38 protein-coding genes and 1 pseudogene (1 of these 39 running past the window's edge) are annotated in these 50,235 nt (G+C 61.7%); 12 read left to right on the forward strand and 27 right to left on the reverse strand.

Annotated elements, in window-relative coordinates; all coding sequences use genetic code 11:
* Positions 1 to 481: the 5' portion of a hypothetical protein gene (locus ACZ9BC_RS20935; RefSeq protein ID WP_476247619.1), read on the reverse strand. It extends 233 nt beyond the left edge of the window; only the first 481 of its 714 coding nucleotides appear in the window; its start codon is at positions 479 to 481; the stop codon falls past the left edge of the window.
* A gap of 283 nt (positions 482 to 764) precedes the next feature.
* Positions 765 to 1,139, reverse strand: coding sequence for a hypothetical protein (locus ACZ9BC_RS20940; protein WP_476247620.1), 375 nt, complete (start codon positions 1,137 to 1,139; stop codon positions 765 to 767).
* Between the two features lie 171 nt (positions 1,140 to 1,310).
* Between ACZ9BC_RS20940 and ACZ9BC_RS20945 the strand changes: the two genes are divergently transcribed.
* Entirely contained in the window at positions 1,311 to 2,087 is a 777-nt protein-coding gene (locus tag ACZ9BC_RS20945; RefSeq protein WP_476247621.1) for a DUF6308 family protein, read from the forward strand.
* A 143-nt stretch (positions 2,088 to 2,230) separates the two neighbouring features.
* Here ACZ9BC_RS20945 and ACZ9BC_RS20950 read toward each other — a convergent pair whose 3' ends face one another.
* Positions 2,231 to 2,398 carry a hypothetical protein gene (locus ACZ9BC_RS20950; RefSeq protein WP_476247622.1) on the reverse strand — a complete coding sequence of 56 codons (168 nt, stop codon included), beginning with the start codon at positions 2,396 to 2,398 and terminating at the stop codon, positions 2,231 to 2,233.
* Positions 2,399 to 2,561: 163 nt separating this feature from the next.
* Positions 2,562 to 3,662: a hypothetical protein gene (locus ACZ9BC_RS20955; protein WP_476247623.1), complete on the reverse strand. Its 1,101-nt coding sequence runs from the start codon at positions 3,660 to 3,662 to the stop codon at positions 2,562 to 2,564.
* 85 nt (positions 3,663 to 3,747) lie between these two features.
* On the opposite strand from ACZ9BC_RS20955, the gene ACZ9BC_RS20960 reads away from it, so the two are divergent.
* Positions 3,748 to 5,049, forward strand: coding sequence for a hypothetical protein (locus ACZ9BC_RS20960; RefSeq protein ID WP_476247624.1), 1,302 nt, complete (start codon positions 3,748 to 3,750; stop codon positions 5,047 to 5,049).
* A gap of 3 nt (positions 5,050 to 5,052) precedes the next feature.
* Here ACZ9BC_RS20960 and ACZ9BC_RS20965 read toward each other — a convergent pair whose 3' ends face one another.
* The 3 genes from ACZ9BC_RS20965 to ACZ9BC_RS20975 form a co-directional block, all read right to left on the reverse strand.
* Positions 5,053 to 5,778: a GIY-YIG nuclease family protein gene (locus tag ACZ9BC_RS20965; protein ID WP_476247625.1), complete on the reverse strand. Its 726-nt coding sequence runs from the start codon at positions 5,776 to 5,778 to the stop codon at positions 5,053 to 5,055.
* A gap of 96 nt (positions 5,779 to 5,874) precedes the next feature.
* On the reverse strand, positions 5,875 to 7,533 hold the full coding sequence (locus tag ACZ9BC_RS20970; protein ID WP_476247626.1) for a thiamine pyrophosphate-binding protein: 1,659 nt from the start codon (positions 7,531 to 7,533) through the stop codon (positions 5,875 to 5,877).
* 120 nt (positions 7,534 to 7,653) lie between these two features.
* Positions 7,654 to 8,157, reverse strand: a complete 504-nt coding sequence (locus ACZ9BC_RS20975) for an Lrp/AsnC family transcriptional regulator (RefSeq protein ID WP_476247627.1) — start codon at positions 8,155 to 8,157, stop codon at positions 7,654 to 7,656.
* Between the two features lie 93 nt (positions 8,158 to 8,250).
* Between ACZ9BC_RS20975 and hisC the strand changes: the two genes are divergently transcribed.
* The 4 genes from hisC to ACZ9BC_RS20995 all read left to right on the forward strand — a co-directional run bounded on the left by hisC (position 8,251) and on the right by ACZ9BC_RS20995 (position 13,069).
* A complete protein-coding gene (gene hisC / locus ACZ9BC_RS20980) occupies positions 8,251 to 9,348 on the forward strand; it encodes a histidinol-phosphate transaminase (RefSeq protein ID WP_476247628.1) in 1,098 nt (365 codons plus the stop codon).
* Between the two features lie 55 nt (positions 9,349 to 9,403).
* Positions 9,404 to 10,816, forward strand: coding sequence for an amino acid permease (locus ACZ9BC_RS20985; RefSeq protein ID WP_476247629.1), 1,413 nt, complete (start codon positions 9,404 to 9,406; stop codon positions 10,814 to 10,816).
* 267 nt (positions 10,817 to 11,083) lie between these two features.
* The gene (locus ACZ9BC_RS20990; RefSeq protein WP_476247630.1) at positions 11,084 to 11,800 is read left to right on the forward strand and encodes a Crp/Fnr family transcriptional regulator; all 717 of its coding nucleotides are present in this window, start codon (positions 11,084 to 11,086) and stop codon (positions 11,798 to 11,800) included.
* A 60-nt stretch (positions 11,801 to 11,860) separates the two neighbouring features.
* Positions 11,861 to 13,069, forward strand: coding sequence for an NAD(P)-binding domain-containing protein (locus ACZ9BC_RS20995; RefSeq protein ID WP_476247631.1), 1,209 nt, complete (start codon positions 11,861 to 11,863; stop codon positions 13,067 to 13,069).
* Between the two features lie 356 nt (positions 13,070 to 13,425).
* Here ACZ9BC_RS20995 and ACZ9BC_RS21000 read toward each other — a convergent pair whose 3' ends face one another.
* Together ACZ9BC_RS21000 and ACZ9BC_RS21005 are read right to left on the reverse strand one after the other, a co-directional pair.
* Entirely contained in the window at positions 13,426 to 13,878 is a 453-nt protein-coding gene (locus ACZ9BC_RS21000; protein WP_476247632.1) for a DUF4352 domain-containing protein, read from the reverse strand.
* A gap of 546 nt (positions 13,879 to 14,424) precedes the next feature.
* On the reverse strand, positions 14,425 to 15,174 hold the full coding sequence (locus ACZ9BC_RS21005) for a FadR/GntR family transcriptional regulator (RefSeq protein WP_476247633.1): 750 nt from the start codon (positions 15,172 to 15,174) through the stop codon (positions 14,425 to 14,427).
* A 233-nt stretch (positions 15,175 to 15,407) separates the two neighbouring features.
* On the opposite strand from ACZ9BC_RS21005, the pseudogene ACZ9BC_RS21010 reads away from it, so the two are divergent.
* The 3 genes and pseudogenes from ACZ9BC_RS21010 to ACZ9BC_RS21020 form a co-directional block, all read left to right on the forward strand.
* Positions 15,408 to 15,861 (forward strand): annotated as a pseudogene (locus tag ACZ9BC_RS21010) (amino acid transporter); the annotation flags it as partial.
* Between the two features lie 400 nt (positions 15,862 to 16,261).
* Complete coding sequence (locus ACZ9BC_RS21015) at positions 16,262 to 16,615, forward strand: type II toxin-antitoxin system HicB family antitoxin (protein WP_476247634.1); 354 nt, start codon at positions 16,262 to 16,264, stop codon at positions 16,613 to 16,615.
* Positions 16,616 to 17,432: 817 nt separating this feature from the next.
* Positions 17,433 to 17,627: a hypothetical protein gene (locus tag ACZ9BC_RS21020; RefSeq protein ID WP_476247635.1), complete on the forward strand. Its 195-nt coding sequence runs from the start codon at positions 17,433 to 17,435 to the stop codon at positions 17,625 to 17,627.
* Between the two features lie 14 nt (positions 17,628 to 17,641).
* Here ACZ9BC_RS21020 and ACZ9BC_RS21025 read toward each other — a convergent pair whose 3' ends face one another.
* The 13 genes from ACZ9BC_RS21025 to ACZ9BC_RS21085 form a co-directional block, all read right to left on the reverse strand.
* Positions 17,642 to 20,935 carry a UvrD-helicase domain-containing protein gene (locus ACZ9BC_RS21025; RefSeq protein ID WP_476247636.1) on the reverse strand — a complete coding sequence of 1,098 codons (3,294 nt, stop codon included), beginning with the start codon at positions 20,933 to 20,935 and terminating at the stop codon, positions 17,642 to 17,644.
* Positions 20,932 to 23,745, reverse strand: coding sequence for a PD-(D/E)XK nuclease family protein (locus tag ACZ9BC_RS21030; RefSeq protein WP_476247637.1), 2,814 nt, complete (start codon positions 23,743 to 23,745; stop codon positions 20,932 to 20,934). Before ACZ9BC_RS21030 ends, ACZ9BC_RS21025 begins: the two co-directional genes overlap by 4 nt.
* An 81-nt stretch (positions 23,746 to 23,826) precedes the next feature.
* The gene (locus ACZ9BC_RS21035) at positions 23,827 to 23,967 is read right to left on the reverse strand and encodes a hypothetical protein (RefSeq protein WP_476247638.1); all 141 of its coding nucleotides are present in this window, start codon (positions 23,965 to 23,967) and stop codon (positions 23,827 to 23,829) included.
* Between the two features lie 432 nt (positions 23,968 to 24,399).
* On the reverse strand, positions 24,400 to 24,990 hold the full coding sequence (locus ACZ9BC_RS21040) for a hypothetical protein (RefSeq protein ID WP_476247639.1): 591 nt from the start codon (positions 24,988 to 24,990) through the stop codon (positions 24,400 to 24,402).
* On the reverse strand, positions 24,987 to 27,452 hold the full coding sequence (locus ACZ9BC_RS21045) for a sigma-70 family RNA polymerase sigma factor (protein WP_476247640.1): 2,466 nt from the start codon (positions 27,450 to 27,452) through the stop codon (positions 24,987 to 24,989). The genes ACZ9BC_RS21040 and ACZ9BC_RS21045 overlap by 4 nt, the downstream gene beginning before the upstream one ends.
* 78 nt (positions 27,453 to 27,530) lie before the next feature.
* Positions 27,531 to 27,911, reverse strand: coding sequence for an ATP-binding domain-containing protein (locus ACZ9BC_RS21050; protein WP_476247641.1), 381 nt, complete (start codon positions 27,909 to 27,911; stop codon positions 27,531 to 27,533).
* Complete coding sequence (locus ACZ9BC_RS21055) at positions 27,899 to 29,218, reverse strand: nuclease-related domain-containing protein (RefSeq protein WP_476247642.1); 1,320 nt, start codon at positions 29,216 to 29,218, stop codon at positions 27,899 to 27,901. Before ACZ9BC_RS21055 ends, ACZ9BC_RS21050 begins: the two co-directional genes overlap by 13 nt.
* 108 nt (positions 29,219 to 29,326) lie before the next feature.
* Positions 29,327 to 29,890, reverse strand: coding sequence for a hypothetical protein (locus tag ACZ9BC_RS21060; protein ID WP_476247643.1), 564 nt, complete (start codon positions 29,888 to 29,890; stop codon positions 29,327 to 29,329).
* A gap of 311 nt (positions 29,891 to 30,201) precedes the next feature.
* Positions 30,202 to 31,101, reverse strand: coding sequence for an RNase H family protein (locus tag ACZ9BC_RS21065; RefSeq protein ID WP_476247644.1), 900 nt, complete (start codon positions 31,099 to 31,101; stop codon positions 30,202 to 30,204).
* 93 nt (positions 31,102 to 31,194) lie between these two features.
* Positions 31,195 to 32,673, reverse strand: coding sequence for a TY-Chap domain-containing protein (locus ACZ9BC_RS21070; protein WP_476247645.1), 1,479 nt, complete (start codon positions 32,671 to 32,673; stop codon positions 31,195 to 31,197).
* 60 nt (positions 32,674 to 32,733) lie between these two features.
* A complete protein-coding gene (locus ACZ9BC_RS21075) occupies positions 32,734 to 34,233 on the reverse strand; it encodes a TY-Chap domain-containing protein (protein ID WP_476247646.1) in 1,500 nt (499 codons plus the stop codon).
* Between the two features lie 69 nt (positions 34,234 to 34,302).
* Complete coding sequence (locus tag ACZ9BC_RS21080; RefSeq protein ID WP_476247647.1) at positions 34,303 to 36,852, reverse strand: ADP-ribosylglycohydrolase family protein; 2,550 nt, start codon at positions 36,850 to 36,852, stop codon at positions 34,303 to 34,305.
* The gene (locus ACZ9BC_RS21085; protein WP_476247648.1) at positions 36,849 to 37,814 is read right to left on the reverse strand and encodes an ARPP-1 family domain-containing protein; all 966 of its coding nucleotides are present in this window, start codon (positions 37,812 to 37,814) and stop codon (positions 36,849 to 36,851) included. Before ACZ9BC_RS21085 ends, ACZ9BC_RS21080 begins: the two co-directional genes overlap by 4 nt.
* 93 nt (positions 37,815 to 37,907) lie before the next feature.
* Here ACZ9BC_RS21085 and ACZ9BC_RS21090 point away from each other — a divergent pair, with 93 nt between their 5' ends.
* Both ACZ9BC_RS21090 and ACZ9BC_RS21095 read left to right on the forward strand, forming a co-directional pair.
* Positions 37,908 to 38,573, forward strand: a complete 666-nt coding sequence (locus ACZ9BC_RS21090) for an NUDIX domain-containing protein (protein ID WP_476247649.1) — start codon at positions 37,908 to 37,910, stop codon at positions 38,571 to 38,573.
* A 250-nt stretch (positions 38,574 to 38,823) separates the two neighbouring features.
* Positions 38,824 to 40,524 (forward strand): TY-Chap2 family putative peptide chaperone, encoded by a 1,701-nt coding sequence (locus tag ACZ9BC_RS21095; RefSeq protein WP_476247650.1) that lies wholly within the window; start codon positions 38,824 to 38,826, stop codon positions 40,522 to 40,524.
* Between the two features lie 23 nt (positions 40,525 to 40,547).
* On the opposite strand, the gene ACZ9BC_RS21100 is transcribed toward ACZ9BC_RS21095, so the two are convergent.
* Genes ACZ9BC_RS21100 through ACZ9BC_RS21110 form a run of 3 tightly spaced genes read right to left on the reverse strand, consistent with a single transcriptional unit; the run spans position 40,548 to position 44,420 of the window.
* Positions 40,548 to 41,111, reverse strand: a complete 564-nt coding sequence (locus ACZ9BC_RS21100; RefSeq protein WP_476247651.1) for a GIY-YIG nuclease family protein — start codon at positions 41,109 to 41,111, stop codon at positions 40,548 to 40,550.
* A gap of 34 nt (positions 41,112 to 41,145) precedes the next feature.
* Positions 41,146 to 42,240 (reverse strand): 5-methylcytosine restriction system specificity protein McrC, encoded by a 1,095-nt coding sequence (locus ACZ9BC_RS21105; protein WP_476247652.1) that lies wholly within the window; start codon positions 42,238 to 42,240, stop codon positions 41,146 to 41,148.
* 2 nt (positions 42,241 to 42,242) lie between these two features.
* A complete protein-coding gene (locus ACZ9BC_RS21110) occupies positions 42,243 to 44,420 on the reverse strand; it encodes an McrB family protein (protein WP_476247653.1) in 2,178 nt (725 codons plus the stop codon).
* 176 nt (positions 44,421 to 44,596) lie between these two features.
* Between ACZ9BC_RS21110 and ACZ9BC_RS21115 the strand changes: the two genes are divergently transcribed.
* Complete coding sequence (locus ACZ9BC_RS21115) at positions 44,597 to 47,716, forward strand: DEAD/DEAH box helicase (RefSeq protein ID WP_476247657.1); 3,120 nt, start codon at positions 44,597 to 44,599, stop codon at positions 47,714 to 47,716.
* A 39-nt stretch (positions 47,717 to 47,755) separates the two neighbouring features.
* On the opposite strand, the gene ACZ9BC_RS21120 is transcribed toward ACZ9BC_RS21115, so the two are convergent.
* Positions 47,756 to 49,663: an AAA family ATPase gene (locus ACZ9BC_RS21120; protein WP_476247654.1), complete on the reverse strand. Its 1,908-nt coding sequence runs from the start codon at positions 49,661 to 49,663 to the stop codon at positions 47,756 to 47,758.
* A 4-nt stretch (positions 49,664 to 49,667) separates the two neighbouring features.
* The gene (locus tag ACZ9BC_RS21125) at positions 49,668 to 50,123 is read right to left on the reverse strand and encodes a hypothetical protein (protein WP_476247655.1); all 456 of its coding nucleotides are present in this window, start codon (positions 50,121 to 50,123) and stop codon (positions 49,668 to 49,670) included.
* Positions 50,124 to 50,235 lie beyond the last annotated feature (112 nt).

The following is a 50,235-nucleotide window of genomic DNA, read 5'->3' on the forward strand; positions in this document are numbered from 1 at the left end:
GCTTGAACCAGCGGGTACAGCCGCCGACGCCACTCATACCGCCACCCTTGAAGTGGCCGATGTGGCTGATGGAATCGAACGTCTGCTGGGCCTCACGATCTGCGCTGGCCATGGGTTCATCGGTACCCTCGGTCACGCATTGCGGAGCGGAAACAAACTGGTTTTCCATCTTCTGCCCCAGCGCCGCGGGGGTGACAGCGAACATCCCGAGCAGCATGAGGACCGGGATGGCCACGGCCATCAGCCGCATCCAACGTCGTGTCGAGACCATGAAACCGATCATGGCAACCACCGCGACCAGACCGAGCCCCAATCCGGAGGGTCCGGCCGTGAGCCCCCACGTGAGACCCTCCAGCGGGGTACCGCTCACATCACCGTAAATTCTCATGAATTCGTAGTGGACCATCACGGCCAAGACCGCCAGGCCTGCCCCAACGACGAGCAGCACTGCGGCAGAAACGGCTCGGCCGGTCACGGGCATGGCTCATTGTATTCCCGGCCGAGTCCTCGAGACAGGGGGGCGAAGTCCATGGCCTGCTCCGCCGGCGGTAGTGCGAGTGCGGGGGATGGGCGTGAAATCCGACAAGCTGGCGCTGGGATTTGTATCCTGCACGGACTGTTCAAGCGCTGGTCGGGGTTCCTCCGCGCACCCTTGTCTCTTGAGAGCCACAACCAAGAGAACGCGTCCCCCAAGTCAGATGTGTGACTGCGGAGCCCCTCCTCACTTGAACCGTTCCGTTGAGCTCTTTAGCCCGGGTTAGTCACTAGATGGGCGGCTGCTGTTCGTTGCGCTGCTCACTGTAAACCAGATGCGCCGGTGTCTGCGGTGGCGAGTAAGGCGCAACAGCGGAAACCTTCGCGTTCCCCGACGGCGCTCCGGGTGCCCCGGGTGCTGGCAGAGGCAACGCGTCGATTTTTACCAGACCCCTGTAAAGGCCGACCACGGTCATTATCGACCCAACCAGGGCTACCAAGAAACAAATGAAGGCCAATATGCCCGTCGCTACAGAAGAATCGCTGCTGTAGTAGGACGTGGCCGTGGACGCGGACACGATCGCGAAGATGGTACCCAGCACATAGCCAATAAGTGAGAGAACAAAGCCGGTCGCGAAAATGCCGGCAGAACGCTTGAATTCCAAAGAAACCCCATGAATAGAACGAATAACCTTCAAAGGTTACACGGCGCAATCGGACTAACTGCTGCCTTGCCTAGCACTGCTTTCGTGATGAAGCTCGCCGGTCTCGATCTCGACCTGTTCACGTTGTCTTCCTTCTCCGCCTTGCCTTCCAAGTAGGCCAAGAAGCGCCCATTGCTGACTGTCAAGACCCTCAAGCGCCTCGGCGCCGACTACAATGCCTTGTGCTCAATGAGAGCGGAACCTCTTCAGATATCGGGGAATAGAGAACTTATGCCGGATGAACAAGTAGAGTCTAGGCTTTTCTCTGTTGTTGCAGCTATTCCGGAGGAAATTGCCCTCAATCACCTCCAGGAGTATTACGGGTTTGGCGCGTGGGAGGGGCGAGCCTATACGGGATCCCACTTTGATGGCCTTCCTAATGGGGCGACTGGCAGACTAACAGCGGAGGACATCGTCGCCGTCGCTTGTCTATCGATACACCTGCCGGCGGCAGCGTCAGTTGAGATCCTCAGAACACAGGCCGACGAGATCGCGGCTCTCCTGTCAGACATTCCGAACTCGAACCTCGAGGACATTCCCGTCGAAGAGCACGAAATGTGGTTTGGCGAGGGTTCAGCGGCTCTTAACTTATGGCGGCTGCTTCGGAAGCACGATGGGATCGGTCCGACTACCGCAAGTAAGCTCATGGCTCGCAAACGGCCCGGACTTGTCCCAATATATGATTCCGTCGTCGCGCGCGTGACCGGGTTCCACACCTCTGCCGGTACATGGTGGGGTTGGCACTACGCGTTTTCTCATGACGAGACGCTGAAAAATTACTTGGAGCAATTACGGGAGTCAGTTGGGCTTAAGCGGATCTCCTTGCTGCGCATCCTGGATGTTGTTCTTTGGATGGACGGTAAGGGGTTTGAACAGCCCGAGCGCGTTGACGACGAGGTAGGCGCCTAACAATGCCTGGTGGAGCGGCTCCTGCGGTTCCCGGCGTGCCGCGGGTGAGGATGGGGTTCAACTTGAGGTTACCCCTGTCAGTTGGATAATCGACAAGGACATTTTGCTCTTCCACGACTCGCCGCTGAAGTCCACCTCGGGGATCAGAATGGGTTTTCCGTCAGGCACTTGGATCCGTACTGGTGGATTTCGGCTCCGTAGGCGAACGCGGTTATAGTCACCACGACGCCGCGGCTGCTAGCCGCACTCACGAGCGATTCGAGGTCGGACAGACCCATCAGGAAGCGGTTGTGGCCGGAGGCCAGCACCACGGAGCGGCTGTCTCCATGGCACGGCGCCGCGACGTAGCTGGCAGGGGAGAACGGAAGAAGTGGTCAAGCGCTAACCGCATGAGGCCAGGAAACCTGCTTGCATCAGCTGCCGTTGCTCGACCGCTCATTCAGTATCCACGGCAATTTGCTGATCATTCTGACGCTAAATTGGAGAATCCAAACGAAAAGCTTTGGTAACCTCCGTTAGCGTCAGCTCATGGCGGAGTTTGCACGCGCTATTTTGGTTGGCAAATAGGCCCTTGAGCCAAAAGGCGTCCGAAAGGCTAACCGTGTGTTCCCAAGACACTGGCACCACGTACTCGTTGGTATCAGGGCCATCCGCAGGCACCGTCTCCTGTAGCCCGTAATCACCTTCGAGGTTGAGTTGCCTGAAATAGACTTCGCTCCCATACTCCGTGAGTACTGCACTCAGCGCTGGGACCGCAGGTCCAGTCACCGTTCCGACCCCAACATAGCCATGGCCTGGAACGTACACGAAAATGCGTGCACCTATGGGCAGTTTCCGTAATGAACGGGAGTACCATTCCCCACCGCCCGCGGACACGAACCCATATATCTTTGCGTCGTTCCAACTCCGCGTTGAATTTTCTAAGCCGAATGCTACATACCCCTCAGAGCCATTCCAGGCAGCCTTGCTGGACCTTTGCTTTGTGCTACCAGATGGGCCGACCTGGCGTGTGGATGGAATAAGCCACGTCCGTGCGAGGTAGTCATTGCCTTGGTCTGAGAAGTAGCGAAAGAGCATGACGTTGATGGGTACTGCATAGGTTGAGCTAAGATACTCGACAATGCGCTCAGTGCTGTCGTCCAGGTCGCTGGCAACAACAGTAATCGAGTGGGCCTCATTGAGGTCGTCTGGTGTGGGGGTTCCACCGAAGCGTTCGGCAAAGGCGACATCGAAATCAGTGCCGGGATTGTGCCTGTTGAAAATGTCTCTTATGTCTTCGTTCGATAAACCTTGTACCCACGAGGCATAGTCCAGGGCTTGTGCGACGATTTCGCGCGGAGTCTTGTCCCGTTTAAGTTCAACGATGTGAACAGTGCCTTCAATGTCGATACCCAAGATGTCGATGAGTTTTCCATGGTCCGTCAGAACTTGATGGCCAATCAGGAGTAACTCTGTTTCGAGAATCGCCGGATCGTCGAGAATTAGCTGTTCTAAGCGAGACTCAAGCGGCATCTTGGCTGGCGTCAACTGAACGGCCTTGTCTGTTACGCGCCAGAGGCCGATTTCTAGAGGCAATGGGGTCCTTTCTTGAAGACTTGCAGCGTGCCGCGGTCCATCGGCAGTTCGTCATGCGAGATTAGCACTGTGTGACAATGTGCCTATGAAAGCAGAAGATACCGGGGAAATTGCGCTGCATGTGAACGGAGATTCGGCGATTGCCGTGGGAGATCCGGCGGCGTTGGCTCTGTTGTTTGAGCGCCTGGACGTTGACGCCACCGCATCTGTCCCAGTGGGGCAGGCTATCGCCGATACAGCAGCAGCAGTCAGTGGCCTGAGCGCCGTTGGAATGACGCTCACGGGCAACTGGTTCCAAATGACGCCGGAATCGCTAGGCAAATTCCACGAGCTCAGTGCCTTCAACTCTCCTGTCAATGGCGTTTTCAGCGCAGCCCTGCGCGGGGAAGAGGGCAGATTCGAGGCTGTGGCAAAGCTGGTCCATGCAGGCGGCATTAATCCAACGTCAGTGGCCAACGTTCACGCTCTTGCTGCTGCCATGGCCCTGCGCATGGCCGTGAAAAACCTCGAGGACCTGGTAAAAACGCTCGACGTCAAGCTTGACCGGGTGCTGCAGGACAGCCGTACCCGCGAGATGGGCAACGTGCAGGGCATTACCCATGTCCTCTCGAAGAGTTACGGGGTATTCGAAGAGACCGGCATTATTACGGCGACGTCCTGGGATCAAGTGACGACTCACTCGACGCAGTTGGCCCAATCGCACGCCGTGGCACTTGATCATATCGAGTCGCTGACCCGCGGCCTTTTGGTCGACAACTTCAAAAAGCAGGTCGAAAATGCCGAGTTTGCGAGTGGTGGGGAGCTCCAGCATTGGCTTGTACTCACCGCTGTCTGCCTCGCGAATATGGCTCGCATGGACGCGCTAGAAGTTGCGCATGCGAGAACCCATGACGCGGCATCCCTGGCGAGCCACGCCGCAGCCACCAAGGGGGCCAGCGAAGAACGTCTCGCGAAGACCAAAGATAGTATGCAGGCTCTGGCGGATGCTGCCGTAATTGCGGGCAACGTTAATGCTCTCAACCGAGTTACCAGTCCTTTTGCGGCAGCCAGAATTGAAAAATCTACGGCGAAGATCCGGAAGCTACTTAGCGCGTTCTCGAAAGCCTTCGGCATGCCGTCAATCTCCGAGCATGTCGAGCGTCGCGCGTGGCATGAATCGGTTCTCGACCTGGCCCAAGAAGTCGGCGATGGTGTGGTTGGCGCAGCGACGGTAGTCACGACCGGCATAGCATCGGCACCCAAAGCGATCGGTGCGGCTGTGGAAGATTCCGTCCTGGTGCTTGCAGAACAAATCCGGACTCGTCGGGAGTCTGAACCTAACGATGCCGTCCAGAAATCTGCTGCGCCGGTGGATGCCTCGCCGAGCAAAGAAACAGACGGTAGATAGCGTCTATGGACGCACGGCGGCTGCTTTCCACAGTTTGCCAACCTCGGATGTGTACCGCTGTTCCGGGGTCATTGAATCTTTGTTCATTGGTGCCCGGGATTCATTTCGCAGCACCTTTTCGACGCTATCCAAAGTTTCGTCATCATTAATAATCCTGAAACTCATAAGTAGATTGTTGGTCATCCACTCCGTCAGGAGAGCGTTATGCTCCTCTGCGATGCGAGGATGGGCAGATTTCCCTTGCCAGACACCGGGAAAACCCATTAGCGAAGCCAAGGTTCTACGCAATGTAGACCCGGCAGTCGGCAGCTTGTGGTGCTTGGCCCTGGTGCGAAGGTTGTTTGCCTTGCCCACGTAGATGAGATCTCCGCTTCTTAATGGTGAAAGGTTGCCTGGCCAGTTGAATGGTTGAGGCAATTCACCGCACAAAAACCACCTGTAGACACCGGGCTGATTTTTCGTACTTGCCCAAGCAGATTCGCATTCAGACGGACTAGACCAAGTTCCAGGCGAGCATGTGGTGGGTGTTGGAAACTGAAGTGGGGGAATGACTTCAGCAGGCTCGTTTTTTAGTCCGCGTCGGTTGCGGATGATCCACATGTCATTGTTGATAGTCGAGTAGTGGACTCCCAACTGGGCTGCAATGTTGGCACTGGACATCCCGGTGGCTGCTAAACGTTCCACTTTCAGTAGGCGCATGTCTCGGCGGCTTTGCATCGGGATTTTCAACTTTTGTTTCGGGAGGTCAAGCCTTCTCAGACTCAGCCTCGACTACAAGGTCCTCGACAATACTACGCAGGCAGCAGTCGCGTCCCCTTGGCTGAGTTACCCCGCCACAGTTGCCTTGGCCGCCCGGGACGCCTCCATCCACTCGCTCAGCCACGGGGCCCGGACGCTCGACGTGATCCGGCAGTCGGCCACGAAGGTTCCCTTGGCGCCGGCGTCGATCCAGTCCGTGAGCGCGGACAGATCCGCCAGTGAGCGGATGATGGCCGACTCGGCGCCGAGCGCGCGGGCGACGAGGCTGAAGTCCACCTCGGGGATCAGCATCGGCTTTTCGGTCAGGCCCTGGGAGCCGTACTGGTGGATTTCGGCCCCGTAGGCGGCGTCGTTGTAGATCACCACAACCGCGCTGCGGGCTGTGCCGATGAGCGATTCGAGGTCGGACAGGCCCATCAGGAAACCGCCGTCGCCCGACGCCAGCACCAGGGTCCGGCCGTCCTCCACTGCACGGGCCGCCCCGACGGCACTCGCGAGTCCCAGCCCGATGGACTGGAAGGCGGTCCCCACCATCACCAGGTCCTGCGGCCGGGGGATGTTCCAGTACATGGGTGCCCAGCCGATGAAGTGCCCGCCGTCCTGCACCACCGTGCGGCGCTCCGGCAGCACGGCATCAAGCGCCGTGGCAAGGGAGCGCGGATCCAGCCGGCCGTCCGGTGTCTCGTCGGTGCCGGGGTGGTGCCCCGGCCCGGAAGCCAGGCGCCGCCGGGCTTCCGCACGCCACCCTTCCGCCGCCGCCTCGCCATCCAGCAGCGACAGGAGACGTCCCGCCGCGGTCTTCGCATCAGCACTGACGAACACGTCCACGCGCGGGTTGGTCGCTTCCAGGCCGGCGTCGATCTGGATGACGGTGCTGTCCGGGCCGAGCAGGTGCCCGAACCGCATGGTGAAAGGACTCAGGCTCGCCCCGGCCACCAGGACAACATCGGCCTCGCCCATGAGTTCGGTCGCGGTGTCCGTGCCGAAGCCGCCCGCGACGCCGAGGTACCCCTCGCCCTGCAGGAGGTTGAGCGCCAGGGCGGTTCCGGCGGTCAGCGCGCCCAGGCGGTCGGCGAGCTCCCGGAGCTCGGGGCCGGCGCCGGCGAGGTGCGCACCGCGCCCGGCCAGGATCAGCGGCCGCTTGGCCCCGGCGAGCAGGCGGGCTACCTGCCCAAGGCCGCGGTCGACGTCGTCCGCCACCTTTGCTGCCGACTGCTCAGGCAAGTCCTCTTCCGGCGCCTCGAGTGCTGCGAGGTCGTAGGGAATGGCAAGGACGACGGCGGTGCGCCTGGTGAGTGCGTACTCCACCGCCTGCCGGGTGATGGCGCCGGCGGCGTCTCGGGTGACGGTGAAGGTGGCCGCGCCGAGGCCCGTGGCGATGGCCGCTTGGTCCACATCCCAGGGCCGGGCACCGCTGCTCGGTGTGTCGCCGGTGACCAGCACGACGGGGATCTGCGCCTGCACCGCCTCGGCGAGGGCCGTGAGTGCGTTGGTGTAGCCGGGGCCGTAGGTGGTGGTGCCCGCTGCAAGGCGGCCGGAGGTCCGGTAGTAGGCGTCGGCCGCGGCGATGGCGGCGCCCTCATGGCGGACGGGGGAGAATCGGATGCCCTGCTTCTCCGCGGCGTCCAGGAAGTAGACGTTCCCGTTGCCCATGACGCCGAAGACATCGCTGACATAACTGCTAAGAACCTGGGCCACACGGCCTGACACGGTAAGTGAAGTCATGCAGGAAGCCTGTGCGGCAGGCCCCGGATAAGCAATAGCACCGTTCCTGGTTGGGATATTTGGCAGTAAGGGAAGGATTGGACTGAAAATTTGCCCAGTTGTGGTGCGCATCACCCCCACCTAGTCTGCGGTACGGGATTCCTGCTCGGACAGCCGGCTGATGAGGCCGTCGTAGCGGGGCGGCATGAGCTCCAGGATGGAGATGGCCGTGCTGGTCCGTTCGATTCCGTCGATTTCCAGGATCTCGTTGGTGATGCGGTAGAGGTCGGCGGTGGACCTGGCCACTACCTTGGCCATGAGGTCCGCGTCGCCGGTGGTGGCGTGCACCTCGATGACCTCCGGGATGGCGGCGAGCCCGTTCTCCACCGATCCGGTGCGCGTCTGGCTGATGGACAGGGAGAGGAAGGCCATAAGTTCGTAGCCCAGCGCGGCGGGGTCCAGCCTCCGGCTGAAGGAGCGGAGGGCGCCGCTGTGCTCCAGCCGAGCCAGCCGGGCATGGACGGTGTTCCGGGCGACGCCGAGCGTCCGCGAGAGTGCCAGAGCGCTGGCTTCCGGGTCCTTGTCGAGGGCCAGAATGATCCGGCCGTCCAGGGAATCGAGGGTGCGAGAGGTCGCGATGGTCATATTTTCACCACATGCAGTAGAAGTTGAGCAGTTGTCCCAATGGCTAGAGCGTATCTTGCAATGTGGGCGGGATCACAACCATGATCGATTTTCATGACCCCTGATCAGCTCCTGACCAGACCGGGCACCGCGCTTCCCACCCTTAGAAGCGCTGTCACCGGACTTCCGTCCTACGTCCCGGGCCGGCGCAGCGCCGGCGTGGACGTCGCAGCCCTAGCCAGTAACGAGAGCCATTACGAGCCGCTGCCTGCAGCAATCACTGCGGTGGCCGAAGCTGCTGGCAAGATGAACCGCTACCCGGACAGTGCCGCCGTCGAACTCCGCGAACGGATCGCCCGCCACCTCGGCGTCACGGCCGGGGAGGTCGCGGTGGGGCCGGGCAGTGTTGGCGTCCTCCAGCAGATCATCACCGGACTGTGCGACGCCGGGGATGAGGTGATCTTCGCGTGGCGCTCCTTCGAGGCCTATCCCATCCTGGTTGAGCTGGCAGGCGCCCGGCCGGTCCGCATCCCGCTGGACCACCTTGAGGGCCACGACCTGGATGCGATGGCCGCGGCCGTCACCGAACGCACAAAGGTCATCCTGCTGTGCACCCCCAACAACCCGACTGGCGTGCCGATCAGCTACGAACGCATCGAGGCCTTCCTGCAATCCGTCCGCTCGGACATCCTCGTGGTGATCGACGAGGCCTACGTGGAATACGCCGAAGCCGGCAGCGGCCCCGATTCCCTGGCGCTCTACCGCGCCTACCCCAACGTCTGCATCCTGCGCACCTTCTCGAAGGCCTACGGACTCGCCGGACTGCGGGTGGGATACGCCGTGGCGGCGCCGGTCATCGCCGAGGGACTGCGCCGCACCGCCCTTCCATTCTCCGTGAGCGCGCTGGCCCAGACGGCGGCTATCGCTTCACTGGACGCGGGGGAGGAGATGGAAGCGCGCGTCGCCGTCGTGAAGCAGGAGCGCGCCCGGATGGCCGCGCTGCTGGAAGCCCGGGGCTGGAAACTGCAGCCGAGCCAGGGCAACTTCCTGTGGATCCGCGCTGATGACGAGCTCCGGGCAAGGCTTGTGGAGGCGTTCGACGGCGCGGACATCCTGGTCCGGGCGTACCAGGGCGACGGCGTGCGGATCACAATTGCCGACCCTGCCTCTAACGACCGCGTGCTCCGGATCCTGGAAGCCCACGCGGCCTAAAACTCTTTTGACACCCAACCCCAATCCGTTCCACCTACTAACCAGAGGAATCCCCATGGAACAACAGACAAAGACGTCTGCGCGCCCACTCGGCGCCGCCCTCAAACCCCGGCAGCTCACCATGATGGGGCTCGGAAGCGCCATCGGTGCGGGCCTCTTCATCGGCTCCGGCGCGGGCATCCAGGCCGCTGGCCCTGCAGTGCTGATCTCCTACCTCGTTGCAGGCACCCTCATCATCCTGGTGATGTGGGCCCTCGGCGAGATGGCCGCCGCCAATCCTGACAGCGGCGCCTTCTCCGTCTACACCGCCAAGGCCTACGGCCCGGTGGCCGGTGCCACGGTCGGCTGGCTCTGGTGGCTGCAGCTCGTGGTGGTCATTGCAGCGGAAGCGCTCGGCGCGGCGGGCCTGCTGGCCACCATCTTCCCGGCCCTTCCGGTGTGGTTAATGGCCTTCGTATTCATCGTGGTCCTCACCGCCGTGAACCTGACCAGCGTGAAGAACTTCGGCGAATTCGAGTTCTGGTTCGCACTGCTTAAGGTGGCAGCAATCGTTGCGTTCCTGGCGGTGGGCGCTGCCCTGCTCTTCGGCTGGCTGCCGGGCGTCCAGTCGCCGGGCCTCGCCAACTTCATGGGCGACGGCTTCGCTCCCGGCGGTTTCGGCGGAATTGCCACGGCACTGTTTGTGGTGGCGTTCGCGTTCGGCGGCACCGAGATTGTGTCCGTGGCCGCAGCTGAGACCGCCGAGCCTGCCCGCAGTGTGAAGAAAGCCGTCAGGACGGTGCTGTGGCGCATCCTGGTGTTCTACATCGGTGCCATCTTCATCATCGCGGCTGTTGTTCCCGTGGGTTCCGAGGGGCTGAAGAGCCCGTTTGCCGCCGTGCTGGAGGCCGCTGGCATGCACGGTGCGGCCACCGCCATCACCCTGGTAGCCGTCGCAGCACTGCTGTCCGCCCTCAACGCCAACCTCTACGGCGCCTCCCGGATGGCGTACTCGCTGGCTGAGCGGGGCGAAGCACCGCGGCTGTTTGCCTCCGTCTCCAAAGCCCAGGTGCCTGTGCTCGCAGTCCTGGCCAGTGTCGCCTTCGGCGTTGTCACGGTTGTGCTGGAGCTGGCTTTCCCCGAGATGGTCCTTGGCGTCCTGCTCAATATTGTGGGTTCGACGTGCCTGTTGGTGTGGACGTCCGCGCTCCTGGCCCAGCTCGCGCTGCGCCTCCGCGCCGACCGCGAGGGAACGGAGCTTCCCCTGCGGATGCCCGGCTTCCCGTGGCTCACGGGCTTTGGCTTGCTTATCCTCGCGGCCATCTTCACTGTGGGCTTCATCGGCGAGGACTCCCGCCCACAGCTCCTGAGCACTTTCGCGCTCGTGGCGCTCCTGGCGGTGGCGAACTGGCTGAACCACCGTGGCCGGAAGGTTGCGGACCGCACGGAATCTTCCGACGGTGACAAGCAGCCGGTGCTCATCGACTGACTGAGGCGCTTTGAACCACTTGGAGGGCGCGTCCGGCTTCGGTTGGGCGCGCCCTTCACTGGTTTCCATCGGAAGCGTCCGGTCAGCGATGGGAAAAAGGACGACGCGCCGCCCATTTGCGGCCATACTTGGATCACCACACTCTGGGCAGCCCGGGCCGAGGGGAGCGGAGTGGCGAATTTGGCGAGGAAGGCGCTGTTGCACGCCTGTCTCGTTGGATCACAGGCTGCCGCTTGGCACATCACACGAAACGGTGCACGGTCTGATATGGATGCTGACGTCTTAGAGGCAATTAGGCTTTCCCACCTTCGTCAGGTTGCGCCCGAAAGCCTGGGTAAATTGCTCGCAGGGGCCCAGCGCAAAGATGTGCCGGCCCGAACGGTCACGCATCGCGAAGGCGACACGAACCGGCACTTGGAACTGATCGTCTCTGGTGTAGTCAGAGTCTTTGTTAGAGCTCCGGACGGACGCACCATGGCCATCCGCTACTGTCGGCCGGGATCTCTGCTCGGCGCAGGATCGCTGTTTGCCCCGGATTTCTCCCTACCGGCTTCCCTTCAGACGCTGACGGCCACAAAGTTGTTGAGCTTGTCGCCGGAAAACGTACACAGAAGTGTGAATGAGGATCCGAAGGTCGCGCTTGCGCTGCTCGAGGAACTCAGCGAGCGGGTCCTGACTTTCATTTACGAGATTCCCGACAGCGCCTTCGCTAGCGTCCGACAACGTATGGCCCGGCATTTGCTCGATTTGGCCTCCGAGCTGGCGCCTAAACAGGTCCCGGCTGGTCCGGAGCATGATACCGACCTCGTGGTCAAGGCATCGCAGGGTGAACTCGCGGAGGCAGTGGGGACGGCGCGGGAAGTTGTGGTGAGGATTCTGCGCGAGCTACGGCACGAAGGCATAGTTCACACCGGCCGGACCGGCATCGTTATTTTGGACCCGGCGCGGCTGGTCCAGGAGACGCGGTGGAACATAGGTTCCTGACAGGCTACGTAGGCCGGCTCACACTGGAGTTTCCAACAGATCGAGTAAGGCAGGCGCGTCATGGTCATTGATTGTGTGGTGGTTGGAGCTGGCCCAGCAGGGCTCGCCGCTAGCTCCTCGCTCTCGAAATACGGGGTCGAGCATGTTGTTCTGGAGCGGGCTCGGCCGGGTGAAACTTGGCGGACCCAGCGCTGGGATTCCCTTTACGTCAACAATCCCGCGTTCATGAATGCGATGTTAGGTGACCAGGAACCGGATACCTACCTGAGTCGACAGGAAGTGGTTCAGCGTCTCGAAGAGCTGGCTTCGAAAGCGCCGGTCTGCGCTGGCATGGACGTCGTCGGGCTGGCCCGGCACAACGGTCTGTGGCTTCTCCGCACAAGTGACGGCGAACTTCAAGCCCGCACCATCGTGGTTGCCAGCGGGGGTGAAAACGTACCACGTGTGCCTGCCTTTGCAGGCGGGCTGCCGGATCGAATCATCCAACGCCATGCCGCAACATATACGAAACCCAGCGATCTGCCCGAAGGTGCGGTACTGGTTGTGGGCAGCGCACAGTCCGGGACCCAGATCAGTGAAGACTTACTGGCGGCAGGCAGACGTGTCTGGCTGGCAACCTGTCCGGTCGGCCGCGCATCGGCAAAGTATCGCGGAAGAGACACTCTTCGGTGGTTAGACGAGGCGGGCTTCTTTGAGGACCGCACCGAGGACCTTTCTGACCCACAATTGGTCCGGGTTGTACCGGCTTTGCGGAGTCCCCTCGGGCACGACATCAGTCTGCAGTTGCTGGCCAAGGCGGGAGCAACACTCACCGGTCGACTTGTAGCAGTCCACGGTGAGACCCTCGCATTCGACGACAGCACTGCAGCCAACATCGCCTATGGGGATCGTTCCGCGGCGAACATTCGAAGCATGATCGACGCACATATTCAAGCTAACGGGCTTGACGCGCCAGCGGCCGAACCGGACCCAGCGGAACCGCCGACTGAGATCGAGCCGCCCGGACAACTTCGCCTTCATAGCGCGGGGATAGGCAGTGTCATTTGGTGCACTGGCTACACGGGCGCATTCCGGTGGCTTGGCGAGAGTCTTACAGATGCCGCGGGGGTGCCATTGCGCCAAGGACCGGCTTCGCTTGCTCCGGGTATCTGGTTTATCGGTTTACGGTGGCTCATACACCGCACTTCGGGAAACTTCATAGGTTTTCCCAGGGATGCCGAAGTCATCGCCAATTCTTTACGAAGCTTTCTCGCGGCCAGGGTTTCCTGAGCGCGGACGGAGGCCGTGGTCGTGGCCACCGCGATACGGGTAGTTTTCCGGATTAGGACCAGGCCCATTTTCACTCAGGACTCCGGTTCATCACTTGCTGGTGGACCCTGATGGGATTACGTGGAGGCTGATCTATAGGACGTCGGAATAGCTTGAGGAAGAACTCAGGAGTCATAGGGCAAGCCAGCCGTAAAAAGTCGCTAGGGTCAACTTGAGCGCGGTGAAACTGTGCCTGATCCTGATCAGGCCTGCCCCTCTTTCCCACAATCGTTTCTGTAATTGCGGGAAAGAGAAGTGGCGGTTAGCTGGGCCGGCCGACTCGTGAAGTACCTGCGGCTAGCTTCGACGTACAACCTTTAGAACGCCCATTCCCAGCCGCCAGCGTTGGACAGCATGTAGCTTTTGAACACCAGCGTCCCCGTCGTCTCGGGCACGTCCAGGGCAATTTTCCCAGTGACCTTCTCTGCGGGACCAACGCCGGCCCCGTTGGTACCGATTGTCTGCTCATCCGGCAGGCAGGAGTATGCACCCACAGTGCCCAGGTTGCCGTTGAATGTAGTGCCATTGGCACCGACGAACTTGAACATGCTCGCATTCATATCGAACGTGGAAATTCCGCCGTTAGCAGTGTTGCCCAGCTCCTCGGTCGTCTCAATGGTGACATCAAGGATGACAGTGTGGCCGTTCTCCAACGCTGACGGGTAAGGGCCGCTGCAGGGTGCGTCCGGGGTAATGGCGTTGATGACGAAGTTGACCATAGGCTTGCCGTCGGGAGTGGTGATGGCACCAGCCTCGCCGAGCTGCTTCACGATGTTGCCCCGCGGGGATTTTTTAGGCCCTTCAGTGGCCGGGGCAGCGGGGGTTGCACCTATGCTTTCCACGCTCGGGGACGTGGGAGCTGTAGTTGCGGGGGAGCTACCGCCACAAGCAGCGAGGCTGAGCCCCACTGCGGCGAGTAAAGCGAGGGAGGAAAGAGATCTCCGGGTGTTCATGCGGTACGGCCTTTCAGATGCGATTATGGGAGGATTCTTACAGGCGACAGGCAAAAGAGGAAATATTTCTTCGACGTCTTGGATTTCGATAGCAGGCGAACCACCCTGACCATGAGTTGCATTGCGGCTGAATAAAAGGCGCTTTGCCCCGGGGGCGAGCCGGGTATTAGAAATAAAGCCCATTATTGTTTTCCTCGACTTGGCGATCGCCTCCAGGGGAACGACTGCGGCCGGAGGTACCTCCAATAACCGCGCGTAAGCGTCGCGCGGCGACCAGCCTTGCTACAGATGCAGAATGTTTCCCGTTGGTTGAAGGCAGCAAAAGGCAAGCAGCGGGAGCATGAATTCGTTAGCTATTGCTGATCAGCCTGCGCCCTGCGCCAGACCCATAAACATCGTCCGGTGCAGAATGTCCACATGCTTCCGCGAAACCTCCACCGCTTCTTGGATGTCCCCGGCACGGAGGGCGACCACGAGCGCGATGTGGTCGTGGTTGGACTTGTGCAGCTTCTCGATGGGGTAGGGGATGAAGTAGTCGTAGAGCTCGGCTAGCGTCTCGTGATAAACCTCGACGGCAGTGCCCATCCCTGACGCCGTCCCCACGAGCTGATGAAACCGCTCGTCGGCCTGATGGTAAACGGACCAGTCCGTGGCCTCGGCCATATCCCGCGTAAGCCGCTCCAGCTCATCCAGCTGTCCAGACGTGGCATGGACCGCGGCATAGTGCGTCACTGCGCACTCGAACAGCAGCCGCCGGTCCACCAGCCGGTTCACCGCCTGGGACTCAGCTGGCGAAGCCGAAAGTGACGCCAAAACATCCGTAGGCGGCGAATCCGCCACGAACGTTCCGCCAGCCCGTCCGCGCCGGCGCACCACCACGCCCTGCTCAGCCAGGCTCGCCAAAGCGCGGCGGGCGGTGATCGGGCTGACCGAAAGACCAAGGGCAACATCCTCCTGGTCCGGCAGCCGCTCACCCGGCTTCAGCAGCCCCAGAGAAATCGCCATCCCGATCCGCATCCGCACAGCGTCCATCGCGCTGCGGCGCTCCATTCCGGGCATCCTGCCGGCACCAAGGCGGGCGGGCTCGGCGGTGTCCTCCAGTTGACGGGTCATATCCGCTACCTTACGGCCCACGCCGCCCCCTTTCCTTTATTGGTTCATTCTGATCTAATATAACCCGGATCACACCCCAACGCGGAGACGAACCCATGCAACGCATCCTTCCCCTCATCGCTGCCCAGGCCCGGCCGCGGCTCATTGGCGAACCCGTCTCGGCCTTCGCGGACGAGGTCAAAAAGGCCCTTGAAGCCCAGCCCCACACCAAGCTCGGTCTTCCCAGAGCTGCAGCCAACCTCTACGGTGCCTCACGGATGGCGTACTCCCTCGCCGAGCGGGGTGAAGTGCCGCGTCTGCTTGCTTCGGTGTCCAAGTCCCGGGTCCCGGTGGTCGCAGTCCTTGCCGTCCTGCTCAACATTGTGGGCTCAACGTGCCTGCTGGTGTGGACGTTCGCGCTCCTGGCCCAGCTCGCGCTGCGCCTCCGCGTCGACCGCGAGGGAGCGGAGCTTCCCCTGTGGATGCCCGGCTTCCCGTGGCTCACGGTGTTTGGTCTGGTCATCCTCACGGCGATCTTCACGGTGGGCTTCATCGGCGAGGATTCCCGTCCGCAGCTCCTGAGCACCTTCACCTTTGGACTCGTGGGCACTGCTGGCGGTAGCGAACTGGCTCCGCCACCGGGCGGGCAACGTTACGCCAGTTGTTGAAGCTTGGGACGGTGCCAAGGAGCCGGTGCTCATCGACTGAATCAGGTGCTTTGACCCACGTGGTGGGTTCAGTGCTCGCGAAGGGCGCATCCGGCTTGGCCGGGCGCGCCTTTGCCATGTGTGTCGGAGCAGCGTCCCGCGGGTGCAAGGCGTCTTGAGAAGTGGTGCCAAAACTGGCACCATGGTCCATGTGGCGAGCATCGATAAGATCGAAAAGCAAGCTAGAAACTCACCTGAGAACGTCTCCTACAGTGACATGCTCAAACTCTGTACACACTACTTTGGCGAACCTAGGTCAGGTTCCGGAAGCCACAACGCAATATTCAAGATGCCTTGGGCGGGGGGATCCGAGGATCAATCTGCAGAACAAGAATGGCAAGGCCAAGCGGTACCAGGCGAAGCAAGCCATCGCCGCCATCGATAGGAGCAAGGAGAAGTAGATGTCCATCCGAAAAGCGGCTGCCGTGCCGTCCCCGGTGGCGCAATATCGCTACTCGGTCCAGTGGTCGCCCGAGGATCTAGAGTTTGTAGCCACTGTTCTTGAGTTCCCCTCCCTCTCCTGGCTGGATGAGGATCAGTTCGAGGCGCTCCGCGGCATAGAGCGCTTGGTGTCCGACGTCATCGATGAACTCGCCAAGTCGGGCGAACCGGTGCCTCAGCCAATTGCAACCCAAACGTTTAGTGGCAGACTCAACCTTCGCGTACCCCCCGAACTTCACCGCAAGCTGGCTATCGAGGCTGCCAATCACGGAGTGCCCCTGAACAAGTACGCAACGGAGCGGCTGACGGCCTAATGCGCCCGCTGGTTGTGTGTCGTCGTTGGTGAGGGCTCCACGTGCCAATAAGCCGTAAAACCGAGGCGCCGTCGTTCTTCTAGTGGCAGCGCTGAAGTCCGAGTCGGTTGCGTGGATAAACGCCGGATGGTCCCAACCTTTGATGGTTTCCGGGGCTTGGCCCTGCAACCAGACGCGGAGGCTCTCGAGGACTGGCTGTGTCGCCTGGTCCACCATGTCCTCCATTACTGAGATCAGGTCCGAGAAGCTCTCGGCAATTGCCATAGGCATGGGATGAATGATCGAAATTCCGCTGACCTTGACTCCGCGTCCCTCGGCATCGAGGAAGGCAACGGGTAGCGGCAGGGTCAATTCTGACTGTGAGTACGCGACGGTGGTGTTTCGATACTTCCGTATCTTCTCGGGCACCCCAGCGAGGGTGGGCGGCAATGCCGGAATGTCCGGCATTTCGTCGAGGCGCGTGCGAACGTTCGAATCGATGAACGGGCGGATGTACGCCGTGACCGCATGCGAAGTCAGTGGTGGCCAGAGCTCGGAACCTTCACTAGCCTCGAACGCACTACGCAGGGTATGCGCGGCTTCCGAAAGGTCGGAGGCATGACTGGTAGTGCTACCAAAAGCCTCGTTTCGATCGCGTCTGGCAGCACTGCTATTCGCGGTTCAGGGGTGGTCATGTGGGTTGCTGCTCCTGTTTCCTTTGTAGTTGTCGGGGCTAAAACTTTTTGTAAGTCGGCAGAATGTCTGCGGCCGAGGCTACGTTTCTCAGATGGCAGAGAACGGAAACTCCAAACGAAAAACTGCGACAAGGAAGTGCCCCGTGTGCGGGCATGAAGCCTGGCGCGTCATGTACGGCATGATCATGCCCGACACCCGGGAGCAGTTTCCAAAGGCAGAGTTCGCCGGGTGCGTCATGATGGAGGACGTCAGGATCTATCCCGCCACCGGCAAAGTCGAAATGGGTGTGCCGAAGTGGGCATGCCAGAATCCCCAGTGCCGCCACCGCTGGTGGTAATGGGCGTCCACACCCTATAACCCGGCACCCGCCTTGCCGTGCGGTGCCTGTCGGAGGATTTCGGCGTCTCCGGTTCGGCAGAAGATCAGGACGAGCTCACTTACCGTCTGGCCGGTGATGCGTTCCACCATTCCGGCGTATGTGCTGAGCTGCCGCCAGTATGAGCCCAACCGCTCCTGCGGGACGTGGGTGTCCGTTTTGAAGTCGGCGATAACCAGCGTCCCGTCGTCCTCGCGGTACATCAGGTCGATGATGCCCTCGAGGGTCACTCCATCCGTGGATGTGACAACGGGCAGCTCGAGCCAGTGGTCCCGTTCCGCGGCGCGCCGGACGGGCGCGCTCCTGAGGGCAGAGCGGGCCCTTTCCGCGAGGCCCGCCGGATCCCCGAGGCCTGCTGCACCGGCGATCCTTTCGGCCAGCTCATCAAAGTTCGCGCCTTCCCGCAGGTCGCTGAGCTCCAGCAGCCGGTGAAGTGCTGTCCCGAACTCCGGGCCATGTTCACCGCCCGGGGCTGCGAAGGGCGGCAGTGCGCCGTCTTCCTCGATATTCACAAATCTCGGCGCACCATCGGATCCAAGGCTGGCCAGGTCCTCGCCTCCCTTGGCAATCGCGGTTACGGAGGTGGCGGATGCGATGGCGGAGTTCCTCTGCCACGCCTCGCGCCGACGCTTCCAGGCATCGATTTCCTCCACCGGGCGGACGGTGTGGGATGCTCTGGCTTGAGGGGGCATGTCCTTCGGAATGGTGAGATCCGGTGCCGGGACGGTCTCCGCTGCATTCTTCAGCGACTCGCCAAGACTGCCGGTGGCGTTCACATAGTGGGAGACAACCAAGTGGCTTTCCGCGCGCGTGCAGGCAACGTAAAGCAACCGGATCCGCTCGGCTTCGCTGAACTGGGCTTCGACTGCTGCTGCATTGTTGTACCCCGCGGACCGGATGTCGCCGATGAAGTACACCTGTACCTGGGAATCCTGATCCCACAGGGCTGGAGCTTTTTGGTTGTTGGGCCCCGAGCCCGTGCCTGCCAGGATCACCATGGGAAATTCCAGCCCCTTGGAGGCATGGATGGTCATGATCCGCACAGCCTGGACGTCGGTCTCCGGCACTACGGCTTCCTTGACCCGGGAGTTCTCCTCCTGCTGGGCGGCAGCCCAGACGAGGTAGTCCCGCAGGCTGCCGTGGGTGGCCTCGCTCCAGGCGCGGGCCTGGTCGACGACGAAGCGGAGCCGCCGCCATACGTCCCGGTAGCGCGGGGCGTCAATAGCCGCCTCCAGCATGCGCCGGTCGGTAACAATGCGTTCCATGATCTCGGCCGGCGTGAGCACCTCAATGTCGCGGCACAAGGCGGCAAGGTACTTGAGGGACTGCGCGACGGCGGAGTCTCTAAGGGCATCCGGTACATCCGAGAAAAGGCTCCACCACCCCCCGGCCTTCTTCCACTCGAACAGTTCATCGTCGCCGCAGCCGAACATCGCCGACCGTAGGGACAGCACCAGCGCGGCTTCATCCGCTGTGTTGGAGATGGCGTGCATTGCGAGCAGCAGGTCCGTGACTTCCTGGGTGGAGTAGACCAGCGATGATGCCTCGGCCCGGTACTCAATGCCGGCGTCGTCCAGCGCGTCTTCGAGGGCGGCAAGCGCCGTCCGGGTGGGGATCAGGATACAGATGTCCTTCAGTTCGATGGGTGAAGGCCGGAATTCCCCTTTCCGTTTGCTTTGCTTTTGCCAGCCCGGCAGCCCTGCCGTGCCGGTTGCGATCCTGATTGCTGCCGCGACGTCGGCCGCTTCCTGCCGGCGCGTGGCGTCAGCTGTGACTTTGCCCGATTCGCCGGCCTCGGCGCCAGCCCGGCCAATGACCGTCACAGCGGGGCCGTGTTCGTTGTTCCAGTCAGGGCGCTGGGGATCGGGTGTCAGCGGGCGGTATTCGGGCTGGATGGTGCCGCTCGGCATGATGAGGTGCCCGAAGGTGCCGTTGATCCAGTCGAGGAGTGTTCCGGTTGACCGGAAGTTGGTCTGGAGCGAGGCGATGCTCGAAGAGGGGTCGGTAGAGAAGCGCTGCTGGGCCGCGAGGTAGGTGGCGATGTCAGCCCGACGGAAGCGGTAGATGGACTGCTTCGGGTCCCCGACGGTGAACAGCCGGCCCGGCGGGACGTTCAGCTGTTCCCAGCCCTCGGGCCCACAGACCTCGTCCGCCGCAATCCGTGTGGCAAGTTCTGCCTGGACGGGGTCGGTGTCCTGGAATTCGTCCAGCATGATGCAGCGGTAACGATTGTGGAGTGCCTCATGGACGGCATGTTTGTCCTCGCCGACCAGAAGGTCCAGGGCATGGATCAGGAGGTCGTGATACTCAAGCTCGCCGCTGTGCTGGCGTTCACGTGCAGCTTCTAGGAGAACCTCAGCCATGGCGGCCGTGACGGTTTCGACGGCGGGCTGGACGAAGCTGTTGCGCAGGGCGATGGCTTGATCAGCCAGATCCTTGCAGGAGCTCCGCACTTCAGCGACGTTGACGGACCAGTTGCCCTTTTGGCCGCCGCCGAAGCCCTTCGTCGGGACAGCATGCAAGAGCTCGAGGACCAAGCCAAGTTCGCCGGTTTCGGCCTCGGCGAGCCGGCCGTGCCAGCTCTTGATGTGTTCGAAGGCGGTGAGCAGCTTGTCTGCCGGATCCGTGCAGTGGTCAGCATGCGCGAGGACCTCGGAGGTCTGGCGCAGAAGCGGGCCCAGCTCCACGGCCGGGATGTGCCGCCGCTGCGGAGGGTGGCTTTCCAGCCGGTCCCAGTTCGAGTCCAGGTCAGACGCCACGTTCTGCAGGTGGTCCAGTGAAACGCCCACCGCGAGGAGGATGCGGAGGGCGTCCTTGATGGACGGGTCGGTGAAGAGTTTTTGCCGCGCAGCCTCCCAGCGGCGGGTAAAGGCGATCCGGGACCGCAGCTCATCCACCACGGTGATCAGGGGCGGGACGCCGGCCTCGATGGGGTGTTCGCTGATGATGCGGGCAGCGAAGGAGTGGATGGTGCCGATGGGCGCGGTGTCCAGCTGGTCGAGGGCCCGCCGGCGCAGGTCTGTCGGGCCGGCGTCGTCCAGCTGCCCCCGGACCCGTTCCCGGAGCTCACCTGCTGCCTTTTCCGTAAAGGTGATGGCCGCCACGCTCCTAAGTTCCACGCCGGCGTCGACCATGGCGCAGATGCGCTCGACGAGTTCATGCGTCTTGCCGCTGCCGGCGCCGGCTTCGACGAAGATGTTTGCGTCGAGGTCCTTCTCGATAAGCGTGCGGTCAATCTGGTCTGCAAGGTCCAGGACTTCGGATTTCATTTCTCCGCCTTCAGGAGCTGGGCATACGGCTGAATTTCGGGGGCGTTTTGAAGCTTCAGCCACTGCTGGCCGAGCTCCGGGGCTCCCATCATCGTGGTGAAGTTGACATAGCGGTCGGACTCGGGCCGTGGGGGGAAGACCCCGTTCCGCAGTGCCGAAATGATGAGGCCTGCGTCCGTGCGGAGCTGTTCCAGGACTTCATCCGTCACGGTATAGCCGATCTTCTCAAAGTTGCCGGCCTTCGAGATGAACCAGTATTCCGCTGCTACAGGGGACGCGGAGGTTCGGAGGGTTTGCGCGAACAGGCCGTAGACGGGCAGCTGATAGCGGGTGCCTTCCGCGGTCGGATGTTTCCCGAGGGCCTTGTATTTGTCGCTTACCTTGCCGGTCTTGTAGTCGATGACCCGGACTCGGCCGTCGTTATGGCCGTCGATCCGGTCCACCTTCCCTCGGAACCGGACCACAGTGCCGTCCTCGAGGACCAGCTCAACCGGCGGATAGCTGTCCGTGTCCTCCGGACCGAAGCTTGCCTCTTCCGCGAGGTAGCTCCAGCCGTCCGCAAACCTTGAGTTGTCATCTTCGAGCACCCGCGCCAGATCCTGGCGGATCATGGCCTGGTTGCGCTCCCAGACGTGGCTGAGCCACGCCGGGTTGGCGAATTGCGCAAAGGCCGCGTCCGCCAGCTCCATGAGGCGGTCCGACGACGGCGGAAGGCCGTCCTTGGTGATGCTGCGGACATAGTCCTCCAGTATCTGATGGACAAGGGTGCCCCGCTCCTGCGGCGAAATCTGCACCTCCAGTGCGGCGTCCTCCAAAATGTTCACCTTCAGGACGTGCTTAAGGAAGTAGCTGAACGGGCTGGTCACCCAGTCTTCGAGGCGCGTGGGGGACAGCGCTTTTTCGGGGTCAACGATGGCCCCGGCATGGGCGCCGAGGTTGCCGTTGAACCTGGAGAAGATGCCATCGCGCCGGTCACGAGCAGCAGCCAGTGCGCGCTGCAGCGCAGTGTCGTCCCGAAGTGCGGCGGTGCGCTCCTCGGCAGTGAGGATGCGGCGCAGCCGCCATTCCTGGGCTGTCGGAGGAAGCGCAGCCACGGTGGGGGCGCAGTTCTCGATGCCGTGCGCAAATGACTGCAGTTCCTCCTCGGGCCTGGGCTTGGCGGTGATCCACCGGGAGATCTGGTAACTGCCGGAGCCGCGCAAATCGCCACGCGGGTATGTGATGGTCCGCTCGGACCCGGCAGCGAGGGCAGCAAAGAACTGTTCTTTGGTGGCTTCCGCACGCTGCTCCACACTGGGGAGTCCGCCACCCATCAAGGCACGCACGCTGTCCGGAAGGAGCGGGTTCTCCCGGATTCTTGCTGGCGCCAGACCTTCCGCCGCGCCGAGAAGGAACAGGACGTCCAGGTCCCTTGCCACGGCGTCGGCATAGCTGCCGATGACGACGCCGGTGCCGCTTTTGCCGGTCCAGCCGCCTTTTAAGGTTATGGCGTCCTCCATGGCACTTTGGATGAGCGAGGGGCGGGGCTTGGGGCCGACGCCGTCGAGGTGCCGGAGATCCAGGGCGGCCTCGACCAGGGCGTCCCGGGCAGCGGTCTTTTCCGGCCGTTCGGTGGCTGTTCTCGGGCCCATAAAGCCGTCCAGAAGCAGGACAAGCTCCTCTGACGCCTCGCTCCACGTTGCTGCCGTATGGATTCGTCCAATCCGCAAGGCAAGGGCTGCGACAAAGGAGCGGAGTATCCCGAAGTGTTCAAGGTGAAAGGCACGCCTGGCGGAGTCTTTCACCGCGGTGTCCTCTTCTGCCGGCGGATTGGCGTAAAGCCTTTCGCACACGGCGCTGCTAGGCAGTTTTTGTTCCTTCCAGAACAAGGTGCCTTCTGCATGGATGTTCAGGATGGTTCGCGTGTCCGGAAGCTGCGGGTCCAGTTTCAGCAACTGAAGCAGGCCGCGGGCGAGCGGTGAGTCCGTGAGCCGGTGGGATGCCGGACCGACGAAGGTGACTCCGGCTTGGTTAAGCCGCTGCGTCAACAGGACGGCGTAGGGCTGGGTGGCGGAGTGGAATATCCCGATGCGGTGGCCCGGAGTGCCTCCTGCCAGCTTCTCGACGACGAGCCGGACGACGGCCCGGACTTCGTCGTCGGCATCGGAAGCCGTCCTAATGGTGGTGCCGCCCTCCACGGACCCAGACGCCCTGATATGCTGCATCCCCGTCTCTTCGAGGCGCCCTCTGAAGGCGGCCTCTGCGGGTCGGGTTTCGGTGCCCAGCATAAAACCGATGACGGTGCCGAGGCGCCGCATCACCGTACTGGTTCCAAGTTTGCGGCCCGCGAGGGCAAAGGCCTCATGATCGGCGTACCACTTTGGTCTGAGCGACTGCTTGGCCGCACCATAGATTCGAAGCACCTCTTGCACGAGGCCGGGGAGTGCGGGACCGGCCGCGTTCGGTACCGCGTCCAGCAGTTCGGCCGTCTTGGCTATGGCGCGGGCGGTGGCGGGCTGGTCAGCGACATCCTTGAAGAGCCCGGGTTCTTCGGTTAGGACCTTTGTTACTGCTCCCAGCCGGAGTACCGGAAGAAGCGGACGTCTCCCGTTGATGACGGGCTCGTCGGCGATGAGATCGCTGGCCAGGTCTTTCAGCGTGAGTGCTTTGATGCCCGCACTTCCTGCACCAGCGTTGAGGGTCCTGCCTAGGAAATGGGCCACATCCCTCCCGGAAGCGTGGGACGGGACCAGGACGGTGACAGGAGTGAGCGGATCCTTGGCCTGAATGCGGCTGATAATTACTGCAAGTTCGGCCAGAGCATCGCCCACCGAAGCATAAATAGTGCTGGTTATGCTGTCCCCCTCATCCTGACATCCCACAAAACATAGCAACCGGCACTGACAAAACTGCTAAGGAACTTCATCGTCGCTGTTCCCGCTGGCGCCTGCAGCGGCGGTAAGTAGGCGGTCAAAGCTGGTAATTCCGTAGTCGGGCGGGGTCACCGTGATGACGACGCGTGTGGTCCTGACGACGTTGTCCGTCCGTTTCACCGCGGGATTCCGCCCCTGCGCCGGCGGTTGCTGCCTGACTACGCTTAGCTCGAGCCCGGGAACACCGGACAAGCAGGGGGAGGGGCTCGCCGTTTTCAATCAGAGCCCTGAACTGCTGGGCCGACAACCCTTGGGCAATATTTCCTGTCAGTCCCGCGACCGTTGACGTCAGGTCCTCCAGGAATTTGCGTTCGGCAGAAGCTTTCCCCCTAATTAAGACCACCGTGAAGACGATGGAAAAGGCAGCGGTGAAGAGAGTGACTGCTCCGCCACTCCTGAGGCCCGGCACGAAAATCATCAGGACCAGGCACAGCACTGCGCCGATCACAGCCAACCCAACGAATAGGCTTCCGCCGTCCTCAGCTGGCCGGCCACTCCACTGTTTGGAGGTAAAGCTGCTGATGACGCGTCGCTCCAGGTGGTGATTTGGCATCATTTCTCTCGTTTCGCTTCGAGCAGGGCCTCCGCCAGGATGATGTCGTGCCGTGCGTCCTGGAGATCGTTGCGCAAGCCCGGGTCCGGGTTTACCACGGCAGTTGCGTCCGCCGTCCCGCTAAGTTCGCCGATCGCCCTGCTGAGGTTCTCGCGCTCCTGCGAGAGCATCCAGGATGACGTCAGCTTGGTCTTGCTCTTCTCCAGCCCGTGGAGGGATTTGTTGATCTCGTCGCAACGCGCCCGGACGGCGGCTAATCGAACATCGACTCGCTGCACTCTGTTCCTGAACAGGGGCTCCATCTTGAGCGCAGACTCATGGAGCTCGACCAAGGCAGTTCTCCCTTTGGGCTTTCCGTCGGCACCTGCCAGCAGCTCCTCGCAAACGTGAAGCCGCTGCTCCCAGAGCTGAAGACCGGTAGTGTTCTGCCTCATCAGGAGTGACAGGATTTCAACAATTTCGTTCAGGGTGTTGCGCCGGACCTTGAGTTTGGCGCTGGCGGCATCAAGGCGGCCAATGAACTCTTCGTAGTTATCAACTGGCGGCGCACTTTTGGCCGGCCCGGGCAGCTTTCGTGGCTCCGCCATCATGCTGCACAGGCCCCCGTGCTAGTCGCCCCGGCGACGCCGCCAAAGTTGTACTCGCGGAGGGATTGGCATCGTTCGGGTTCGCGGAGCAGCGCCATGGTCTTCGACTCGATCTGGCGGATACGCTCGCGGGTGACGCCGTAGACCTTCCCGATCGCATCGAGGGTCTTTTCCTCGCCGTCGTCCAGACCGAAACGCATCGCAATGACTCCGGATTCCCGTTCCGTCAGCGTGTCGAGGACCGCATGAACCTGTGCCGTCAGCTGTTCCTTGGCGATCTGGTCAACGACATCCACGTGCGAGGGATCGAGGAGTTGGTCCGCGAGCGGCTCGAGGCCGCCCTTGCCGTCCCGAACAAGGGCGTCCAGCGAGCGTACTGGCTTGTCGAGGGTAAGCAACCGTTCCACTTTGGCCGCGGCCTGATCCGTGAGCTTGCCGAGTTCCTCAGGACTGTATTCGAGGCCCTTCCGGGCGGCTTCACGCTGAAGGGCCTGCAGCCTATGGATCTGCTCCACCATGTGGACCGGAAGCCGGATGGTTCGGCCCTGATCCGCCAAGCCACGAGTTACTGCCTGCCGGATCCACCACGTGGCATAAGTCGAAAACTTGAAACCCAGGGTGTAGTCGAACTTGCAGACTGCCCGGTGGAGGCCGATGTTCCCCTCCTGGATCAGGTCCAGCAGATCCAAGCCCTGGTACACGTACTTCTTGGCGATGGATACCACTAGCCGGAGGTTCGCCTCGAGCAAGGCGTCCGCCGCCCGCTCGCCCAGCTGTGCGATCATCCGGAGCTCCCGGGTTTCGCGGCGTCCGCGCGCAGGACCGTCCGCCAGCAGGTGCGACGCGTAAAGGCCGGCCTCGATGTCCTTGGCGAGTTCCACTTCCTGTTCGGCTGTCAGTAGGTCTGCGCGACCTGCCCGCTGAAGGTAATCCGAAACCCCGTCGTCGCTGAAGCCCTCGAGCCCGCTGAGTTCCTCCATCCACTCCTGATCGTCAAGATCAAATGATGAGGGCTCGGACTCGTCAACCGGCGTTACCGGTGTGGGTTCGGAAACCTGCGGCTCGTCGACGGCCGCGCGGCGGAGGAATTCCTGCAACCTGTCGAGGTCCTTCTTGATGTCGAAGAACTCAACGTTTTGTGCGAACGGCAGGACCTTGCCTAGAAATTCCTCGCCCTGCACGTCCGGATCCTCTACCGTGCCCTTGGAGTAGAGGACAACCAGACGGCCGGGCCGCCCGTCGGCCTTCTTGCGGATGACACGGCCAAGCCGCTGCACCATCTGCCGCTGGCTGCGGTTGGCGGCAACGATGATACCGAGGTCGGCCTCCGGGACGTCGATGCCTTCATCAAGGAGCCGGGGCGCAGCCAAGATCTGCGATGCGCCGGAGCGGAAATCCTCCATGCCCTGCCGGCGGTCGTCCTTGGCCATGCCACTGAACACCGCCGAGGCTTTCGACCCCAAGGCGGTGTAAAGCTCCTGCGCCCGGCGAGCGGAGTCCTGGGTCTGGGTGAAGACCAGAGTCCCATGGGACCCATCAACAGTCTCCTTTAACGCTGCGAGCGCCAGGTACTTGGTCTTGGCTTCAGCCAGCAGCGTGAGCCGCGAGGACATTGCCCGCATGTACTTCCGGGCAATGGTTGCTTCCCGGCTGGGCGAATTGGAGGCGGCGAGAGTGGTCACAGCGGCAATGAACTGCGGGAAGGGCCGGCGGGGAATGCCCGCGTACGTCTCGAGGTTTCGTGCCGCCTCCACCATCACGGCGGAAGATTCGTCATAGTCCGCCTGTTCGGAAGGCAGGAGGTCAACGCCAACCAAGGCGATGTCGAAGGGGGCGATGACCTCGTCCTTCAGCGCCCGGTCGTACCAGAGGTTGTAGATGACGCCGCCGAAGTAGGGCGTCAGGAGGTTTTCATGCTCGCCATCCGCCCGTTCGAACGTGGCTGTCAGCCCAAGCCGCCACGCATACCCTTCCTGCAAGGCACCGGTAAACATGGGTGCCGCATAACGATGGCACTCATCAGCGATGATCAGTCCGGCCTTGTGGGAGCGGAGCGTCTCCCGGTTGGATGCCGAATGAACGATGGCCACGAGGATGTCCACGGCGTCCAAGGAATCGGAATGGCCGTCGCCGAGGGCACCACGCCTCGCAGCAGGCAGATCGCGCCGCAGGGACACCAGCCATTGACGTTGAAGCTCGGCCGTTGGCACCAGAATCAGGACTTTGATGCCCTGCCGGACGGCCTCAAAAGCGGCGGCAATGCCGACGCGAGTTTTACCGGAACCGGTAACGGCTTCCACGACACCGCGGCGGGCATTCGAGTGCCAGGCCTTCAGGGCTTCCTGCTGCCAGGGGTACAGAAAGGCGTAGTCGTAAGAGGCAGGCACCGCCGCGGGCGGGGCCGCGACGGGCACCCGTGGAAGTGTCGCGACCGGGTAGGACCCGGCGTCGGCTAGTTCTGGCATTTCATCCCCCATTGGACGATTCTGATCTGGTGCCTGAAGAGTATGGCAAGGCACTGACAATTCCGGTGAGCAGCACCACTATCCGTCTTCCAGCGCCGGCTCCCACGCCTGGCTGCGCGACAGCGCGAGCTTGAGTTCGCGGCCGCCTGCCTCCTCCAGCAGCCCGGAATCACCTACAACCACCAGCAGGCTCCGGGCCCGCGACAACCCGACGTACAGCTGTTCCCGGGCCCTGCCCATGTCCTTGAATCCGTTGACGCAGAGGACAACAACGGACCGTTCCAATCCCTTGAAGCCCAGCACATGGCCGTAGAACTCACCCTCGTTGGCGTGGAAGTCCCGCCAGTACTCCTCCGTGTCACCACGCTTGAAGTAGTCCAAATGGATGGGGTGGCGGTCCTTGGTGGCGAGGAGTGCGATCTGGTTGTTCGCCCAGCCTTCCTCGATCAGCGCGTCCACACAGTCGTCGGCGACCTGGAGTGCCTCCTCAGTCGGGCAGTCGACAAATCGTACGGGCAGGCCTGTGCTGCCCCGCGGCCTAAAAATTCGCCGGCGAAGGGCTTGAACGTCTCGGCGATCTTGCGGGTGTTGCGGAGGTTGTCGTCAATGTGGATGGGCACGAAAGTGGCCATCGGACCATTGGCGAGGTCTGCCGTCGCGCCTCCCCAGCGTTGGTAGACGTCCTGCCGGTCATCCATAAAGGCGTACACCTCGCCCGCGTCCGGGTCGCTGGTGCATGCGAGGAGCGCGTCCCACCACAGGGGTGCAAAGTCCTGCGCTTCATCGACGATCACAGCATCGAGCCGTTCGTGTGCCTCCATTCCCGCTGCCAGTTCCTTCAGGAGGCGGGGCATCTCGACGTCGAAATAGTCCTGCCCATGCCCGTCGGGAACTCCCAGCCCGCGCACGTATTCGTGGAACTCGCCCGTGAACACCGGTTTGGCCTGGCGCCGCCATGTTTCGACGCGGTCCTGAAGGTATTGCCCCAGGCCCTTGTTGTAGCAGAAAAGACCTACCCGTTTGCCCTCTTTGCTGAGCATGCGGGCCTTTTCGACGGCGAGCCACGTCTTTCCGCTGCCCGCGCCGCCGGTGAAGCGGATGCGGGGGAGTGAGCGGGTGGCCTGGAGCAGCACGGACTGGCGCTCGGTGAGGTGGTCCTGCGCTGCTTCATCCTCCTGCGAGGTGGTGGAAGGTACGACGGCGGTGTCCAGGTTTCCGCCCAGCTTGTGGACGATGCGTTCCAGGAAAGCCGGGGCAAGAGGGGCGGCGCCGCCGCCTTCGTTTTCAATGGCCTGGCGGACGAGTTCGGCCGGGGACTTGTTGTCGGTTTGGTCAAGGATGAGTGACCGCGGGGAGCCGGCCATGGTCCAGTCGCTCGCCACTTCGGTATACGGCAGGCTGACCATGTAGACGAAGCGGCTGCTTACGCGGGAACCCAGCTCGTTTTCGAGCCAGTTCTTGAGTGCGTGCAAGGAACTTTGGGACTGCGCCACAGGGCTTTGGATCTTGCGCTTCTGGCTGCGGTCAGACTGGTACCACTGCCCGTCATTGATGCTCACCTGGCCGCCTTTGACATCGATGGCGGCCATGCCGACGTTGGGCCAGAGGACCAGCAGGTCAATTTCGTATTCGTTCCGGCCGTCGCGGACGTGGACCGAGTGGGCCAGGACGCAGTCATCGGGGAGGCTGTTCCTGAGAGCTGTCCAGACGGCCTTTTCCGCATGGTGTCCTTCGCCGAACTCCGGTTCCTCCAGAATGCACCTCATTGCCGCCCCCACATTGATGAACCGGCTCCCCGGTTTTGCGCTGATCCAACGTTAGCCGGAGGCAGCCGGTTCAGGGTGGCGACACGAACAGAGCAAACTTCCCCGATATCAGGAGCGTGATCGGACCGTCTCTTTGAAGGCCGGAAGACCAAACTGGGCCCGGATATCAGCCAGGTCGCGCGTATTCCGTTCTATCTGCGCCATCTGGTCTTTTTCAATAAACCAGGAAAGGATGCGACTCGCGATCACAAGGCCTACCAGCAGTAGGAAAGCCCAGCCGGCGGCGATGATGAAGTCCGGCATGGTCAGGAATGCATTTTTCAGTGCAATGGCGTCATTCAGGCTTCCGGTCAGGCTGCCCAGGATGTCATTCAAAGTATCGGTGATTGGCTGAAAGATCGGTCCGGCAGAGAGCTGGGGACTCTCAAGTGTTGGATCTTTCCCGACAGACCAGCGCGGATCAGTGAGGTGGGCAAGAATATAGAACACCACGGCCAGATTGGCAGCAGCGAATGACATAGTTGCCGCAAGCAAAGCATTGACGGCCCTCGCTGTTATTTTCAGTAGAGAAGACACCGGGCGCCCAACGGCAAAGAATCCGCCGATAATAATGGCAGCGAGCCATACAAGAGTTTTGAATGTATCGACGCTGAAAGCGCTCAGCATTTCCATGGCACGTTCCATCTTCCTAATGCAGTGTAAGAACTGTGGCCGTTGGCCGCAGAGTTTGGATCCGCCCTGAAGGGGCCGATTCAATATGATTAAGTTGGGCGGACGGAGCTTTCTAAGAGGCGTCCGATGGTTCTGCTCAAGTTTGGGGCTTCCACGGGGACGCGGCCAAACCGTAGGGCGCGGAGGATCTCTGCTTTGGCTTTCCGCCGTGGGGCTCCGGCCTCATGGAGATGTCGAGGAGCGAGGACCAATCGCCGCCCATTGCAGAACATGGACGGAGTGGGCCAGGACGACTTCGTCCTGGGGGCTGTTTACGCAGCCAAGCCCAAATTTCGCTGTTCGACAACGCCTGCGGCCATTCGCAAGGTCTCGTGTGCCGGAAGCTCGGCTTCCTTGTGCCTTCGGGACATCACCGCCAGCCGGTCAGCGAGAACGTTCAGTTCATGATCGGCGTGGCCTTTGACCCACTGGAATTGAACGTCGGCAAATGCGGCCAGGACTTGGATCCGTTGAATCTCCTCGCGGCACGCTGCGGTTGATTGTCCGGGCTGGAGGCGGTTGTCGTTGAGCATCCTCACGGCTGTGAGGTTGTCGGAGGAAACGGTGACGGCGCAGCGTCCGTCCAATACGCCGGTGTAGGCGTTCTTGGCAGCACCGAGAGCCAGCCGGATCGCTCGAAGCTCGCTTTCCAGGATGCTTCCGCCGCCCACGGCCTTCAGGCCGGGGCGAAGCGGCAGGCCTTTTCCGAAATCCAATACCCAGCCGTGCCCTGCCCAAGGGGTGCGATGTCCGATGGAGGCGTCTGTGGCGATCTCCAGCCGGCAGAACAGTGCATCAAGCCTCTCGGCCACGGCTTTTTCTGTCACCACGACTCCTGCAGCGGGCGGGTAGGAAAGATCAACAGGAAGCCCAAGCCCCAGCAACTGTTCGCGCGCAGTATCCACAACGGAAAAGACGGGCTCGTTCCCGCCCGCAGACAGTTCCGAAACGGCGCGAGCGGCCTCCGCGTAGGCTTTGCCCCAATGCGCCCCTGCGGCGGCCTCGGTGATCCAGCCCGACCGCACCCCGAGAACGGCAGATTCGACCGTTCGTGCCACGGCCCACAGGATGAGGCCCCGTCGGGGCACGATCAGCACTGTGAGTCCGGAACGCTTTGCAACAGCTTCAGCGGCCGAAAGGACTCGGCGTGACGGCGGAGTAGGGACTGGCATGTGGGCCTCCTTGCAGCAGATCAACGGTTGCTGGGAAGGCTATAGGCGGCCACTGACATTCGTAGCGGTGTACTTCCCCGGCGATGCCGAATGTCAGCTCGCGCGCCGCAGGTTCCGGACTATTCCGCCAGGCTCGAAGTCAAGGATGACGCCGCCCTCTGGCCCCGGACCGCCAGGAAAATCACCGCTGTGCCAGCGGACCTTCTGCGGATCATGGCAGAACCTGCCGCGCGCCAGGCCCTCCAGTAGCTGGTGCCCGGCTTCAAGGGGCGGAACGCCCTGTTTGTGCCAGTTCGGGACTTCCTCGTCAGGGGCGCACCAGCCGTTTCTCAGGAGGTAGTCGGTCTCGATTGGCCACTCGTCTGCGGGTAGAAACTCTTCCGAGACGATCTCGCACCAGACGCCATCCGCGCTCGGGTTTGCCTGGGCGTATGGTCGGCGTGGCCCGTCGGACTCGTCACCGTAATCGATGCTCAGGAATGAGTTCCATGGCATATGGGCCAGCACGTCACTGACCCGCTCGCCCGCACGGGCCCAGTCGTATTCCTCATCGCTCTGGGTCCGGCACATCGCCACGAGCCCGGCGAACTCCTCCACGCCGACCTCCGGAGGCATTACCGCGCCGATCACCGACTCCCAGGCTCCGAAGAATCGCCTGATTTCGATCACCGAGGGATGATCGCGTCCCGCTGCTGCTTCAGCCGTCACCCAACTGTCATAGCTCGCCACATCCTTCGGGGACCCGAAGTCGTGATAGGCCTTCCTGAAAGAGCGGGCCGCCTTGTCATAATCCGCAGAAGCGAACCGCGCGCGGGTGGAAGGGATCGACAGTCCCGCGCGTTCGAGTGCACTTGACCAGAATCCGCCTCCCAGCCGACGACGTAGGACAGGCGCCGGAACTAGCCATTCGGGTCCGTGGTTGTCCGGCTCCTGTGAGGCTGCGACGATACGCGCGTAGTCCTCGTACGAAATTCCGGCAGTGTCTCCCGTCCTTATCGCCTCGGCGGTGGTTTCCGCAATGGCGATAATTTCGGCTACTTGACCTTGGAGGAGCTGCCCAACATGAAGTTCCCGAAATGCAGTCACACCGGGCATCGGGATCTTTCCAAGCGCGAATGGGTAGTCGGGCTTTATGCCCCGATGGCAGCCCGTGATGTACAGCAGACTCAAGGTATCGGTCGGCAGAGGGGGCTCCGCCTCCTGCCCACGCGAGATCCTGAGAAACAACTCCGGGCTTTTCAGAAGATCCGCGGCTATGTCTACGTCGACTGTTGACCCGAATGCGACCAGTACTTTGGGTATGTCCGAGCCATGGACGCCCGCTTCCACAAGTTGCCAGATGCGCTCATCGTCCCGGCGGAGAATTTGAACAGTCTCGGAACAGCGGGTCCGCAGCGATTTGGAACGCTGTTCCTCGCCGCGGTCGGCGATCCGCGTGCTAAGAGCGTTCAGAGCGTCCCAGCTTTGGGTGTTTGCGTCTTCGGTAATCGCATGCAACGGGTCTCCTGCGAGAAATGAGTTGCAGATGGCGCTCAGTTCGGCATCGGTTGAAGCGCTTGTATATGGTGTCATGCTGTGATCCCCCGCGTTAGGACTGCCAATTGTGGTGTTGTTTCGCTGGCTGACGGGCAGTTAGGACGCATTACGCAGTGTTTGTATCGCTCCGGCGAGGGTGTCCTCCACGGTTACACCACGGTCCGGCCCGGTTCCTTTAAAGTCCGGCCGCGTGCTCCATCTGAGCTGCCAGGGATCCTGACACAACCGTCCGAACCTCAGGCCGTTGAGAATCTGATGCCCTGCATCGTGAATCGGGACAGACTCCTTGCACCACTCTGGAACCACTGCATCCGGCGCGAGCCAGCCCTGTAATTCCATGTAGTCGGCATCGGCTGGCCAAACATGGGAGGGCAAAGTCTCTTCGGATACTATTTCGCACCAAACACCGCCAGGCCCGCGCGTGGCCTGAGCATACGGTCCAAGGGTCCCGGCCGCTTGGTCGCCGTATTGAATCTGAAGCGACTTGTTCTGGCCAATTCTTCCAAGGAGCTCACAAATGTACTCGCCGGCACGGACCCACGCCGCTTCATGAGCGGCATCCGCGTACTCAAACAGTGCGCCGTCAGGAAATTCAGCAGGAGGATCGGGGATTCGCTGGTGTTCGTTCAGACCCGGGACAGTCTCGAGTGCCTCCAGCCAGCCGCCGTGATGGGTCATCATTTCCACTGCCGAAGGCCGGTCACGGCCGCGAAATGCCTGCACCATGACCCAGCGGTCATAGTTTTCGAGAGTCAACGGATAATGAAATCTGGAACATTCTTCGGCGTAATCGCGGAGCGCCCGGTGGAAGCCGCGGTCGCCAAAACGGTCAGTGGCAGTACGTAGCGTCAAACCCACCGTGCCCAGCGCTCGTTCCCACCATCCATCACCGAGGCGCCGCACCAGCGTTCGCGCAGGGGCAGGCCAGAGGTCATCGATATCAGCCACATAGCCTCTGAGACTCTGACAAAGGAGCTCAGCAGTGGCGGTATATTCCGCAACGGACAAGGTGGTGACAACCCGGGCACGGATGGCCAGCTTTGTGGTCTCAACGACCGCCAGGACCTCGGCGAAGCGTCTCGGCGGACAGTCTGCCGTGGCCAGTAGCCGCAGTTGGGCGGCTTCATCCGATGGGACGTGACCCAGCGCCAGCTGATAATCGGGCTCGATCCCGTGATGTTTTCCAATGACGTACAACATGCTCAGCTTGTCGGTCAGGCGTGGTCTCTCAGGTGCGGGCATATCTGTGCAGATGCGCGGATCGACAGGCCCTGAATACTGAAGCAACTCGGCCATTATTTCCGAATCGATTGCAGCCCCTGTTGTTAGGGCGGAGAGGACCGTCGGAATATCCGCCAAAGTCATTCCGGACTGGGCCAAGCGCCAGATAAGGTGCGCTTGTTCATCGAGATTTGACCTCGTCGCAGCCGTCCTCGCACGGATACTGCGCATCCTGGCGAGCTCGTCATCATCACCGATGAGTTCACTGGTCAGGCGGGAGCAGATGTTTTCCGCCACCACAGCATGCTTGGCTGCAATCACCCGCAGTGGATCACCTTTGCGGTAGTCCGCAACCAAGGCTTTCACGTCCGTCATGTTGGCAGTTGCCCTTCTGATGCCGGCCGTGGTCGGCTGCCCTGCCATTGCATCCCCCAAGTCCGGCACCTACTCCTGCGCCGAACGGACTGCGTCCGCCCACGTGCCGTAGATGTTGCGCACTGACGCCCCGGACGGCCGTTCGTGACCGGCAGCGATCTCCTGCTTGACCCAAGCGTCGTACCCGGAAAAGGTGGCCTTCGTTGCCGCCGCCGACGCGTGGACGCAAAAGTCCCGCACGGCAGCGTCATAGTCTTCGCGGGTGAACTTCAGCAGGCCCTTGGGCCGGCCTTGTGTGGTGGTGCCGATTCCCATTGCTTCGAGTGCTTCATTCCAGCCTCCGAAGCGCTTCATCACTGTCTGCCTGGTGGGCGGCCACGGGAACGCTCCCTGTCGGGACACAAGACCCAGAGCCACCACGAGCTCTTCACGGAGCTCCTGGTAGCGTGCGCCGGTGATACTCGCCAACGGGTTTTCCGCGACAAGCTTCTGGGCGGCACCAATCACGCCCAGGATGGTCGCCACGTCGTCGGCCGACGCTTCGGCGGATTCCAGGGCTGCCCGCAGCTCGTTCATGAGGGACAGGTCCAGGTTGACTGCTGCCCACTCACGGTCAGGGGAAAGGTTGCGGTCCGAGCCGAGCAGGAACCAGATGCCGGCAGCCAGCGCCTCCCTGGAAAAGATGTCATCTATCTGCGCTTTGGAGAAGAGAATGGCCGACCCTCTCAGTGCATCCTCGGCCAGGTCGACGTCGATTGCCGGGTAGAGTGCCTGCAGCTTCAGCACAGCATCGGGCCGAGTTACGCCGCGCCTTGCCATCTGACGGGCAAGCTCACCGTACTCAGTTAGAAACGCGTCATGGTTGGCCTGCACAGCCGCTTCCCGAGCCGCGATCCGGTTCTTGCGGGATTCCTCGGCGTTGGTTCCGCCGACCTTAGCGATGATCTGCCGGACGCGCTCGCGGGTGATGCTGAAGCTCTGGCCGATGGCTTCGAGCGTCTCACCGTCGGCGTAGCGCTCAACCATGGCAGCGTCGCGCTGCTCCCGGCTGAGTTCAGGGGTTGTTGTCATGGTCATATTCCTATCAGCAGGCCCGGACATTATTCGCCAACGCTGGTCGTGCCCTGGCCGGAGACTGATTTTGGCTTGGTCTCGACATCTCCCAACACCTGCATGAACACGCGCCCCGGGCAGGACGCGCTGCACGTCCGCCAGTGCCTTCAAGGGAGAAATCCCGGCAACACGAGCGCCGTACAGAGCAGCAACAGTAGGCGTCCTTGACTCCGCCCGGACACAGTGCAGCAGCACGGTCTTGCCCTCCGCCCGGTAGCGCTCGACTGCGGCTGCCGCCTCATGCAGGACAAAGGCGGTGTGTGCGTTATCGCCCTCAACAGCGGAGTCAACCACCCAAAAAGTGGCGTGGTCCTCCGGCGCGACGCCCGGCACATCCAACGTGCCCAGCCGGCAAAGCGACACCACGGCGTCGATCCCCAACTCAGCCACGCGCTCAAGTGAGCCGACCCCACCGAGCCGCACACCGTCGTCGTGCGGGTGCCGGACCAGCGCGTCGGTGCGGCTCCACATGCTGTAGTCGTGCCGGTCGGCCCGCGGCCAGGACAGTTGCCGCCGGCCCTCGCCGCGGCCCAGCTCCATGCCCAGGACCATCAGGTCACGCGCCCGCATGCCTGGCCAGCCGTGCAGCCGCTGCCGCCACTCGAAAGGCACGGCCGTGTAACCATATGCAGCTCCCAGCAGGCCGCCGGCGATGGCGGCGACAGTGTCGGTGTCGCGGCCGCCGCGTACCGCCTCCTCCAAGGCAACCCGAAGATGGGCCGGACCGGCAGCCGAAAGGCCGGCGAAACGAATGGCGCTCCATGCCCCTTGGAACGCCTCAACCACCCAGCCGTTGCGGGTGAAGTCGCGGGGCCGGGACCGCTCGGCCGTCTCGATCCGCTGCAGCCACAGGGAAGCCCGTTCGGCGGACAGCAGCGGCAGCCCTGCCCGGACATTGAGCTGTCCCGTGAGAACTGCATGACGGATGGCCACGCACCACAAGCCACAAGCTTCCTGTGCGTCAGGACCGGCATGGGTCAGGGCGCTGAGCTGATCCGCGGCAGCCATCAGTTCAGAGGGCTCCCGGTCCAGGTATGCAAGCGCGAGGGGGGCAGTGCGCATCAGCGAACCGTTTCCGGCGCTGCGTCCGGTCCGGGCATGGAAGTCAGCGGCCGCGGCAGTGAAGTCAGCGGCCTCAACCTCGCGGCCAGCAGCGGCAGCCAGCCTCCGTGCAGCAGCGATGACGGCACTCGTCTGCGCCCCAACGTCTTTCGCTTCAGCCGCCCAAGCGGTCCATGCCCGGACCACCATGGTAAGGGCGGCAGGGGAGCAGGCGCTGCCGTCGGACACCTGCTCGAGCAGCGCCTCGGCGATCGGGATGGTCATGGAGGTGTCGTCGGTCCACTCGCCCGGCGCAAATCCGAACGGGCCGCCGCCCTTCATGGTGACGTCGGCGCCGTCCGGCAGCGGTGCGCCGAACTCGTAGCCTGCTCCGAGGGCGTCGCCGGCGGCCAGGGCAACGAGGACGCCCGCCGCGCGGTCATTCTGCAAGGAGTTCAGTTTCATGCCATCTCCATCAGGGGGTGTTGCGTGTTCCAGCCGGTCAGGTGGGCCAGCTGTGGGCGGCGCTGGGGGAGTGCGACGGCGATGCCGGCGGCGGTGACTGCTCCGGCGGCGCGGGAGACGTTCCGGCTCCGGAGGGAACCGTGGTTCCGAACCTCCACAGCGGCGGCGCCGCCGTCGAACGTTCCGAAGTCCATCGCCTGGACGCGGGCAGCGAAGTCGCGGGCGAGCTGGCCGGGCATCGGACCGGAACCCAGCGCCTCGGGCGGCAGGAGCTCAAGGTCCAAAAGCGCCGACTCGACCAGCTGCCGATAGTGGCGGCGGAAGAGCGTGTGGGTGCCGAAGACCTCCAGGAGCAGCGGCTGCCGGCCCAGGCCGATCACCACGCCCCGCTGGCCCTCCAGGGGAGCGGGCGCGTCCGTGGCGCTGAACCGGTTCCGTTCCTCCTTGTCGTCTTTGAACCAGTCCATGTGCTGGAGGAGGGAGCTGGTGGCGGAGGCGCCGCGGGCGGCGTCGAAGCGGCGGACCCGTTCCCAGATGCGGTCCTGCCGGTTTCCTCCCCGTTGCCCGTTCAGGCCGTTGGCCAGCTCTGACCATACGTTCAGCGGAGCGCGGCGTGCCTGCCGCCGGTGGCTGTTCTCTCCGGTTTCCCAGCGGCCGGCCTCGACGCAGAAGGTGTCGATGTCGCGGGTTTCGCCCGGGCCCAGGACGACGTCGCGGCCACAGGTCCGGTGCTGCTGCCCGCCTTCGAGCAGCTCGCCTTCCAGCAGCAGCGCCGGGTGCGGGCCGTTGTTGGTGACGGTGAGGCGGGACACCTGGGCGCCGCTGGCGAGTTCGGTGACGGCGACGTCTGCGTGGGTGCCGGTGCTGATGCCGAGGCTTCCCGGCGCGGCGGTCCAGACGGGGAAGATGCTGAGCGGGCCGAGGCTGCTGCCGGCGCCGACGTGAAGCTGCGGGACTTTCATGATGACCTCCAGTTGATTTATCGCATTTCTGCGCTAATTGGTTTCAGTATGCACCTGTTGCTTCTTTAGCGCAAGACTGCGATAAATGAAGCTGTGAAAGATTCCAAGAACACCCAAGGTCCGACCCTGCTCGATTACCCGCGGCCGTCGGTGGCGGTGGATACCGCGGTGCTGACCGTCGCGGACGGGAGTGTGTGCGTGCTGCTGGTGCGCCGCGCGGAGGACCACCAGCACGGAAAGTGGGCCCTGCCGGGAACGTTCCTGCGCGAGCGCGAGACCCTGGCCGACGCGGTGCTGCGGTGCCTGCGGGAGAAAGCGGGGATCTCCGGGCGGGTGCCGCGACAGCTGCAGGTGTTTGACGAGCCGGGCAGGGATGACCGCGGCTGGGTGCTGTCAGTGGCGCACGTGGACGTGGTGCCGCTGGCTGCTCTGGCGGGGGCGTTGAAGTCCGACGGCGTACGGCTGGCTTCCGTGAGCGGGGAACCGGAGCTGATCGCCGGGCTGCCTTACGGGCACGCGGACATCGTGGGCAAGGCGGTGGAGTGGCTGCGTCGCGCCTATGCCGAGGTGCCGGATCCAGGGGCGCTGCTAAATGAGCCGTTCACTTTGAAGGAACTGCGGGAGCTGCACGAGGTGGTGGCAGGTGCCCCGTTGATGCGCGACACGTTCCGGCGGTTCATGGAGCCGAAGCTTGCCGGGACGGGGCTGATGTCTGACGGGACGAGGGGAAGGCCTTCGCGGTTGTGGCGGCGGAGCTAGCCGAGTCGGACTTTGTTCTTGTCGAACCTCGCGGATGCCTGTGCCTCAGGCACTAGTGGAATATGGTCAAGCTATGCCCATTAGAGCCTGGACGCCGGTCCAATCAGTAGATGACGATCTTCTAACTCTGGAGTCAGCTGCGCTGCTGAGCTTGTTGGCGAAATACGGGACTGACGATCTTTCAGCCATTTGCGGGAGGTGGCATCGGTTAGAGGCTGACCTGAACGGAAGTAGGCGGGACCCGGCACGGGTGACCAGCGCCGCCCTCACCCTCAAGGGTCTCCTGGAAACGACCGGGCTGGTGCTTCCCAATACGCTAGAGAAAGCCTGGGGGGCGTTGCCTGACGCAGTGTTCGACGAAATGGCGGCGATCGTTAGAGGACCGATTGGGCACGAGAACGGTCCGCGGGCCGCGATCGCATTGCTGAACTTTCTGTCCGAAGAACCTTTCACTAGTAGACAGCTTGCTATGGGTCACATGGAGAGCGGGCTGGTCCTAAAAGCCTGGGAGCACATCCATCAGTTTGCTGTTGTGCTGCAATCCAACTTGAAGCAAAGCATAGGTCCGAGGCTTGCTAAACCACTAGACGACGACTGGATGGCTCACGACAAGGACTTGCTAGGCGACTACACCCCGTGGACGGTAGGCATCGGGCCCATGTTCCAGACCCTGGCGGGCTGGGATTCAACGTGGCTAATGGCCAAGGGGATGATGCAATCCGAACTTTGGAGCTCGATAAGTTACTGGGCGCCCCTTCCACATTTGGCTCTTGGGCCTCTAGGTTGGTCGGATCCGGCCATTGGCGTAGCGCGCTGGATCCTCATGGGCATGCCGACCGAAACGCCTGAGCTCTTGATCCTGTCTCGGGTGTGGGGTGCGGATGCCTTGATGTATTTCGCCCACCCTCAAATGGATTGGGTACCGCAAACCCATGAACATCAGCTTAAAATGTCAGGCGGGGCGATAAGCCGTCTCTACGAATCTCGGGAAAGCCGGAAGGTATTCTCCAGCTGCGGCGGGCTGCACATGCAAACTCACCTGGAGTGGCAGCTGTGCACAGGCTTCAATGAGGTCGTCGGAGAGGCACATGTCTACGGCCGCGAGGTGAATCCTAATAGTAGGTTCGTACTTGAACTGGAAAAGATGGCTGGATGGCACACTCAGCTGCATGCCGCGGGCGATAAATTGGCAGCCGAGTTTCCGAACCTTGAACTTGAGGTGACGGTCATTGCTCCACCCGTTGGGTCTTTGGGTACTTACAAGAGGTCTCGGGCCACGGGGGTCTGGTACTCCGGCTCGCACGAAGCGCATTTACTGGGACATAGTAATCTGAACGGTCCGCTCCGAAGGCTTCCTTCGAGTGTCGGGTTGGGCGCTACCCGTCCCGCTTTGAACAGGAGCCCCTTCACCGGCCACACGAGGGCCATCGCTTTTTGGTTGGCTAGTGAAATGGCGCGTCGTCATCCTCACTATGCACTTAACGGCAAGAATTCTGAAAGTCTGACGCTATTGAGTAGCGCCGGGCCGACGATCCAGATCTTGGGGAGTGGAGCTTTCAGTGTGGACGGGAATGAGCTTGCGGGCGCCTCAGAAGTCTTCGGAACGGAGGACAAGCGAGGGCTAGTGAACAAGCTAGAAGAGATGATCGGGTTGCCTCGGAGAAGGCACGCGGCACCCACGACCGAACGCACTCTGATATATCGAACTATGGCCCATATCGCGGCGCTTCTGATCAGTGACAAAGGTACCTGGAACTTTATCGCCGTAGACTCAAAAGGTCCTGCTGACGCTTGGCAGCTGAACCGTGACGGCGAACCTGTCGCCCTTCTGTTGCCTGACGGATACGTGCGCATCGCCGACAGAACCATCAATCTTCTTGAGCGCTACCACTTTCACGGACGCCGAATGGCCTCCATGGTTGGAGAGGTCTTCGGGGCTGTGCTCCCTTAGAATCCATCAGTGCCGGTTGTGGCTTAGCGGACCGCAGAACGAAACGCAGTTCGCTTCGCCTTGACGTACGAATAAGAAGGGTGCCCGGAGTTTCCATCGAGGTTGAGCGGGGGCATTAGTCTTTGAATGACTGCAGCCTCCACAGACTCGGGTTGACCGTGGACCAACCAGCTGACAGTCAGATGTTTGGCCATGAAGGAGCTCAGTTGTGCCTCGAATTCAGGCGCGAGTGCGGGACGCCCACTGACCATTGTTGCGTTCCATCCGTTCTGGTCCGCCAGCACAGCGGCCAACGAGAGCCGCTGGGTGGAACGGCGGCTGGTGCCTCCTATGTGGGTGGTGAGCCGCTTGCGAAGGTCACTGGTCGGCTTTGATGCAATACCCACATAAAGAAGCTGCAGATCTGGCCGTGTTGGATGAGCTTGGCCAGACAGCCCTGGAATGGAGCCAGGTGTCATCCACCAGCTGTAAAGACCTTTCTGCCGGGGCACTAGGTTCGGGGAGGCAAGGATCTGTTCAATGCCGAAGGCCTCGGCGGAGACCAGTGCGTCGGCAACTACTGTCGAATCGTTCGGTTCTGAGATCATTCGTTGTTTTTCCCCTTTTGATTCCCGCTCAATATCAGACAGATATGGCTTCTAGTAGTTGCTGACGGATGTCGACGGCTGATTTTCCTAAATCAACGGTCCGCACAGAGAAGCGATGACCTCCGGACTGGAAACTCTCCCGGACGCATTGACCAACAGACGGGTACACCAGCATGCCTTCCGCCGACAGCGAGACAGGGTCGTTTGCGGTTTCCTGCGACCGGACATAAGTGTAGATCTGATAAAGGTGGCTGCTCTTGAAGGTCTCTCCGCCGAATTGGCCTACAGCTAGCGCCGACGTGAATTTCGTGTCGATGAATATGCGCCGGTTCGCCGAGAAGTTTTCAAGTGAAATGTCTGTTTGCATCTTAGGAATCAATGCACCGGCGCCGGGGGTTTCGTTGTTGGAGTTCCATGAGATGAACTGTCCGGTCCTGGTCCGCCAGCCAGATTCGCTGGCCGTGGCCCGGTAAAAACCTCCCACGGCTCGTTCGAACAGGCACCGGAACTCGTGGTCAGTGAGGCTTGATCGTCGAAGCCTTCCGGTTCCTTCATCGCTTGGCAGTATGAGTTGCAGGGCCAGGCGAGCCGCGAGCAGTACCGCCCTGTCCTGCACATCGTTGCGTGAGAATCGAACTGTCGTGTCGCGGACAGTTGATCGTGTATCGGTGCCCCTGACGCCGAGATCAGACAACCGCCTAGCATCAGCCCGGCAGCGATGGCTCAGCGATTTAGAGACGACCAAGGGGGCCAAAAACGTCAAAGCGGCCTGAACCAGCCGATTTCTGGGAGTGTCGACGGTCAATTCCTCGTAGCGGCACGCCACTTGCCCCCGGCTCAGCAGCTGATGCGATTCTGTTCGCAGGACGTCAATTCGGCCGCGGACTCGCCGGAGGTCCCTTTCAGTAGGAGCAAATCCCGGTGTTAGTGGCTTCTTCAGGCGGTCCGCTACGCTCGCGACAAGTATCTCGCCTAGTAGGTCTGGTAGCCGCTCCGGGTACTCTTCAATGCCGCTTAGCGATGGGCTTCCAGTCTTATAGAAATCGGATGCATACAGAAGAAGCAGCCAGAGGTTTCTGACGGGAATACGGGTTTTTCCGGAAACAACCATTAAAGCATCCGGACCCATTTCTAATTCAGTCCCTCGACGAGCTTTGCCACTTCTGCCTCCGATGACGAGGGATCTTCAAACCAATACTCCTTGAGCGTCGGAGCAATTTCTGTTGTTACTACGGCTCGGAACCAACTCACGTAGGAATCCACACGCTCCTCTGCCGGTGGCGTCACGAAGCTGTGGCCGAGCATAAACTCTGCCCCCAGCGTCGAGTCGTCCCGGATGGATGCGTTCAAAGCGTCAAAGCGGTGGCGGACGGTCTCGAGGTGAGCCACTTCAACGTTGTGTTTGGCTTTCATCCACTGCAACCAGCTGTCGTTCAAGGCAGGTGCGAGCGAAACGAAGCCAAATCGGCGACGGAACGCCAGATCCATGATGGCAAGGGAACGGTCTGCGAGATTCATCGTGCCAATGATGTAGAGATTGCTGGGGACATGGATCGTCTCGTCAGATGAACGCGGATAGGCAAGATGGAGAGCTTCCCGGGGCGAGCGCTTCCCGGCCTCGATGAGCGTAAGCAGCTCGCCGAAAACCTGGACGGGGTTTCCGCGGTTGATTTCTTCTATGAGAACGACGTGAGGCACCTCGGGAGCTGCGTTTGCGCGCTCAACCATCTCAAGGAAAGGCCCGTTCACCAAGGTCAACTTGCCGTCAGAGCCGGGACGCCACCCTCGTACGAAGTCTTCGTACGACATGTTCGGATGGAACTGCACGGCCCGGATAGCCGACTTCAGGTCTTTACTGCCTATCAATGCGTATGCCAGTCGCCGCGCCAGCCAGGTCTTGCCCGTGCCGGGAGGGCCCTGGAGGATGATGTTCTTCTTCGACCGCCAACGCGCCAGGATGTCTGTCAGCTCCGTTTCAGACACGAAGCAACCGTCGAGGACAATGTCGGAGACCGAATATGGCTTTGTTGGGGACGCCGGTGCCAACTCCACCGGATTTTTGTCCGCCTCGTCACTCGGATCGGTCCGCCCGGCCGGGTCCAGGAATGCGGTCCACGAGAGCTCCGGGAAGGAATGCACCGGATATTCAGGATCATCGAACTTGGTTACCAGAGTGTCCAATATGTCCAGGTACCGGCTGCCGTCCGCCTGGAACAAGTTGCCGTCCAACATCAGTGCAGTCTTTAGGTAACTTCGCGATTGACCGTCGAGTGGCAAGAAGTTCCAAGGGCGGATCCAAAACAGGCCCATACTCAGTTTTCCGCCGACACCACGAATACTGCGGGCACGGTCATAAGCTTCGGCAAACCTGATTCGCGCCTGATCCTCGGAGGAGCTGGCCAGGGAGAGCGCTGCCTCAAAGGCGTCCCACAGCGCATCGATGTCGCCGGGCGCCCTTTCAGGCTTGTAGGAAAAGAACCACGAGTTCTGGTTGTTCAACAGTGGTATTGCATCGAAAGCAGTAGGCGGAGGCGTCGACACGCCCAAGGCTTTGGCCCAGTCTCCGGCCAAAGCCGTACGTTTCGCATGGGTAATTCCGCGATTGAAGGACCCGAAGACAGTGAACGGGCAGATATCCTCAAGCGGCATGGAAACGCCGTTCTCATCCTTGTCCGTCAGGTAGTTAAGATTCTCGTGACGCGTCTGTAGGTTCTGGAGAGCTGCCAGGAGCTCGCCTCGACGATCCTTGTACGAAAGCAAGGCAGTTGCCAGCTCTTCGTAAAACGGCGTCCACTGGAAATCCTCTTCGGGACTCGGGTCCTCATCGCCAAACCGTTTGGACCAGGCTGCATCGTTGCGGAACCTGCTGATGTCCTGCTGCTCATTGTTAAATGCGAAGCTGACGAGTGCTTCGCTCATCCAGCTCCCGGCGGCCACCTTCCAAATGGTTGCCCGTCCCGTGTAGAAGTACCATTCGCGGGGCTGCTCCAGCGGGTTCCAGTCAACGTCGACTCTGCGGCCATCGCCGTGGTTACGTGTGACACGTCCTGTTGCCTTGATGGCCATGGTTGAGACGAGGTGGCCGCGAGTGTCGAAAGGGACGCCGTGCTTCCGCACGTAGCTCGCCTTTATCGCGATGCGGTCGCCGGGCCGCATGGATTTTACGACGTCGAGGTGACGGTCCTCAAAGCCGTTCTCCCAGACTCCTTCGGCCACGAACCGGGCGGTTTGGTCCTGGGGGTCCCGATCCGAGAAAAACGCTCCGACGAACCAGTTCTGTTTCGGGGTATTTACCTCTTCTAACAACATGCCTCGAGAACTCCTGTGTTCATGTAACGGCCCGATCCGGCCAAGGATCATTAGACCACCACCCAGTGCAATCCTGAGTGCATGACGCTTGAATGGTCTTCCGCATCGATTACGGTTTTGCACGCTAACCTGGCGCAGTGACTAATTCCATTGGGGGAGTGGCAGCGGCGGGTCAGCTGCCCGAAGGCTTGTACGAACTATTGAATACGGACGTACTTGGCCAGCAATTGGGCCGCAATGCAGAACTTCAGCCCATGTTCGCGGACGTGGAAGACGAAGACGTCCCTGATATCCTCTCCCGTCATATCGCCGACGCCGTACGCCAGTCCCTAGCAGCAGCCAAGCCGGCTGACAGGGTCACCCTTGCAAACCGACTCCTCCAGGAGCTGCAGCACGGCGACCCCATCTCAGACGGCCCCACCCAGCTCCGCTCGTTACACCGCCCAGACACCCTTAAGCGCCGCCAGCTCCGCCGGCCTACAACAAGGCTTAGCGACTCAGCTCTGCTTACCAACAGCAAAGACGACCTCAACCTGGCGGCAGAACTACGCGCGGAAATCGAATCAGCCGACGCGGTCGACCTCCTCTGCGCCTTCGTCCGCTGGAGCGGCCTTAGACTCCTCGAGCCGGCACTCGAACAGCTCAGAGATCGGGGCGTGAAACTCCGCGTCATTACCACCACTTACATGGGCGCTACTGAACGCCGGGCCATCGACGAACTTGTCAACCGGTACGAAGCCGAGGTCAAGATCAGCTACGAAACCCACTCCACCCGGCTCCACGCGAAGGCGTGGATGTTCCGCCGCAACTCAGGCTTCCACACCGCCTACGTGGGCAGTTCGAACCTGAGCAGCGCGGCCCTCCTCGACGGACTGGAATGGAACGTCCGGCTCAGTTCGGTAGCCACGCCCGCGCTCCTGCAGAAATTCGAGGTTACGTTCGACAGCTACTGGGAGCAGCGGACCTTTCAGCCCTACGATCCGGAAAGGGACGGGGACAAGCTGGACGCGGCCCTGGCCCGTAATGGCGGGAGGGCCACCGGCGCGCCGGAGACAAACACCGGCTTGGAAGTCCAGCCCTTCCTCCACCAAATTGAGATGCTTGAAGATCTCGAGGCGGAGCGGGCAAAAGGCCACCACAGCAACCTGCTCGTCGCTGCCACGGGCACGGGCAAGACGGTCATCGCGGCCCTGGACTACAAGCGGCTTAGTGAAGCCGCCGGCCGGGACCTCAATCTGCTGTTCGTTGCCCATCGACAGGAAATCCTGAAGCAATCGCTACAGACTTACCGACGGGTGCTGCAGAAAGGCTCCTTCGGCGAATTGTTCGTCGGGGAACACAAACCGAAGGACTGGCAGCACGTCTTTGCCAGCGTCCAGTCCCTGGCCTCACTCGGACTGGACAAGATCGCGCCGGACGACTTCGACGTCGTTGTCATCGACGAGTTCCACCACGCCGAAGCACCCACCTACCGCAGGATCATCGACCACCTGCGCCCCCAGGAGCTCCTCGGCCTGACTGCTACTCCCGAACGCGGTGACGGCGTCGACGTCGCTAAGCAGTTCTTTGACGGCCGCCGGGCCAGCGAGCTGCGCCTCTGGGACGCGCTGGACGCGGATCTCCTGGTGCCGTTCCATTACTTCGGCGTTTCCGACGACGTCGACCTGAGCCGCCTGGAGTGGAAGCGCGGCAGTTACGACGTCGCTCAGCTGGACGCCCTCTATACCGGCAATGAGGCGCGTGCCGGCAAGGTGATCCGCGAGCTCCGCGACAAGGTCACCAGCGCAGCAGAGATGCGGGCCATCGGCTTCTGCGTCTCAGTACAGCATGCGCTCTACATGGCAGAGGTCTTCAACCGTGCTGGGATCCCATCCGTCGCCGTCTCCGGAAAGACCGACGACGGCGAACGCGCCCTCGCGCTGCAACAGCTGCGGGACAGGACCATCAACTGCATCTTCGCTGTCGACCTTTTCAACGAGGGCCTCGACCTGCCTGAAGTGGACACGATTCTGCTGCTCCGGCCTACCCAGAGCGCCACTATTTTCCTGCAGCAGCTGGGCCGCGGTTTGCGGCGAGCAAAAGATAAGTCCGTGCTGACGGTCCTGGACTTCATCGGCCAGCAGCGCCGTGAGTTCCGCTTTGATCTGCGCTACCGGGCTCTGACCGGGTACGGCCGCAAGGAGCTGGAGAAGGCTGTCGAGGACGAGTTCCCGTACCTGCCGTCCGGCTCCCAGATCGTACTCGACCGGGTGGCGCAGAAGGTGGTCCTGGACAACATCAAGGCACAGCTGCGGTTCAACCGGGCACAGCTGGTCCGGGACATTGCCTCGTACGCCGAGACCGAGCTGGAAGCCTATCTGGAGCGGTCGGGGAACGAGGTGAAGACGATCTACCGGTCCACCAGGGATTCGTGGACCGGCTACCTCCGCCAGGCAGGGCTCATCGAAGGGTACTCGCCCCTGGAGACCGTGCTTCGTGGGAAAATTGAGGAGCTGTCGGACGCGGAGGAAAAGAAGCTGCTGGGCCGCATGGCCGCGCTGATTCACGTGGACGATCCGGAACGCGCGGCTGCCTATTCCATGCTGGTTGCTCCACACGCACCTCGCTACGCAAATCTTGGCATGCGCGAGCAAGCTTTCGCGCGAATGCTTTTTTACACACTTTGGGATGACGGCGGCGGGTTTACAACGTACGACGGCGGACTGGACCATCTGCGCGGCTACCAGTTTGTGTGCCGCGAGATTCGCCAGGTCGTGAAGCTGGGGTCGGCGGCATCAAAGCATGCGGCTAAGAGCCTCGGTGCAGGGCTGCAGCATGTCCCGCTGCTCTCGCATGCTACCTACCGGCGCGAGGAGGTTCTCGCGGCGCTTCAGTACGGCTCGCTGGAACAGGGCAAGAACGTGCAGCACCGCGAGGGCGTTGCATGGTGTCCGGCAACGTCGACCGACGCTTTCTTTGTCACCCTCAACAAGGACGACAAGAAGCACTCCGCGACCACGATGTACAAGGACTACGCGATCAGCCCGGAGCTGTTCCATTGGGAATCGCAGAATGCAACGTCGCCGACGAGCCCGACGGGACGCCGCTATCTTGACAGGGCTTCGCATGGATCGCGGGTCCTGATCTTCACGAGGGCCACAGCCGACGACGAGACTGGGCTGACCGTTCCGTACACGTGCTTGGGGCAGGTGGACTACGCCCAACACGCGGGCGAGAAGCCGATTGCAATCACGTGGAAGTTGCACCGGCCCATGCCGGCAGATTTATTCGCTACTGCTGCGGCCGTGGCGCAGTGACGTTCTGGTAGCGGGAGGCCGTCGCATTCATACAAGTCATTAGAGCCCTCCATGGGCGAAGGGATTCTCCAGCCCTATTCGTTGGGCTTCTCGCGCGAGAGCTGTGGGAAGGGGACGACTGTGGACTACAACGAGCTCCAAGTTGGCCCTCGTGAGGGACGTATACAACCTTCCATCCGATCCGGAGTTAGCGCGGAAAGCAGACGGCTCGACGACTACCACTGCGTCAAACTCGAGGCCGCGGGCCTCTTCGGGAGTGAGGAATGAGTATCTGTGAAGATCTTTGTCCGCCCAGGTCCATCTATCTTCTGCGGACCATCCTGAAAGTCGGGCTTCCTGCAGCACCTTGGCAACATGAGGGGTGATGACCGCCACTGTGCCGTCTGGGTGGTCAGAAGCCAGCCTGTGGCATTGCTCGATAGCGATGGACTCGACGGTCCGCCCGATTGCCATGGCATCGATGATTCTCGGTGGAATGCCTCTACCGAGGGGAGAAGCCCTTCGGAGGCCAGCGGATTTTGGAAGTAGTGCCGCTGCGAAGTCAGCGATCGACTGAGAGGTGCGGTAGCCGTCATTGATCACGCGTTCATCCCATAGCGTGGCAGAGATACGGGCAGTAATGTCTGACCAAGACTTCACCTGCATCGAATGACGTTGCTGCATGTCGCCTACTAGGGTCCAGGTGCCGACGTTCATCTCCTCTAGCAGGCGCCATTCGAAAAGGCTGAGGTCCTGTGCCTCGTCCACGATGACGTGCTCAAAGACGTCCCCGGGCTCGAGAAGTATGCGCATGTAGGCGAGGAGCGGCCACATCAGCGGGTCCTTGCGGGCACCTCTAAACGTCGAGGGAAGCCCGCCGGCCCAGTCCATGACCTCCGAGGAGCTACCATCCAAGTGCAGCCGCGTGACGAACTCCTCGTAAAAGCGCGCAACCGCGTCCAGTCCTTTAGCGTCGCTCCTGCGCGATGCAAGCGCGGCAGTTCTGACGAGGGCGTCAGCTCCTTCTGGAATCCGAGCGGCATCTACTGGACGAGGACGCACGGCTTCGGGTTCGAACCCCAGAACTTCAAGGATCAAGCCGTGGACAGAGCCGACGAGGACCTTTCTCCCTCCCGTTCCGACATCGCCGATGGCAGTTGAAACGTGCGCCTCCCACGCGGGCGTCGGCCCAAGGAGCAGAATGGACCCTAAGGCCTCCTTACGATCCTCGTGCACAAGCCAAGCAGCGCGGTGGGTAGCAATGATGGTCTTTCCCGTCCCGGCGTGGCCTTGGACTACGAGCGACTTGTCTGCGGCGTACGTAACCAGGTCGTACTGTTCCGGTTGAAGCGTCGCCAGAACTGATGAGAGCCCCAACGAGCGGGGAGCGGCCAGCGTTTCGCGAAGAAGGTCTTCCATGGTGGTCGGTGGTGCGTCGGCCGTTGGCAACGCCGCTGGCTTCGGAGCAGGACTTGTCGGCCCTGTGGGAGCGGATTTTGATCCAACTTTGGCTTTCACGCCCGCCAGCCACTTCGAGCCTCCTGACGACCGCGGGGTAGGTGGCTTCTCTTCAGACCGATTCTGTGGGAAGGCTGGACCGTTAGGGCGGCAGACCCAGACGTCGGCATAATTTGTCAGCTTCCGTACCTTCTGGATAAACCGACGCTGGACTCGAACTTCCTTCGACTGCCATGTCTTCAAATTTTTGAAAAAGATTTCGGCGGCTGGCGCCGTCCAACTGATGACGTAGAGGTCGCCCTGATCGATATGCATAGGCCCGATGTAGTAGTTCTCTACTTGGCCCGGTTTGTTGCCTTCTATTGAAATGCGGCCGGTGAGGGGGCTAAAGTCGGTTCGCTTACGCTCGCGAGCTCCGACGACTCGAGGCTTTAGATGCTTCTCTACCTGTTCGAGGTAGAGGTCGTTCATGGAGTTCTCGAACGCGAGGACCTGCTTTTTGTTGTCCAACTCCTCAGATCACTTCCAGCTGCAAAAGTGCAAGATTTTCCATATCGAGACTCGAATGAGCGCTCTGACTGATGCGCGCCAGAGCATCATTGCGTCGCTCCCGGGCTCGCCGCAGTTGGCCTTCGAACATAGGGATCGTTTGAGCGGTGGCCTGAATCAATCGCTCGCGAATGGACTTCTGGTGATTTTTGAATACCTCTTCGGCCCGGACTCTTCGTTCGAGGATGAGTGCATCGTTTTCCGCCTGCCGGCGTTCTTGCTCTGCATGACGCCGCACTTCAAGATCGGTTAGCAGTTGCTCGCAGTAGAGGTCAGCGTTCGGATGAAGGGTCGCGGTGGATGATCCCTTCAACGTACCTCCGGCCACACTGGTCATAAGGAGGGCTCCGGCTTCGGCGCTGGCGCTTTCACCGGTCTCCAAATTAACAGCCTCCACCCATAGCTCGCTGGTCGGGCGCAAGCCGGACCACCCTGCCGCGGCTAGGGCGTGTCTCCTAAATGGGCGGTGTTCGGTTGATTAACTGGGCTGGTGTCGCGTTTCCAGATTTTTACCGATGAGCAGTGGGCCCGTG

This window comes from Pseudarthrobacter sp. TE3704, from assembly GCF_056279405.1.

Coding starts and splice junctions, on each gene's coding strand:
- ACZ9BC_RS20960 (WP_476247624.1), top strand. CDS start 3,748: ATGAAAGCAGAAGATACCGGGGAAATTGCGCTGCATGTGAACGGAGAT.
- ACZ9BC_RS20970 (WP_476247626.1), bottom strand. CDS start 7,533: ATGACTTCACTTACCGTGTCAGGCCGTGTGGCCCAGGTTCTTAGCAGT.
- ACZ9BC_RS20975 (WP_476247627.1), bottom strand. CDS start 8,157: ATGACCATCGCGACCTCTCGCACCCTCGATTCCCTGGACGGCCGGATC.
- hisC (WP_476247628.1), top strand. CDS start 8,251: ATGACCCCTGATCAGCTCCTGACCAGACCGGGCACCGCGCTTCCCACC.
- ACZ9BC_RS20985 (WP_476247629.1), top strand. CDS start 9,404: ATGGAACAACAGACAAAGACGTCTGCGCGCCCACTCGGCGCCGCCCTC.
- ACZ9BC_RS20990 (WP_476247630.1), top strand. CDS start 11,084: ATGGATGCTGACGTCTTAGAGGCAATTAGGCTTTCCCACCTTCGTCAG.
- ACZ9BC_RS20995 (WP_476247631.1), top strand. CDS start 11,861: ATGGTCATTGATTGTGTGGTGGTTGGAGCTGGCCCAGCAGGGCTCGCC.
- ACZ9BC_RS21005 (WP_476247633.1), bottom strand. CDS start 15,174: ATGACCCGTCAACTGGAGGACACCGCCGAGCCCGCCCGCCTTGGTGCC.
- ACZ9BC_RS21015 (WP_476247634.1), top strand. CDS start 16,262: ATGTCCATCCGAAAAGCGGCTGCCGTGCCGTCCCCGGTGGCGCAATAT.
- ACZ9BC_RS21025 (WP_476247636.1), bottom strand. CDS start 20,935: ATGAAATCCGAAGTCCTGGACCTTGCAGACCAGATTGACCGCACGCTT.
- ACZ9BC_RS21040 (WP_476247639.1), bottom strand. CDS start 24,990: ATGATGGCGGAGCCACGAAAGCTGCCCGGGCCGGCCAAAAGTGCGCCG.
- ACZ9BC_RS21045 (WP_476247640.1), bottom strand. CDS start 27,452: ATGCCAGAACTAGCCGACGCCGGGTCCTACCCGGTCGCGACACTTCCA.
- ACZ9BC_RS21055 (WP_476247642.1), bottom strand. CDS start 29,218: ATGAGGTGCATTCTGGAGGAACCGGAGTTCGGCGAAGGACACCATGCG.
- ACZ9BC_RS21060 (WP_476247643.1), bottom strand. CDS start 29,890: ATGGAAATGCTGAGCGCTTTCAGCGTCGATACATTCAAAACTCTTGTA.
- ACZ9BC_RS21065 (WP_476247644.1), bottom strand. CDS start 31,101: ATGCCAGTCCCTACTCCGCCGTCACGCCGAGTCCTTTCGGCCGCTGAA.
- ACZ9BC_RS21070 (WP_476247645.1), bottom strand. CDS start 32,673: ATGACACCATATACAAGCGCTTCAACCGATGCCGAACTGAGCGCCATC.
- ACZ9BC_RS21075 (WP_476247646.1), bottom strand. CDS start 34,233: ATGACGGACGTGAAAGCCTTGGTTGCGGACTACCGCAAAGGTGATCCA.
- ACZ9BC_RS21080 (WP_476247647.1), bottom strand. CDS start 36,852: ATGAAACTGAACTCCTTGCAGAATGACCGCGCGGCGGGCGTCCTCGTT.
- ACZ9BC_RS21085 (WP_476247648.1), bottom strand. CDS start 37,814: ATGAAAGTCCCGCAGCTTCACGTCGGCGCCGGCAGCAGCCTCGGCCCG.
- ACZ9BC_RS21100 (WP_476247651.1), bottom strand. CDS start 41,111: ATGATCTCAGAACCGAACGATTCGACAGTAGTTGCCGACGCACTGGTC.
- ACZ9BC_RS21105 (WP_476247652.1), bottom strand. CDS start 42,240: ATGGGTCCGGATGCTTTAATGGTTGTTTCCGGAAAAACCCGTATTCCC.
- ACZ9BC_RS21110 (WP_476247653.1), bottom strand. CDS start 44,420: ATGTTGTTAGAAGAGGTAAATACCCCGAAACAGAACTGGTTCGTCGGA.